Annotated in this window: 51 protein-coding genes and 1 pseudogene (2 of these 52 cut by a window edge); 17 read left to right on the forward strand and 35 right to left on the reverse strand. The window is 71.3% G+C overall.

Translation table 11 applies throughout. The features are described from left to right. Positions 1-925: the 3' portion of a M28 family metallopeptidase gene (locus ACWG52_RS15935; RefSeq protein ID WP_389807940.1), read on the forward strand. It extends 392 nt beyond the left edge of the window; only the last 925 of its 1317 coding nucleotides appear in the window; the start codon falls outside the window, past its left edge; it ends in the stop codon at positions 923-925. Between the two features lie 117 nt (positions 926-1042). On the opposite strand, the gene ACWG52_RS15940 is transcribed toward ACWG52_RS15935, so the two are convergent. From ACWG52_RS15940 to ACWG52_RS15955, 4 genes are all read right to left on the reverse strand, one after another. Continuing rightward, positions 1043-1459 carry a hypothetical protein gene (locus ACWG52_RS15940; protein WP_389807943.1) on the reverse strand — a complete coding sequence of 139 codons (417 nt, stop codon included), beginning with the start codon at positions 1457-1459 and terminating at the stop codon, positions 1043-1045. After that, the gene (locus ACWG52_RS15945) at positions 1456-1659 is read right to left on the reverse strand and encodes a ribbon-helix-helix domain-containing protein (RefSeq protein ID WP_234314053.1); all 204 of its coding nucleotides are present in this window, start codon (positions 1657-1659) and stop codon (positions 1456-1458) included. The genes ACWG52_RS15940 and ACWG52_RS15945 overlap by 4 nt, the downstream gene beginning before the upstream one ends. A 107-nt stretch (positions 1660-1766) precedes the next feature. After that, positions 1767-2975, reverse strand: coding sequence for a LolA family protein (locus ACWG52_RS15950; protein WP_390168062.1), 1209 nt, complete (start codon positions 2973-2975; stop codon positions 1767-1769). A gap of 222 nt (positions 2976-3197) precedes the next feature. Beyond that, positions 3198-4208: a polyprenyl synthetase family protein gene (locus ACWG52_RS15955; RefSeq protein WP_033224186.1), complete on the reverse strand. Its 1011-nt coding sequence runs from the start codon at positions 4206-4208 to the stop codon at positions 3198-3200. A gap of 211 nt (positions 4209-4419) precedes the next feature. On the opposite strand from ACWG52_RS15955, the gene ACWG52_RS15960 reads away from it, so the two are divergent. Both ACWG52_RS15960 and ACWG52_RS15965 read left to right on the forward strand, forming a co-directional pair. Then, positions 4420-5916, forward strand: a complete 1497-nt coding sequence (locus ACWG52_RS15960) for a peptide MFS transporter (RefSeq protein ID WP_390168060.1) — start codon at positions 4420-4422, stop codon at positions 5914-5916. 58 nt (positions 5917-5974) lie between these two features. After that, the gene (locus ACWG52_RS15965) at positions 5975-7978 is read left to right on the forward strand and encodes a CocE/NonD family hydrolase (protein ID WP_389807952.1); all 2004 of its coding nucleotides are present in this window, start codon (positions 5975-5977) and stop codon (positions 7976-7978) included. 47 nt (positions 7979-8025) lie between these two features. Here ACWG52_RS15965 and ACWG52_RS15970 read toward each other — a convergent pair whose 3' ends face one another. Then, entirely contained in the window at positions 8026-8844 is an 819-nt protein-coding gene (locus tag ACWG52_RS15970; protein WP_386017287.1) for an HAD family hydrolase, read from the reverse strand. Between the two features lie 338 nt (positions 8845-9182). Between ACWG52_RS15970 and fahA the strand changes: the two genes are divergently transcribed. After that, the gene (gene fahA / locus ACWG52_RS15975; protein ID WP_389807956.1) at positions 9183-10406 is read left to right on the forward strand and encodes a fumarylacetoacetase; all 1224 of its coding nucleotides are present in this window, start codon (positions 9183-9185) and stop codon (positions 10404-10406) included. An 85-nt stretch (positions 10407-10491) separates the two neighbouring features. Here fahA and ACWG52_RS15980 read toward each other — a convergent pair whose 3' ends face one another. Further along, positions 10492-11532, reverse strand: a complete 1041-nt coding sequence (locus ACWG52_RS15980) for an aldo/keto reductase (RefSeq protein WP_390138728.1) — start codon at positions 11530-11532, stop codon at positions 10492-10494. A gap of 235 nt (positions 11533-11767) precedes the next feature. Between ACWG52_RS15980 and ACWG52_RS15985 the strand changes: the two genes are divergently transcribed. Further along, entirely contained in the window at positions 11768-12382 is a 615-nt protein-coding gene (locus ACWG52_RS15985) for a hypothetical protein (protein ID WP_389807963.1), read from the forward strand. A gap of 79 nt (positions 12383-12461) precedes the next feature. Here the strand turns inward: ACWG52_RS15985 and nuoN are convergent, their stop codons facing one another. From nuoN to ACWG52_RS16055, 14 genes and pseudogenes are all read right to left on the reverse strand, one after another. After that, positions 12462-14117, reverse strand: a complete 1656-nt coding sequence (nuoN, locus tag ACWG52_RS15990) for an NADH-quinone oxidoreductase subunit NuoN (RefSeq protein ID WP_390138724.1) — start codon at positions 14115-14117, stop codon at positions 12462-12464. Then, positions 14114-15730 carry an NADH-quinone oxidoreductase subunit M gene (locus ACWG52_RS15995; RefSeq protein ID WP_389807969.1) on the reverse strand — a complete coding sequence of 539 codons (1617 nt, stop codon included), beginning with the start codon at positions 15728-15730 and terminating at the stop codon, positions 14114-14116. Before ACWG52_RS15995 ends, nuoN begins: the two co-directional genes overlap by 4 nt. A 1-nt stretch (position 15731) precedes the next feature. Next, positions 15732-17627 (reverse strand): NADH-quinone oxidoreductase subunit L, encoded by a 1896-nt coding sequence (gene nuoL, locus ACWG52_RS16000; protein ID WP_266442932.1) that lies wholly within the window; start codon positions 17625-17627, stop codon positions 15732-15734. A 9-nt stretch (positions 17628-17636) separates the two neighbouring features. Beyond that, positions 17637-17936: an NADH-quinone oxidoreductase subunit NuoK gene (gene nuoK, locus ACWG52_RS16005; protein WP_030653455.1), complete on the reverse strand. Its 300-nt coding sequence runs from the start codon at positions 17934-17936 to the stop codon at positions 17637-17639. Next, entirely contained in the window at positions 17933-18745 is an 813-nt protein-coding gene (locus tag ACWG52_RS16010) for an NADH-quinone oxidoreductase subunit J (RefSeq protein WP_389807973.1), read from the reverse strand. Before ACWG52_RS16010 ends, nuoK begins: the two co-directional genes overlap by 4 nt. Beyond that, positions 18742-19338, reverse strand: coding sequence for an NADH-quinone oxidoreductase subunit NuoI (nuoI, locus tag ACWG52_RS16015; RefSeq protein ID WP_030758067.1), 597 nt, complete (start codon positions 19336-19338; stop codon positions 18742-18744). Before nuoI ends, ACWG52_RS16010 begins: the two co-directional genes overlap by 4 nt. A 3-nt stretch (positions 19339-19341) precedes the next feature. Then, positions 19342-20697, reverse strand: coding sequence for an NADH-quinone oxidoreductase subunit NuoH (gene nuoH / locus ACWG52_RS16020; protein WP_389807977.1), 1356 nt, complete (start codon positions 20695-20697; stop codon positions 19342-19344). Then, a complete protein-coding gene (locus tag ACWG52_RS16025) occupies positions 20694-23198 on the reverse strand; it encodes an NADH-quinone oxidoreductase subunit G (protein ID WP_390138723.1) in 2505 nt (834 codons plus the stop codon). Before ACWG52_RS16025 ends, nuoH begins: the two co-directional genes overlap by 4 nt. After that, a complete protein-coding gene (nuoF, locus tag ACWG52_RS16030) occupies positions 23195-24580 on the reverse strand; it encodes an NADH-quinone oxidoreductase subunit NuoF (RefSeq protein WP_030758058.1) in 1386 nt (461 codons plus the stop codon). Before nuoF ends, ACWG52_RS16025 begins: the two co-directional genes overlap by 4 nt. Further along, a complete protein-coding gene (gene nuoE, locus ACWG52_RS16035) occupies positions 24580-25335 on the reverse strand; it encodes an NADH-quinone oxidoreductase subunit NuoE (RefSeq protein WP_389807983.1) in 756 nt (251 codons plus the stop codon). The genes nuoF and nuoE overlap by 1 nt, the downstream gene beginning before the upstream one ends. Further along, positions 25332-26657, reverse strand: a complete 1326-nt coding sequence (locus tag ACWG52_RS16040; protein WP_389807987.1) for an NADH-quinone oxidoreductase subunit D — start codon at positions 26655-26657, stop codon at positions 25332-25334. Before ACWG52_RS16040 ends, nuoE begins: the two co-directional genes overlap by 4 nt. Further along, positions 26657-27439, reverse strand: a pseudogene (locus ACWG52_RS16045) (NADH-quinone oxidoreductase subunit C); the annotation flags it as partial. The pseudogene ACWG52_RS16045 and the gene ACWG52_RS16040, both read right to left, overlap by 1 nt. Beyond that, positions 27382-27936, reverse strand: coding sequence for a NuoB/complex I 20 kDa subunit family protein (locus ACWG52_RS16050; RefSeq protein ID WP_030162005.1), 555 nt, complete (start codon positions 27934-27936; stop codon positions 27382-27384). The gene ACWG52_RS16050 and the pseudogene ACWG52_RS16045, both read right to left, overlap by 58 nt. Positions 27937-27951: 15 nt before the next feature. Then, the gene (locus ACWG52_RS16055; protein ID WP_030010013.1) at positions 27952-28311 is read right to left on the reverse strand and encodes an NADH-quinone oxidoreductase subunit A; all 360 of its coding nucleotides are present in this window, start codon (positions 28309-28311) and stop codon (positions 27952-27954) included. 849 nt (positions 28312-29160) lie between these two features. Here ACWG52_RS16055 and ACWG52_RS16060 point away from each other — a divergent pair. Next, positions 29161-30003: a C40 family peptidase gene (locus ACWG52_RS16060; protein WP_301368020.1), complete on the forward strand. Its 843-nt coding sequence runs from the start codon at positions 29161-29163 to the stop codon at positions 30001-30003. A 182-nt stretch (positions 30004-30185) separates the two neighbouring features. Here ACWG52_RS16060 and ACWG52_RS16065 read toward each other — a convergent pair whose 3' ends face one another. Together ACWG52_RS16065 and ACWG52_RS16070 are read right to left on the reverse strand one after the other, a co-directional pair. Next, entirely contained in the window at positions 30186-31160 is a 975-nt protein-coding gene (locus tag ACWG52_RS16065) for a hypothetical protein (RefSeq protein ID WP_389807993.1), read from the reverse strand. A 29-nt stretch (positions 31161-31189) separates the two neighbouring features. After that, positions 31190-31600 (reverse strand): hypothetical protein, encoded by a 411-nt coding sequence (locus ACWG52_RS16070; RefSeq protein ID WP_389807995.1) that lies wholly within the window; start codon positions 31598-31600, stop codon positions 31190-31192. A gap of 334 nt (positions 31601-31934) precedes the next feature. On the opposite strand from ACWG52_RS16070, the gene ACWG52_RS16075 reads away from it, so the two are divergent. The 5 genes from ACWG52_RS16075 to ACWG52_RS16095 all read left to right on the forward strand — a co-directional run bounded on the left by ACWG52_RS16075 (position 31935) and on the right by ACWG52_RS16095 (position 36222). After that, complete coding sequence (locus ACWG52_RS16075; RefSeq protein ID WP_453128922.1) at positions 31935-32309, forward strand: hypothetical protein; 375 nt, start codon at positions 31935-31937, stop codon at positions 32307-32309. Beyond that, the gene (locus tag ACWG52_RS16080) at positions 32306-33883 is read left to right on the forward strand and encodes a peptidoglycan-binding protein (RefSeq protein WP_453128923.1); all 1578 of its coding nucleotides are present in this window, start codon (positions 32306-32308) and stop codon (positions 33881-33883) included. Before ACWG52_RS16075 ends, ACWG52_RS16080 begins: the two co-directional genes overlap by 4 nt. A 92-nt stretch (positions 33884-33975) precedes the next feature. After that, positions 33976-34635 (forward strand): ABC transporter ATP-binding protein, encoded by a 660-nt coding sequence (locus tag ACWG52_RS16085; protein ID WP_389808004.1) that lies wholly within the window; start codon positions 33976-33978, stop codon positions 34633-34635. Beyond that, on the forward strand, positions 34632-35852 hold the full coding sequence (locus ACWG52_RS16090; RefSeq protein ID WP_389808006.1) for an ABC transporter permease: 1221 nt from the start codon (positions 34632-34634) through the stop codon (positions 35850-35852). Before ACWG52_RS16085 ends, ACWG52_RS16090 begins: the two co-directional genes overlap by 4 nt. A gap of 58 nt (positions 35853-35910) precedes the next feature. After that, a complete protein-coding gene (locus ACWG52_RS16095) occupies positions 35911-36222 on the forward strand; it encodes a hypothetical protein (RefSeq protein WP_389808009.1) in 312 nt (103 codons plus the stop codon). A gap of 9 nt (positions 36223-36231) precedes the next feature. Here the strand turns inward: ACWG52_RS16095 and ACWG52_RS16100 are convergent, their stop codons facing one another. After that, positions 36232-37515, reverse strand: coding sequence for a geranylgeranyl reductase family protein (locus ACWG52_RS16100; RefSeq protein WP_033224161.1), 1284 nt, complete (start codon positions 37513-37515; stop codon positions 36232-36234). Positions 37516-37612: 97 nt separating this feature from the next. On the opposite strand from ACWG52_RS16100, the gene ACWG52_RS16105 reads away from it, so the two are divergent. Beyond that, complete coding sequence (locus ACWG52_RS16105) at positions 37613-38140, forward strand: GNAT family N-acetyltransferase (RefSeq protein WP_389808012.1); 528 nt, start codon at positions 37613-37615, stop codon at positions 38138-38140. Between the two features lie 37 nt (positions 38141-38177). Here ACWG52_RS16105 and ACWG52_RS16110 read toward each other — a convergent pair whose 3' ends face one another. Further along, positions 38178-39107, reverse strand: coding sequence for a glutaminase (locus ACWG52_RS16110; RefSeq protein ID WP_389808014.1), 930 nt, complete (start codon positions 39105-39107; stop codon positions 38178-38180). A 5-nt stretch (positions 39108-39112) separates the two neighbouring features. Beyond that, positions 39113-39805, reverse strand: coding sequence for a demethylmenaquinone methyltransferase (locus tag ACWG52_RS16115; RefSeq protein WP_375941261.1), 693 nt, complete (start codon positions 39803-39805; stop codon positions 39113-39115). 266 nt (positions 39806-40071) lie between these two features. On the opposite strand from ACWG52_RS16115, the gene ACWG52_RS16120 reads away from it, so the two are divergent. Together ACWG52_RS16120 and ACWG52_RS16125 are read left to right on the forward strand one after the other, a co-directional pair. Further along, positions 40072-40977, forward strand: coding sequence for a DUF3152 domain-containing protein (locus ACWG52_RS16120; protein WP_389808018.1), 906 nt, complete (start codon positions 40072-40074; stop codon positions 40975-40977). A gap of 50 nt (positions 40978-41027) precedes the next feature. Continuing rightward, positions 41028-41435, forward strand: coding sequence for a helix-turn-helix domain-containing protein (locus ACWG52_RS16125; protein ID WP_389808021.1), 408 nt, complete (start codon positions 41028-41030; stop codon positions 41433-41435). Here ACWG52_RS16125 and ACWG52_RS16130 read toward each other — a convergent pair. The 4 genes from ACWG52_RS16130 to ACWG52_RS16145 form a co-directional block, all read right to left on the reverse strand. Then, complete coding sequence (locus tag ACWG52_RS16130; RefSeq protein WP_266352931.1) at positions 41401-42045, reverse strand: imidazolonepropionase-like domain-containing protein; 645 nt, start codon at positions 42043-42045, stop codon at positions 41401-41403. The genes ACWG52_RS16125 and ACWG52_RS16130 overlap by 35 nt on opposite strands. Before the next feature lie 16 nt (positions 42046-42061). After that, entirely contained in the window at positions 42062-43261 is a 1200-nt protein-coding gene (mqnC, locus tag ACWG52_RS16135; RefSeq protein WP_033224154.1) for a cyclic dehypoxanthinyl futalosine synthase, read from the reverse strand. A 101-nt stretch (positions 43262-43362) separates the two neighbouring features. Further along, the gene (locus tag ACWG52_RS16140; RefSeq protein WP_453128924.1) at positions 43363-45168 is read right to left on the reverse strand and encodes a protein kinase domain-containing protein; all 1806 of its coding nucleotides are present in this window, start codon (positions 45166-45168) and stop codon (positions 43363-43365) included. A gap of 205 nt (positions 45169-45373) precedes the next feature. Then, positions 45374-46237: a menaquinone biosynthetic enzyme MqnA/MqnD family protein gene (locus ACWG52_RS16145; RefSeq protein WP_033224152.1), complete on the reverse strand. Its 864-nt coding sequence runs from the start codon at positions 46235-46237 to the stop codon at positions 45374-45376. 237 nt (positions 46238-46474) lie between these two features. On the opposite strand from ACWG52_RS16145, the gene ACWG52_RS16150 reads away from it, so the two are divergent. Continuing rightward, positions 46475-46678, forward strand: a complete 204-nt coding sequence (locus tag ACWG52_RS16150) for a cold-shock protein (protein WP_030012116.1) — start codon at positions 46475-46477, stop codon at positions 46676-46678. Between the two features lie 185 nt (positions 46679-46863). Here ACWG52_RS16150 and ACWG52_RS16155 read toward each other — a convergent pair whose 3' ends face one another. Further along, the gene (locus ACWG52_RS16155; RefSeq protein WP_453128925.1) at positions 46864-48600 is read right to left on the reverse strand and encodes a lytic transglycosylase domain-containing protein; all 1737 of its coding nucleotides are present in this window, start codon (positions 48598-48600) and stop codon (positions 46864-46866) included. Positions 48601-48994: 394 nt separating this feature from the next. Here ACWG52_RS16155 and ACWG52_RS16160 point away from each other — a divergent pair, with 394 nt between their 5' ends. Beyond that, positions 48995-49591 carry a dihydrofolate reductase family protein gene (locus tag ACWG52_RS16160; RefSeq protein WP_389808031.1) on the forward strand — a complete coding sequence of 199 codons (597 nt, stop codon included), beginning with the start codon at positions 48995-48997 and terminating at the stop codon, positions 49589-49591. 15 nt (positions 49592-49606) lie between these two features. Here the strand turns inward: ACWG52_RS16160 and ACWG52_RS16165 are convergent, their stop codons facing one another. From ACWG52_RS16165 to ACWG52_RS16180, 4 genes are all read right to left on the reverse strand, one after another. Then, the gene (locus ACWG52_RS16165) at positions 49607-50104 is read right to left on the reverse strand and encodes a hypothetical protein (protein ID WP_389808034.1); all 498 of its coding nucleotides are present in this window, start codon (positions 50102-50104) and stop codon (positions 49607-49609) included. A 136-nt stretch (positions 50105-50240) separates the two neighbouring features. Then, entirely contained in the window at positions 50241-51911 is a 1671-nt protein-coding gene (locus ACWG52_RS16170; RefSeq protein ID WP_389808037.1) for an alpha/beta hydrolase, read from the reverse strand. A gap of 121 nt (positions 51912-52032) precedes the next feature. Next, the gene (locus ACWG52_RS16175) at positions 52033-53859 is read right to left on the reverse strand and encodes an AMP-dependent synthetase/ligase (RefSeq protein ID WP_453129070.1); all 1827 of its coding nucleotides are present in this window, start codon (positions 53857-53859) and stop codon (positions 52033-52035) included. A gap of 144 nt (positions 53860-54003) precedes the next feature. Next, positions 54004-54903: an NAD(P)H-binding protein gene (locus tag ACWG52_RS16180; protein WP_390138710.1), complete on the reverse strand. Its 900-nt coding sequence runs from the start codon at positions 54901-54903 to the stop codon at positions 54004-54006. A 240-nt stretch (positions 54904-55143) separates the two neighbouring features. Here ACWG52_RS16180 and ACWG52_RS16185 point away from each other — a divergent pair, with 240 nt between their 5' ends. Next, entirely contained in the window at positions 55144-55980 is an 837-nt protein-coding gene (locus ACWG52_RS16185; RefSeq protein WP_389808043.1) for a DUF4190 domain-containing protein, read from the forward strand. Between the two features lie 139 nt (positions 55981-56119). Here the strand turns inward: ACWG52_RS16185 and ACWG52_RS16190 are convergent, their stop codons facing one another. Beyond that, positions 56120-56897: the 3' portion of a helix-turn-helix domain-containing protein gene (locus ACWG52_RS16190; protein ID WP_389808046.1), read on the reverse strand. 8 nt of this gene lie beyond the right edge of the window; only the last 778 of its 786 coding nucleotides appear in the window; its start codon lies beyond the right edge, outside the window; it ends in the stop codon at positions 56120-56122.

Genomic DNA, 56897 nt, shown 5'->3' on the forward strand with positions numbered 1-56897 from the left:
GGGTGCCGGCATCAACGACAACGGCTCCGGCAGCGCGGCCGTCCTGGAGACCGCCCTCGCCGTCTCCCGGGCCGGTCTGCAGCCCACCAAGCACCTGCGTTTCGGCTGGTGGGGCGCGGAGGAGCTGGGCCTGATCGGCTCGAAGTACTACGTCAACAACCTGCCGGCGGCCGAGAAGGCGAAGATCTCCGGCTATCTGAACTTCGACATGATCGGCTCGCCGAACCCGGGCTACTTCGTCTACGACGACGACCCGACCATCGAGCAGACCTTCAAGAACTACTACGCCGGCCTCGGCGTCCCGACCGAGATCGAGACCGAGGGCGACGGCCGCTCCGACCACGCCCCCTTCAAGAACGCGGGCGTACCCGTCGGCGGCCTGTTCTCCGGCGCCGACTACACGAAGACGGCGGCGCAGGCGCAGAAGTGGGGCGGCACCTCCGGTCAGGCCTTCGACCGGTGCTACCACTCCTCCTGCGACAGTCTGACGAACATCAACGACACCGCCCTGGATCGCAACTCCGACGCCGTCGCCTACGCGATCTGGACCCTCGGTGCGGGCACGCCGGTCCCGCCCGGCCAGTCCTTCGAGAACACGGCGGACGTGAACATCCCGGACTCCCCCGCGGCGGCGGTGTCCTCGCCGATCACGGTCTCCGGCGTGACGGGCAACGCGCCCGCCACCACCAAGGTCGACGTGAACATCGTCCACACCTACCGCGGTGACCTGGTGGTCGACCTGGTCGCCCCCGACGGCACCGTCTACAACCTGCACAACCGCAGCGGCGGCAGCGCCGACAACCTGGTCCAGACGTACACCGTGAACGCCTCCTCCGAGGTCGCCAACGGGGTCTGGAACCTCCGGGTCAAGGACACGGCGGCGCAGGACGTCGGCTACATCAACAGCTGGAAGATCACCTTCTAGTCTTCCGGCCCACCGTTCCACGGCTCCACCGCTCCACCGCTCCGGCACGATCCGATCGTCTCCGATCCGATCGTGCCGGAGCTCGGGCGTCAGACGTCGGACGTCACGCGGCCGACGTCAGGTGTCCTCGGCGTGCGCCTGGGAGGACGCCTGGAGCGGCCCCTGGATGCGGGCACGCAGCTCCTCGGCCACCGCCGCGATGTCCGCGCGGCCCAGTTTCGCCGCCTCCACCAGGTCGCCGAGCTCCTCGGGCGAGGGCAGCTGCTCGGCCCCGGCCACCCGCAGGTACGAGCGGGTCGCGGCGGCCGCGTAGAACTCGTTCATCGGGGACTCCAGCGCCGGGCACACCGCGAGGGTGTGCAGAAACGCGGCGGCCCGCCACGCGGTGTCCGGGGCGGGCTGTTCGGGCACGAGCACGAGGTCGTTCTGGTGCCGGGCGACCGCGGCGGCCACCCCGGAGGGATCCCACACAGCGGGATCGGACGGGAGGTGGTGGGCCAGAGCCGTCCAGGCCCACTCCATGGTGATCTTCAATTGCCGAACCGCTGCTGGAAGTAGCTCCAGTGATCGGCGAACTCCTCTATGCCGGAGAGGAAGTTCTTGCGATCCTCGTCGAGTTCGCGCTCCGTGACCTCGGTGATCAGCGCGGTGACCGTCGTCCCCAGTGCCGCCGCACGTGCCTTCAGGCGTTCGTGGAACTCTTCGTCCAGGCGGATGGTGACGTGTCTCGACATGTCCAACACCGTACAGCGGGTGTGCTGTACGGGCAGCAGGAATGCCGCAAGGGTGGGCAGGGACACAGTCCCCGGCCCACCCTCGCGGCGCTTCGTCCGGCCCGCGACTACTTGTTGGCGTCGGCCGCCTTCACCAGCGCGTCCTTGGTGACCGCGCCGACGTAGACCTTGCCGTCGTCCGTGATCAGGGCGTTGACCAGGCGGGTCGACAGGACACGACCCTCACCGAACTTCCCGGTGACCTTGTCCCCGAGGGAGTCGAGGAACTGCTTGGCCTCCTTCGGGGTGTTCTTGTCCTTCTCCAGGTCCTTCAGGCTGCGGTCGACGCCCGAGTCGATGCGGGCGACGGTCGACCAGCCTTCGCCGAGCACCTTCACGTCGCCCTTCTCGCCCGCGCCACCGGTCAGGCCGCCGAGGCCCGGGAAGGACTCCAGCGCCTTCCAGTGCTCGGCCGCGCCGCCCTTGCCCGCCTCGTCCACGCCCTCGGTCACCTTGGCGCCCTTGGGCGCGGTGAAGGCGAAGGTGTCGGCGGCCGGCTTGGCGAAGTCGACCTTGGTGAAGCCGGCGTCCACGATCGGCTTGCCGCCCTGGGCGGACAGCAGCTGCACGCGCAGCGGCACGCCGTTCTTGGCGTCGACCGCGATCTGGACCGAGCCGACGGTGGAGCCGCTCTGCTTGGGCTTCAGCACCAGCTGGTAGGCGTCGCGCCCGGCCACCTGCGCGGTGTCACCGACGCTGACGTCCGTGGTGGGGCCGGCGGCCTTCAGGATCTCCTCGGCCAGCTTCTGCGGCGAGGCGGCCAGCCGGTCGGCGGTCTTGTGCTCCTTGCCGCCGTCCTTGCCCTTGCCGGCTTCGGCGTTCTTCTCGTGGAAGACCTCGTTCGACTTGGAGTCGTAGCCCCACACGTCGTCGCCGTTGTGGATGAGGCTGTACTCGTCCTTGCCGTCGAGGAAGGTCAGCCGCTGCCGGTCCGGGCCGTCGGCCGCGACGCGCAGGGTGTGGCTGCCGTTCGCCAGCTGGGCGACCTTGTCCTCCGGGTTGGCGGAGCCGCCCGCGATGCCCCCGCCGCCGAGCAGCCCGCTCGCGATCTTCGGCAGCCCCAGGTCGGTGGTGATCCGGGCGGTGCCGGACAGCTGCTGCACGTCCGAGGCCGCGACCTTCTCGATGAGCTGCTGCGCCGTCACCTTCGGCAGGTCGGGCCCGCCGGCGTTGGCGAAGGCCGGAACCATCGCAACGGTCGCCGCGGCCACGCCCGCCACCGCTACCGGTACGGCGTACCGGGCGGCCTTGCGGGAAGTCTTGGTGTTCGGTGCCATGTCAGTGCCCTGCCCTCTGTGTCGACTGCGGTGACCACCGTGTCGCCGCGCTCACCCGATCTGGTGGGGTTTGATGACTCCATCTGACCAAATCGGCGGCCCTGGGGCGTCAGTCCCCGGACGCAACTCGGCGTACGCCCCTGGGATGACATGGAAAGGGCCCCTCTGCCCCGACCCGTAGGGGTCGCCGGGGCGGAAGGGCCCGTTCCGCGGTCTTGGCGGCTACCCGGCGCGGTGCACCACCGCGTCGCAGAGCTCTTCGAGCGCCGACTTGGCGAAGCACTCCGGCAGCGGGGCCAGCATGGCCCGCGCGTCCTCGGCGTACTGGATGGTGTCGCGGCGGGCCCGCTCCAGGGCCGGGTGCGCCCGCAGTCGGGTGAGCACCTCGGCGTGGCGGGCGTCGTCCGTCAGGTCGCCGTCCAGGAGTTCCACGAGCTCCAGGTCCGCGGGGTCGCCGCCCTGGGCCGCCATCTCGCGCAGCCGCAGCACGGGCAGCGTCGGGATGCCCTCGCGCAGGTCGGTACCCGGGGTCTTGCCGGACTCGTGCGCGTCGGAGGCGATGTCGAGGACGTCGTCGGCGAGCTGGAAGGCGGTGCCGAGCCGCTCGCCGTACTGGGTCAGGATGTCGACGACCGACTCGTCGGCGCCGGACATGAGCGCGCCGAAGCGGCCGGAGACCGCGATCAGCGAGCCGGTCTTGCCGGCGATGACGTCGAGGTAGTGCGACACGGGGTCGCGGCCGTCGCGCGGCCCGGCCGTCTCCAGGATCTGGCCGGTCACCAGCCGCTCGAAGGCCTCGGCCTGGATGCGTACGGCCTCCGGCCCGAGGTCGGCCAGGATGTGCGAGGCGCGGGCGAACAGGAAGTCACCCGTGAGGACGGCCACCGAGTTGCCCCAGCGGGCGTTGGCGCTCTCCACCCCGCGGCGGACGTCCGCCTCGTCCATCACGTCGTCGTGGTAGAGCGTCGCGAGGTGCGTGAGCTCGACCACGACGGCGGACGGCACGATGCCGGGCGCGTAGGGATCACCGAACCGGGACGCGAGCATCACCAGCAGCGGCCGGAACCGCTTGCCTCCGGCCCGGACCAGGTGCTGTGCGGCCTCGGTGATGAAGGGGACTTCGCTCTTGGTGGCTTCCAGCAGACCCGCCTCGACGGCGGCCAGTCCGGCCTGGACATCGGTTTCAAGAGCCTGGTCCCGCACGCTCAGTCCGAACGGCCCGACGACGGTCACGAGGGGTACTCCTGTCTGCTGACGATCACGCTGACGATCACATGGATTGTCGATGTGTCGCTGCCATCACTCAAGCCAGCGTATCGGGTCTGTTTTCGATCACCGAGAGCGCCTTCCCGGCCACCACCCGCGCACCGTCCGATACACACCGGTATGTTCATGAAGAGCCGAAACAACCGGAGAATACGTTTTGCCCAGAACTGCGACCGATATGGACGAACCCGCGGATCCGGAGGCCGACCGGCCACCGGCCCGGGACGACCATGCCTTCCTCGGCCACCCCCGGGGCCTCGCCACGCTCTCCGGACTGGAGGTCTGGGAGCGTTTCTCGTTCCTGGGCATGCAGGCCATCCTCGTCCTCTACTTCGCGGACACGGTGGCGAACGGCGGCCTGGGGATGGACCCGGGTACCGCCGCCTCCGTCTCGGCGGCCTACGGGACCATGGTCTACCTCGTCTCCGTCGCCGGCGGATGGCTCGCCGACCGCATCCTCGGTTCGTACCGCGCCGTGCTCTGGGGCGGCATCCTGATCGCCTGCGGCCACTACGCGATGGCCGTGCCCACGGCCACCATGACCTGGATCGGCCTCGGCCTGATCAGCGCGGGTACCGGCCTGCTCAAGCCGAACGTGGCCACCATGGTCGGCAAGCTCTACCGGACGGACGACGACCGGCGCGACGCCGGTTTCGCCCTCTACTACATGGCCATCAACATCGGCGCCTTCGCCGGACCGCTGGTCACCGGCTGGCTCGGGGAGCACCAGGGCTGGCACTGGGGCTTCTCCGCCGCCGCCGTCGGGATGACCGCGGGTCTGATCCAGTACGTCCTGGGCCGCCGTCATCTGGCCGGACGCAAGCACTCCGCCGAGTACGCCCTCGCCCCCGACGCGATGCGCCGCGCCGTGTGGTGGATCGTCGGCGGCCTGCTCGCCTTCGCCGCGCTCGCCACCCTCCTGGCCCTCGTCGGGTGGCTGACCATGGGCCGCTTCGTCGACCTGCTCACCCTGGTCTCCGTGATCGCCCCGATCGTCTACTTCGTGGTGATGTTCCGCAGTCCGCGGGTGACGCGCGAGGAACGCGGGCGACTGCGCCCGTACGTGGTCCTCTTCCTTGCCTCGGTCGCCTTCAACTTCATCCTCTTCCAGGCCTACTCGACGATGATGCTGCTGGCCTCCACCAACGCCGAGAGCACGATCCTCGGCTTCGACTTCCCGTCGAGCTGGTACGCCTCCGCGCTCGGCGCGTTCGAGGTGGCCCTGGCCCCGGTCGTCGCCGCACTCTGGTCCCGGATGGGCCACCGCCAGCCGCACGCCTCCAACAAGATCGCCATCGGGGTGATCCTGGGCGGCCTGTCCTTCCTGCTGATGGTGATCCCGACCTCGGGGCACGACGGGGACGCCTACCGGATGGCCGCCTGGTGGATCGTCGGCTCGTACCTGCTCCTCGGCCTCGGCGACGTCCTGCTGGAGACCTCGGGCATGTCGGCCACCAGCAAGCTCGCGCCGCGGGCCTTCGGCAGCCAGACGATGGCGCTGTGGTTCCTCTCCCTCGCGCTGGCCAACGGCATCCAGGCGCAGGTGGTCAAGGTCTACGGCCAGGTGTCGAACCCCCTGTACTTCGGCCTCAACGGCGCCGTCGCGGTGGCGGCGGGCCTGGTCGTGATGGCGATGGCGCCGTGGCTGCGGCGCACGATGCACCCCGTCCACTGATGCGGCCGGGGGCGGGGGTCCGTGGAGAACGTCCGAGGCGATTGGCGGCTGAGACCAGATGATCATCCGTACCGACTTCCCGTACGGGACCACCCACGAGGATGTCCGGATCCCGCTGCCCGACGGCGTCGAGCTGTACGCCCGGATCTGGCGCCCGGTGACGGACGAGCCGGTCCCGGCCCTGCTGGAGTACCTCCCCTACCGGCTCACCGACTGGACCGCGCCGCGCGACCAGCAGCGCCACCCCTGGTACGCGGGCCACGGCTACGCCTCCGTACGGGTGGACGTGCGCGGGCACGGCTGCAGCGGCGGCCGGCCCGGCGACGAGTACGACGCCCGGGAGCTGGCGGACGGGGTCGCGGTGGTGGAGTGGCTGGCGGCGCAGCCGTGGTGCACGGGGGCGGTGGGGATGTTCGGGATCTCGTGGGGCGGATTCAACTCCCTCCAGATCGCGGCGCTGGCCCCCGAGCCGCTGAAGGCGATCGTGACCGTCTGCTCGACGGACGACCGGTACGACAACGACGTGCACTACATGGGCGGCTCGGTGCTCGCCGTGGACATGCACGCGTGGGCGGCCACGATGCTGGCCTTCGCCTCCCGGCCGCCGGACCCGCGCTTCGTCGGCGACGACTGGCGCCGACGGTGGCTGGAGCGGCTGGAGGCGGTGGAACCCCTCGTCCACACCTGGCTCTCCCACCAGACGCGCGACGCCTACTGGCGCCACGGCAGCGTCTGCGAGGACTACCCGGCCGTGCACGCGGCCGTCCTCGCGGTCGGCGGCTGGCACGACCCGTACCGGGACACCGTGCTGCGGCTGGTCGAACACCTGCCGCCGACCCGCGTACGGGGCCTGATCGGGCCCTGGTCGCACCAGTACCCGGACCGCGGCCTGCCGCCGGGACCGGCCATCGGCTTCCTTCAGGAGACCCTGCGCTGGTGGGACCACTGGCTGAAGGGCGTGGACAACGGGGTGATGGACGAGCCGCTGCTGCGCACCTGGATCAGCGACTCGCACCCGCCGGCGACGGTGTACGACGAGCTCCCGGGCCGCTGGGTCGGCGAGAAGGCCTGGCCCTCGGCGTCCGTCATCCCCGTCCCGTACGTGTTCCAGGGCGCGCCCGTGGACGTCGCCTCCCCGCAGCACACCGGACTGGACGCGGGCCGGTTCTTCCCCTTCGGCAACGACGCCGACCTCCCGCCGGACCAGCGGGAGGAGGACGCGAAGTCGGCCTGTTTCGAGTTCCCGGTGGGGCGCGAGGAGCCGGTGGAGATCCTGGGACGGCCGTCGGTGACCCTGCGGCTGCGACTCGACGTGCCGTACGGGCAGGTGATCGCCCGGCTGTGCGACGTCGCCCCGGACGGCTCCTCGACGCTGGTCACGCGGGGCGCCCTGAACCTCTCCGCGCGCCGGGGCCGGGACCGTGCGGTGCCCTGGCCGGTGGGCTCGTACGAGGACGTCACCTTCGAGCTGAACGGCATCGGCCACGCCTTCGCGCCGGGGCACCGGATCCGGCTCGCCGTGTCCTCCGCGTACTGGCCGTGGATCTGGCCGCGGGCCGGTTCCGAGGCCGGGTGGACCCTGGATCCGGCGGGCAGCGCGCTGACCCTGCCGGTGCGGGCCGGCTCCGCGGCGGACGGCGGGATCGTCTTCGAGGCCCCGGAGCAGGCGGAGCCGCTGGGGGTGGTCTTCCCTGCGACGCTGGACGAACCGCGCCCGGAGCGGCTGGTCGTACGGGACGTGGCGCGCGGGACGTGGCGGCTGGAGGTGGACCCGCGGTACGGGGGCACGCGGGTGTTCCCCGACGGGCTGGAGTACTCCGAGGACGCGGAGGAGGTGTACGAGATCCAGGACGCGGACGCGCTGTCGGCACGCACGTTCTCGCGGTGGCGGATCCGGCTGCACCGGCCGGAACTGGGCTGGGACGCGCGGGTGGAGACGCGGTCGGAGATCCGCTGCGACGCGGGCGGTTTCCTGACGTCGAACGAGGTGGTGTGCCGGGAGGGGGACGAGGTGGTCTTCCACCGGACGTGGGAGCGACGGTTGCCGCGGGCGGCGGGCTGAGCGGGTCGCCCCGCCCTGACGGGCGGCCCCGGGGCTCCGACCGGCGGTCAGCCGAACAGTCGCTCCAGGACCACCGCGATGCCGTCGTCCTCGTTGGACAGCGTCAGCTCGTCGGCGACCGCCACCAGCTCGTGGTGCGAGTTGGCCATCGCCACCCCGTGGGCCGCCCACGCGAACATGGGGATGTCGTTCGGCATGTCTCCGAAGGCGATCGTCCCCGACGGGGAGACGCCGAGGAGGTCCGCCGCCCGCGCGAGCCCGCTGGCCTTGTCGATGCCCGGCGGCTGGAGTTCCACCGTGTGCTCGCCCGCCATCGTGACGTTCACCAGGTGGCCGACCACCGACCGCGCCACCCGGGTCAGTTCGTCGTCGTCCAGTTCCGGGTGCTGGAGCAGCACCTTGTTGATCGGCGCCGACCACAGGTCGCAGCGCCGTGGGACGCGGACCGTCGGCAGGTGGGGGTGCCACATCCGGTAGCCCGGCCCTATCAGCATCTCCGCGTCCAAGCCCTCTTGGTTGACCGCCGCGTAGACCTCGCCGACCTCCGCCTCGATCTTGCCGAGGGCCACGTCGGCCAGCTCCCGGTCCATGGAGACGGAGTGCAGCAGGCGGCCGCGCGCCGCGTCGTAGACCTGCGCGCCCTGCCCGCACACCGCGAGCCCCGTGTAGCCGAGCCGGTCCAGGACGTGTCGGACCTGGGGGACGGGGCGTCCGGTGACGATGATGTGCTGGGCGCCGGCCGCGCGCGCCCTCGCGAGCGCCTCGTACGAGCGGGCGGAGACGGTGTCCCCGGCTTGGAGCAGAGTCCCGTCCAGATCGGTGGCGATCAAGGCATAGGGAAGGGCCGGAGGTGGGGCGGAAGTCACGGCGCCTAGGATACGGACCCCTTTGGACAAGTCCTACAAATTGAGCCTGAATCCGGCCTCCCGCACGCCCCATCCGTCACTTGGCGCGCTCCAGCGTCGAGCAGGACAGGGGCGGGGCAGGGAAGTGCACAACCCCGACCGTAAGGCCCTCGATCGACAGCACGCACCAAAAGATCAGATATGACCGGAACTGTGGATACCTGACCATGGGCGTCGTCCTGGGGTGTGTTTCATCTCCGACCGGGTACCCGCGCTTTCCTGCGGGATCCTGAGTAGCGTGTCCCGCACCGTGTCTACCGGGACACCCCCGGACCGCGTCGAAAGCGAGGCAGTACCCCATGCCCCAGCAGAGCCCCCTCGATGTCCCCGAGGGCGACCCGTTCGGGCCGCACAACCTCCCCTACGGCGTCTTCTCGACCGCCGCGGAAGGCCGCCGCCGGATCGGCGTGCGCATCGGCGGACACGTGCTCGACGCGGGGGCGGCCGCGGCCGCGCTCGGTTCCCCGTACGCCGGGCTGCTCGGGCAGGCCTCCCTCAACCCGCTGCTGGCCGCCGGGCGCACCGCCTGGCGCGACGTCCGCCGCGCGCTGACCGCCTGGGTGACCGACCCCGGCCACCGCCCCACCGTCGAGCCGCACCTGCTGCCGCTCGACGAGGTCACCCTGCACCTGCCGTACGAGGTCGCCGACTACGTCGACTTCTACGCGAGCGAGCACCACGCCACCAACGTCGGCAGGATGTTCCGCCCGGACGGCGACGCGCTGACCCCCAACTGGAAGCACCTGCCGATCGGTTACCACGGCCGCTCCGGCACGATCGTGGTCTCCGGCACCGATGTCGCCCGCCCCTCCGGTCAGCGCAAGGCGCCCACCGACCCGGCGCCCGTCTTCGGCCCCTCCGTCAAGCTCGACATCGAGGCCGAGGTCGGCTTCGTCGTGGGCGCCCCCTCCGAGCTGGGCACCCCGGTGCCGCTGGGCGCGTTCGAGGACCACGTCTTCGGGCTCTTCCTGCTCAACGACTGGTCGGCGCGGGACATCCAGGCCTGGGAGTACGTGCCGCTCGGCCCGTTCCTCGGCAAGTCCTTCGCCACCTCCGTCTCGGCCTGGGTCACCCCGCTGGAGGCCCTGGACGCCGCCCGGGTCGCACCGCCCGCCCGTGAATTCCCGCTCCTGCCCTACCTGGACGACGCCGACCTCGACCGCCCCGGCGGCTTCGACCTGCGCATCACCGTCTCCATCAACGGGCAGGAGGTGGCGCAGCCGCCGTTCGCCACCATGTACTGGACGGCCGCCCAGCAGCTCGCCCACATGACCGTCAACGGCGCCTCCCTGCGCACCGGTGACGTCTTCGGCTCCGGCACCGTCAGCGGTCCCGAGGTCGGCCAGCGCGGTTCGCTGCTGGAGCTCACCTGGAACGGCCGCGACGCCATCGAGCTCACCGACGGCAAGCGCACCTTCCTGGAGGACGGGGACACCGTCACCCTCACCGCCTGGGCCCCCGGCCCGGACGGCACGCGCGTCGGCCTCGGCGAGGTCACCGGCCGCATCGTGGGATCGCGCTAGTCCGGCGCCGGCGTACGGGCGGCGGCCGCGGTCCGGATCCGGACGCGGACGTCCGCGCGTACGCCGCCCGCGGTTGAGCGGCGGGTCACGGCCGGACCGGGCCCCGGCCCGCTCCGGTGGCCTCGATCCCCTTGGCGATCTCGGCCAGGTCGGCGGGGGTCAGGGTCGGCGAGCCCGCGCCGATCCAGCCGTCCACCTGGCGGGCGGTGCGGGCGCCGACGATCGCACCGGTCAGCCCCGGCCAGGCCAGCACCCAGGCGAGGGCGACCTCGGCGACGGACACCCCGTGCCGCCGCGCGACGGGGCGCAGCACCTCGACGACGGTGAGGTTGGCGGCGAGCCGGGTGGTGAAGTCCGGGTGGCGGCGGCGCCAGTCGTCGGCCGGCAGCGCGGCGACCCGCTCCGCGTCGAAGGTTCCGGTCAGCAGTCCGGACTGCATCGGTGAGTAGGCGATGACGCCGGTGCCGTGGGCCGCGGCCCAGGCGATCTCGTCCGCCGCCTCCCGCTTGAGCGCCGAGAACGGCGGCTGGATCGCGTCCACGTGGGCGATCCGCTCGGCCCGCTCCAGCTCGTCGACCGAGTGGTTCGACAAGCCGATCGCGCGTACCTTGCCCTCCTTCTTCAGGTCGGCCATCAGCTGCCAGTACTCCTCCAGCGGGGTCGCGCCCGCCGCGGTGTCGGCGCCGCGGTGCTCCAGGGATTCACCGGTGTCGGGCCAGTGCACCTGGTACAGGTCGATCCACTCGACGCCGAGGCGGCGCAGCGAGTCCTCGATCTCGCGCCGTACGCTCGCCGGTCTCATCGTGCGGACGGGGGCGGCGGCGGGGTCGGCCGGGTCCCAGACCAGCCCGACCTTGGTGAAGACGTACGGCCGCTCCCCGTCGGGGAGTCCGGCGATCGCGCGGGCGACGAGCTCCTCGGAGTGGCCGAGTCCGTAGACGGCGGCGGTGTCGATCCAGTTCACCCCGCTCCGGACGGCGTGGCGGACGGCGGCGACGGAGTCGGCGTCGTCGGTGGCGCCCCAGCCGTAGCGCCAGGCGGCGCCGGCGACGGCCCAGGCGCCGAAGCCGAGGCGGCTGATGTCCATGCCGGTGGTGCCGAGGGGGGTGGTGGGCAGAGTGCTCATGCGTGCTCCTGACGGTCCGTCGCTCGGTCGGGCTGCCGCCCGTCGGGTGGCCATGGTGGGGCGGGCCGGACGGGAAGCCCAGCGTCGCGTCGCACCCGGTTCCGCGCATGCCGGCCGCGCCGGCCCCCCGTTCGGAGGCGCGCCGCGTGCGCCCGGCGGGCGGGGCCGGGATGGTGGACGGACGAATGGAAGCGGGAACCCGTACCCCGTACCCCCACCGCGAGGAGCCGCCGCCATGTCCCTACGCAGCTTGAAGACCGTCCTGACCTGTGCGGCCGCCGTGTCGCTGGGTCTGGCCGCCGTGGTCCCGGCGCACGGGGTGGAGGGGCCGGCTCCCGACCCTCGGGACGAGCGGGCGATGCGGGACATGGCGACGGCGATCGCGGTGACGGCCAAGTACGCGGACGAGCGGGAGGCCATCAAGGACGGGTACGTCCCGAAGGGAGAGGAGTGCATGACCAACCCGTTCGGGGTGGGCGCCATGAACTACCACTACGTCAAGCAGGCCAACTGGGGCTCGCTGGACCCGGCCAGGCCGACCGCGCTGCTGTACAGCAAGGACAAGGACCGTAACGGCCGCCGCAGGCTGGAGACCGTGGAGTGGATGTCCACCGACCGGGACCAGGACCTGAAGACCGCGGACGACCGGCCGAGCATGTTCGGTCTGCCCTTCGACGGCCCCATGCCGGGCCATTGGGCGGGCATGCCCAAGCACTACGACCTGCACATGTGGGCGTACAAGAAGAACCCGGCCGGCCGCTTCCACAACTGGAACCCGGCGCTGACCTGCCCGAAGAAGGCCCCCACCCCGGGCAAGCCCGCCCCCGCGTCCCACGGGCACGGGCACTGACGCACCGGCGGGGCGCACGACATGACCAAGGGCCCGACTCCCCCGGGGGAGTCGGGCCCTTGGTCGTGTCAGGAACCGGTCAGCGGACGAAGGTGCTCGCCTGCCCCGCCAGCTCCAGGAAGTACTGCGGAGCGAGGCCCAGGACCAGGGTGACGGCGACTCCCACCGCGATGGTGGTCATCGTCAGCGGCGAGGGAACCGCCACCGACGGGCCGTCGGCCTTCGGCTCGCTGAAGAACATCAGGACGATCACCCGGATGTAGAAGAACGCGGCGATCGCGGACGAGAGGACACCGATCACGACCAGCACCCCGGCGCCGCTCTCCGCCGCCGCCCTGAACACGGCGAACTTGCCGGTGAAGCCGGAGGTGAGCGGGATGCCCGCGAAGGCGAGCAGGAACACCGCGAAGACGGCCGCCGTCAGCGGTGACCGCCGGCCGAGGCCCGCCCACTTGGACAGGTGCGTGGCCTCGCCGCCCGCGTCCCGCACCAGCGTGACCACCGCGAAGGCGCCGATCGTCACGAAGGAGTACGCGCCCAGGTAGAAGAGGACGGACTGGACGCCCTGCGCCGAGGTCGCGATGACACCGGCCAGGATGAAGCCGGCGTGCGCGATCGAGGAGTAGGCCAGCAGCCGCTTGACGTCCGTCTGGGTCACGGCGATCACCGCGCCCGCCAGCATGGTGACGATGGCGACCGCCCACATCACCGGTCGCCAGTCCCAGCGCAGCCCCGGCAGGACCACGTAGAGGAGGCGCAGGAGGGCGCCGAAGGCGGCCACCTTGGTCGCCGCCGCCATGAAGCCGGTGATCGGGGTCGGGGCGCCCTGGTAGACGTCCGGGGTCCACATGTGGAAGGGGACCGCGCCGACCTTGAAGAGCAGGCCCATCAGGATCAGCGCGCCACCGATCAGCAGCAGCGCGTCGTTGCCCATCGTGGAGGCCAGCGCCGGGTCGATCTTGGCGACCGTGCCGTCGACGACGTCGGCGATCACCGCGTACGAGACCGAGCCCGCGTACCCGTAGAGCAGTGCGATGCCGAAGAGGAGGAAGGCGGAGGAGAAGGCGCCCAGGAGGAAGTACTTCACCGCGGCCTCCTGCGACATCAGCCGCTGGCGGCGGGCGAGGGCGCAGAGCAGGTACAGCGGGAGGGAGAACACCTCAAGGGCGATGAACAGCGTCAGCAGGTCGTTGGCCGCCGGGAAGATCAGCATGCCGGCGATCGCGAACAGGGCCAGCGGGAAGACCTCGGTGGTGGTGAAGCCCGCCTTGACGGCGGCCTTCTCGCTGTCGCTGCCCGGTACGGACGCCGCCTGGGCGGCGAAGGAGTCCACCCGGTTGCCGTGCGCCGCGGGGTCCAGTCGCCGCTCGGCGAAGGTGAAGACCGCGACGATCGAGGCCAGCAGGATGGTGCCCTGCAGGAAGAGCGCCGGGCCGTCCACGGCGATGGCGCCCATCGCGGCGACGTGGGCCTTGTCCGACCCGTACCCGCCGGCGGCGAGGCCGACGACCGCCGCGAAGGCCGAGGCCAGCGCGGCGACGGCGAGGAACACCTGGGTGTAGTAGCGGGCCTTGCGAGGCACGAAGGCCTCGACCAGGATCCCGAGCACCGCCGCGCCCACCACGATCAACGTGGGCGCGAGCTGTGCGTACTCGATGGTCGGTGCCGGGATCCGGTCGGCCGGTGCCTCGGCCGCCAGTGTCCACAGGCTGTGGGCGGAAGTCGCTGCGCTCACTTCGCCGCCTCCCCGTTCTTGGCTTCGACGTCGACCTCGGGCTTCGGGTCCGTCTGCTTCACGTCCGACATGGTGTACTCCACCGCCGGGTTGACGATGTCGGTGAGCACCTTCGGGTAGACGCCCAGTCCGATCAGCAGGGCGATCAGCGGGGCGACCACCAACACCTCCCGCAGGCGCAGGTCCGGCATGGTGCGGACCTCCTCCTTCACGGGGCCGGTCATCGTGCGCTGGTAGAGCACCAGCGTGTAGAGGGCGGCGAGCACGATGCCGGTGGTGGCGATGATGCCGACGACCGGGTACCGGGCGAACGTGCCGACCAGGACCAGGAATTCACTGACGAAGGGCGCGAGGCCCGGCAGCGAGAGGGTGGCGAGGCCACCGATCAGGAAGGTGCCGGCGAGGACCGGGGCCACCTTCTGGACACCGCCGTAGTCGGCGATGAGCCGCGAACCGCGCCGCGAGATCAGGAAGCCGGCCACCAGCATCAGCGCCGCCGTCGACAGGCCGTGGTTGACCATGTAGAGCGTGGCGCCGGACTGTCCCTGGGAGGTCATCGCGAAGATGCCCAGGATGATGAAGCCGAAGTGCGAGATCGAGGCGTAGGCGACCAGCCGCTTGATGTCCCGCTGGCCGACCGCGACCAGCGCGCCGTAGACGATGCTGATCAGGGCCAGGACGAGGATGACCGGCGTGGCCCACTTGCTGGCGTCGGGGAAGAGCCCGAGGCAGAAGCGGAGCATCGCGAAGGTGCCGACCTTGTCGACGACCGCGGTGATCAGTACGGCGACCGGGGCGGTGGACTCGCCCATCGCGTTCGGCAGCCAGGTGTGCAGCGGCCACAGCGGGGCCTTGATCGCGAAGGCGAAGAAGAAGCCCAGGAACAGCAACCGCTCGGTGTTGGTCGACATGTCGAGCGTGCCGGCGGCCCGGGCGGCGGTGATCTCCTGGAGGGAGAAGTTCCCGGCGACCACGTAGAGGCCGATGACGGCCGCCAGCATGATCAGGCCGCCGACCAGGTTGTAGAGGAGGAACTTGACCGCCGCGTACGAGCGCTGCGTGGCCGCGTTCTCCTCGGAGCCGCCGTGTGCCCTGTCCCCGAAGCCGCCGATGAGGAAGTACATCGGGATGAGCATGGCTTCGAAGAAGATGTAGAAGAGGAAGACGTCGGTGGCCTCGAAGGAGATGATCACCATCGCCTCGACCAGCAGGATCAGGGCGAAGAAGCCCTGGGTCGGCCGCCACCGGTAGCTCTTGCCCGCGGCGGAGCCGCTGTCGGACGCGGCCAAGGGGTCGGCGTCGTGCCAGCCGGCCGCGATCACGAAGGGGATCAGGAGCGCGGTGAGCCCGATGAGGACGACGCCGATCCCGTCCACGCCGAGTTCGTAGCGGACACCGAAGTCGGCGATCCACGGCCGGGATTCGGTGAGCTGGTAGCGGTCACCGGTCGGGTCGAACCGGATCGCGACGAGCACGGCCAGGGCCAGTGTCGCCAGCGAGAAGAGCAGCGCGAGCCACTTGGCGGCGGTCCTGCGGGCGGCCGGGACGGCCGCCGTCAGGATCGCGCCGACCGCGGGGACCGCGGCCGTCACCGTCAGAAGCGGGAAACTCATTTCACACCGCCCTCATCAGCAGGGTCGCGGCGATCAGGACCACCGTGCCCCCGAACATCGAGACCGCGTAGCTGCGGGCGTAGCCGTTCTGCAGCTTGCGCAGGCGGCCCGAGAGCCCGCCGACCGAGGCGGCCGTCCCGTTGACCACCCCGTCGACCACGCTGTGGTCGAGGTACACGAGCGAGCGGGTCAGGTGCTCCCCGCCGCGGACCAGCACGACGTGGTTGAAGTCGTCCTGGTAGAGGTCCTTGCGGGCCGCCCGGGTGAGGAGCGAGCCGCGCGGGGCGACGACCGGGACGGGCTTACGGCCGTACATGGCCCAGGCGATGCCGACGCCGACGAGGAGGACGACCATGGTGGCCGCGGTGATCGTCATGGCGCTGACCGGCGGGTCGCCGTGTTCGTAACCGGTGACGGGCTCCAGCCACTTCAGGAAGCGTTCGCCGATCTCGAAGAATCCGCCGGCGAAGACCGACCCGAAGGCCAGGATCACCATCGGGATCGTCATCGACTTCGGGGACTCGTGCGGGTGCGGCGGGTGGCCCTCCGCGTCCGGCTGCCAGCGCTTCTCGCCGAAGAAGGTGAGGAGCATGACGCGGGTCATGTAGAAGGCGGTGATGCCGGCGCCCAGCAGGGTCACTCCGCCCAGGATCCAGCCCTCGGTGCCGCCCTTCGCGAAGGCCGCCTCGATGATCATGTCCTTGGAGAAGAAGCCCGACAGGCCCGGGAAGCCGATGATGGCCAGGTATCCGAGGCCGAAGGTCACGAAGGTGACCGGCATGTACTTCCGCAGGGCCCCGTACTTGCGCATGTCGACCTCGTCGTTCATCCCGTGCATCACGGAACCCGCGCCGAGGAAGAGACCTGCCTTGAAGAAGCCGTGCGTCACCAGGTGCATGATCGCGAAGACGTAGCCGATGGGGCCGAGGCCCGCGGCGAGGATCATGTAGCCGATCTGCGACATCGTCGAGCCCGCCAGGGCCTTCTTGATGTCGTCCTTCGCGCAACCGACGATCGCACCGAAGAGCAGCGTGACCGCGCCCACGACGGTGACCACCAGTTGGGCGTCCGGCGCCCCGTTGAAGATGGCGGCCGAGCGGACGATCAGGTACACACCCGCCGTCACCATGGTGGCCGCGTGGATGAGGGCCGAGACCGGGGTCGGGCCCTCCATCGCGTCCCCGAGCCAGGACTGCAGCGGGACCTGCGCCGACTTGCCGCAGGCGGCCAGCAGCAGCATCAGGCCGATCGCCGTCAGCGTGCCCTCGGAGGTCTCGCCCACCGAGGCGAGGACCGGCCCGAAGGTGAAGGTCCCGAAGGTGGTGAACATCAGCATGATCGCGATCGACAGACCGATGTCGCCGACGCGGTTGACCAGGAAGGCCTTCTTCGCGGCGGTGGCCGCGCTGGGCTTGTGCTGCCAGAAGCCGATCAGGAGGTACGAGGCGAGGCCCACGCCCTCCCAGCCGAAGTACAGCAGCAGGTAGTTGTCGGCGATGACCAGGAGCAGCATCGCGGCGACGAACAGGTTGAGGTAGCCGAAGAAGCGGCGGCGGCGCTCGTCGTGCTCCATGTACCCGATCGAGTACACGTGGATGAGCGTGCCCACCCCGGTGATCAGCAGGACGAAGGTCATCGACAGCTGGTCCAGCTGGAAGGCCATGTCCGCCTGGAAGCCCTCGACGGGGATCCAGGTGTACAGCTTCTGGGTCAGGGTCCGGTCCTCGGCCGTGCGCCCCAGCATGTCGGCGAACAGGGCGACGCCGATCCCGAAGGAGACGGCCGCGAGCAGGGTGCCGATCCAGTGACCGACCTTGTCGAGGCGTCGGCCGCCGCAGAGCAGCACCACCGCTCCGAGCAGGGGCGCTGCCACCAGCAGCGCAATCAGGTTCTCCACAGCGACCCCTTACAGCTTCATCAGGCTGGCGTCGTCGACCGAGGCCGAGTGGCGGGTACGGAACAGCGACACGATGATCGCCAGGCCGACCACGACCTCCGCGGCGGCGACGACCATCGTGAAGAACGCGATGATCTGGCCGTCGAGGTTGCCGTGCATCCGGGAGAACGCGACGAAGGCGAGGTTGCAGGCGTTGAGCATCAGCTCGACGCACATGAACAGCACGATCGCGTTCTTGCGGATCAGGACCCCGGTGGCACCGATGGTGAACAGCAGGGCCGCCAGGTACAGGTAGTTGACCGGATTCACTTCGAGGCCTCCTCACGGCCGAGGCGCTCCGACGAGGCCTGCTCCAGTGCCTTGAGGTCGTCGAGCGCCTGGCTGGAGACGTCCCGGATCTGGCCCCGGGCGCGCAGCGTCCGGTTGACGGTCAGCTCGGACGGGGTGCCGTCCGGCAGCAGACCGGCGACGTCCACCGCGTTGTGCCGGGCGTAGACGCCGGGCGCCGGCAGCGGCGGGAGCTGGACGCCCTCGCGGACCCGCTTCTCGGCGAGTTCGCGCTGGGTGGCGGCCCGTTCGGTGCGCTCCCGGTGGGTGAGCACCATCGCGCCGACGGACGCGGTGATCAGCAGCGCGCCGGTGATCTCGAAGGCGAAGACGTACTTGGTGAAGATCAGCTGCGCCAGGCCCTCGATGTGCCCGCCGGAGTTGACCCGGCCGAGCCCGTTGAAGTGGGTGAGCCCGGCGTTGGCGAGGCCGCCGATCAGCAGGACGCCGAAGCCGAGCCCGCACAGGAGGGCCATCCAGCGCTGCCCCTTGATGGTCTCCTTCAGGGAGTCGGCGGCGGTGACGCCGACGAGCATGACCACGAAGAGGAAGAGCATCATGATCGCGCCGGTGTAGACGATGACCTGGACGACGCCCAGGAAGTACGCCCCGTTGGCGAGGTAGAACACGGCCAGGATGATCATCGTCCCGGCCAGGCTGAGTGCGCTGTGCACGGCCTTCTTCATCAGGATCGTGGCCAGGGCGCCGATGACGGCGACCGAGCCGAGGATCCAGAACTGGATCGCCTCGCCCGTGGAGGTCATGGTCGCGGAGGCGGCGAGGGCGCTCATGCGTCGACCTCCTCGGACTGCCCGTTCTCCGGGGCAACCTCGCCCTTGGAGACGGCGACCTGCCGGACGGTGCCCGGGGCGGCCCCGGTCACCAGTCCGCGGTAGTAGTCGGTGTCGTCCGTGCCGGGGAAGATCGAGTGCGGTGCCTCGACCATGCCCTCGGTCAGACCGGAGAGCAGCTGCTCCTTGGTGTAGATGAGCGATTCGCGGCTGGAGTCGGCCAGTTCGAACTCGTTCGTCATGGTCAGCGCCCTCGTCGGGCACGCCTCGACGCACAGCCCGCACAGGATGCAGCGGGCGTAGTTGATCTGGTAGACGCGGCCGTACCGCTCACCCGGGGAGTAGCGCTCCTCCTCGGTGTTGTCCGCGCCCTCCACGTAGATGGCGTCGGCGGGACAGGCCCAGGCACACAGCTCGCACCCGATGCACTTCTCCAGACCGTCGGGGTGCCGGTTGAGCTGATGCCGTCCGTGGAAGCGCGGCGCGGTCGTCTTCTGCTGTTCCGGGTACTGCTCGGTGAGGCGCTTCTTGAACATGGCCTTGAAGGTCACGCCGAAGCCCGCCACCGGGTTCTGCCACTTCTCGTCGGACATCTCTCAAGCCTCCTCTCGGTCACTGTCAGTATTCGTCCCACCACTGACAATCAGCTCGCGCTCGGTGCGGGACCGCCTGCGCGGTACGGGTGCCAGGTGCTGGCCGGGCTTGGGCGGTACGGGGAATCCGCCCGCCAGCGGGTCGAAGGGCTCGGCGTCGTGCGCCGCCCCGGCGGCCGCCGTCTTCTTCTCCCGCTTGTCGCGGAAGACGTCCGCGACGAAGGAGAGGAGCAGGATCGCCACGACGGCACCGCCGACGTACAGGACGATCTCGCTGAAGTCGTACGCCTCGTTGCGCAGCGCCCGGACGGTGGCCACCAGCATCAGCCAGACCACCGAGACGGGGATCAGGACCTTCCAGCCGAGCTTCATCAGCTGGTCGTAGCGCACGCGGGGCAGCGTGCCGCGCAGCCAGATGAAGAAGAACAGCAGCAGCTGCACCTTGAGGACGAACCAGAGCATCGGCCACCAGCCGTGGTTCGCGCCCTCCCAGAAGGAGCTGATCGGGTACGGGGCCCGCCAGCCGCCCAGGAAGAGGGTGACCGAGACCGCCGAGACGGTGACCATGTTGACGTACTCGGCCAGCATGAAGAGCGCGAACTTGATGGACGAGTACTCGGTGTTGAAGCCGCCGACCAGGTCGCCCTCGGACTCCGGCATGTCGAAGGGGGCCCGGTTCGTCTCGCCGACCATCGTGACGACGTAGATGATGAAGGACACCGGCAGCAGGATGATGAACCAGCGGTCCGCCTGCGCCTCGACGATCGCCGAGGTCGACATCGACCCGGAGTAGAGGAAGACCGAGGCGAAGGCCGCGCCCATCGCGATCTCGTAGGAGATCATCTGCGCGCAGGAGCGCAGGCCGCCGAGGAGCGGGTAGGTCGAGCCGGAGGACCAGCCGGCCAGGACGATGCCGTAGATGCCGACCGAGGCCACCGCGAGGATGTAGAGCATCGCGATCGGCAGGTCGGTCAGCTGCATCGTGGTGCGCTGGCCGAAGATGGAGACCTCGTCGCCCGGCGGCCCGAAGGGGATCACCGCGATGGCCATGAAGGCCGGGATCGCCGCGATGATCGGGGCCAGGACGTAGACGACCTTGTCGGCCCGCTTGACGATCAGGTCTTCCTTGAGCATCAGCTTCACGCCGTCGGCGAGCGACTGGAGCATGCCCCAGGGGCCGTGCCGGTTCGGGCCGATGCGCAGCTGCATCCAGGCGACGACCTTGCGTTCCCACACGATGGAGAACAGCACCGTCACCATCAGGAAGGCGAAGCAGAACACCGCCTTGACGACGACGAGCCACCAGACGTCCTTGCCGAACAGGGACAGGTCCTCGGCAGCGAGTTGAACGGTGTTCACGCGCCCACCTCCGCAGTGGTGTCGCCTGCGCCGGCCGGGGTCGCCGGGCCGATGCGTACGAGGGTGCCCGGGCGGGCGCCGGCATCGGCGAGGACGCCGGAGCCGGTGGAGTTCAGCGGGAGCCAGACCACGCGGTCGGGCATCTCGGTGATCCGGAGCGGGAGTTCCACGGAGCCGGCCGGGCCGGTGACGGCGAGGACGTCGCCGTTCTTGACGCCGGTCTCGGCGGCCGTGGCGGCCGACAGCCGGGCGCTCGCCTCGTGCCGGGTGCCGGCCAGGGCGTCGTCGCCCTCCTGGAGCCGGCCGAGGTCCAGCAGCAGCCGGTGGCCCGCGAGGACCGCCTCGCCGATGCCGGGGCGGGGCTGGGGAACGGTGTCCGCGCTCTGCGCGGCGGCGCGCCCGCCGGTCCACGGGCCGAGCCGGTCGATCTCCCGGCGTACGGCGTGCACGTCGGGCAGGGCGATCGGCCGGTCGGCGGCGTCGGCCAGCATGTGCAGCACGCGGGCGTCGGCCGGGGCGAGCCGGCGGGTCATCTGATCGGGCTTGAGGGCGGCCTCGAACGGCCGGACCCGACCCTCCCAGTTGATGAACGCGCCCGCCTTCTCGGCCACCGCGGCGACCGGGAGGACCACGTCCGCGTGCTCGGTGACCTCGCCGGGCCGCAGTTCCAGGGAGACCACGAAGGCCTCCTGGAGGGCGGTCCGCGCGCGGGCCGGGTCCGGCAGGTCGGTGACCTCGACGCCCGCGATCAGCAGGGCCGAGAGCTCCCGGGTGGCCGCGGCCTCGACGATCTGGCCGGTGTCGCGTCCGTAGCGGTGCGGGAGTTCGTCCAGGCCCCAGGCGGTGGCGACCTCGTCGCGGGCCCGCGGGTCGGTGGCGGGGCGGCCGCCCGGCAGCAGGGACGGCAGCGCGCCCGCCTCGACGGCGGCCCGCTCACCGGCCCGGCGCGGGATCCACACCAGGGTGGCCCCCGTGACGCCGGCGGCCCGTACGGCCGCGGTCAGCGCGCCCGGCACTCCGGCGAGGCGCTCCCCGACGAGGATGACCGCGCCGGGCAGGCGCAGCGCCTCGGCGGCCTCGGCGCCCCCGGTCTCCAGGCCGGTCCGGGAGGCCAGCGCGTCGAGCCACTCGGGCTCGGTGCCGGGAGCGGCGGCCAGCAGGCGGCCGCCGGCCTTCTCCAGGCCGCGGGTGGCGAAGGGGGCGACGGAGAAGGTCCGCTGCTTGTGCTTGCGGTGGGCCTTGCGCAGCCGCAGGAAGACGCCGGGGGCCTCCTCCTCGGCCTCGATGCCGACGAGCAGCACCGCCGGGGCCGCCTCCAGGGCGGTGTACGAGAGCCACTGCCCGCCGAGGTCGACCCCGTATCCGGCGACCTCCGAGGCCAGGAACTCGGCCTCCTCGGCGCTGTGCACGCGGGCCCGGAAGTCGATGTCGTTGGTGTCGAGCACCACCCGGGCGAACTTGGCATAGGCGTAGGCGTCCTCGACGGGGAGCCGGCCGCCGGTCAGTACGCCGGCCCGGCCCCGTGCGGCGGCCAGTCCGTTCGCCGCGGCCTCCAGGGCCTCGGGCCAGCTCGCCGGTTCCAGCACTCCGGCGGCACTGCGCACCAGCGGGGTCGTCAGCCGGTCCGGGCGCTGCGCGTAGCGGAACCCGAAGCGGCCCTTGTCGCAGAGCCACTCCTCGTTGACCTCGGGGTCCTCGGCGGCGAGCCGGCGCAGCACCTTGCCGCGGCGGTGGTCGGTGCGGGTCGCGCAGCCGCCCGCGCAGTGCTCGCACACGCTCGGGGAGGAGACGAGGTCGAAGGGGCGGGAGCGGAACCGGTAGGCGGCCGAGGTGAGGGCGCCGACCGGGCAGATCTGGATGGTGTTGCCGGAGAAGTACGACTCGAAGGGGTCGCCCTCGCCGGTGCCGACCTGCTGGAGCGCGCCGCGTTCCAGCAGCTCGATCATCGGGTCGCCGGCGATCTCGTTGGAGAAGCGGGTGCAGCGCGCGCACAGCACGCACCGCTCGCGGTCCAGCAGCACCTGGGTGGAGATGGGGACCGGCTTCTCGTAGGTGCGCTTCTTGCCCTCGAACCGCGATTCGGCGTTGCCGTGCGACATCGCCTGGTTCTGCAGCGGGCACTCGCCGCCCTTGTCGCAGACGGGGCAGTCCAGCGGGTGGTTGATGAGCAGCAGCTCCATCACCCCGCGCTGGGACTTGTCGGCGACCTCGGAGGTCAGCTGGGTCTTGACGACCATGCCGTCGGTGCAGGTGATGGTGCAGGAGGCCATCGGCTTGCGCTGGCCCTCCACCTCGACGATGCACTGGCGGCAGGCGCCGGCCGGGGAGAGGAGGGGGTGGTCGCAGAACCGCGGGATCTCGATGCCGAGCTGCTCGGCGGCCCGGATGACGAGGGTGCCCTTGGGCACGGACAGTTCGACCCCGTCGATGGTCAGCGAGACGGTGTTCTCGGGTGGAACCGCCGCTCCGCCCCCGGAGGCCGCTGGAGTGGTGACGGTCATGCGTTCACCTCCGTGTCGGCCCAGAGGGTCGACTTCCTGGGGTCGAAGGGGCAGCCCTTGCCCGTGATGTGCTGCTCGTACTCCTCGCGGAAGTACTTGAGCGAGGAGAAGATCGGGCTGGCCGCGCCGTCGCCGAGCGCGCAGAAGGACTTGCCGTTGATGTTGTCGGCGATGTCGTTCAGCTTGTCGAGGTCGGACATGACGCCCAGGCCGGCCTCGATGTCGCGGAGCAGCTGGACCAGCCAGTACGTGCCTTCGCGGCACGGCGTGCACTTGCCGCAGGACTCGTGGGCGTAGAACTCGGTCCACCGGGTCACGGCCCGCACCACGCACGTCGTCTCGTCGAAGCACTGGAGGGCCTTCGTGCCGAGCATCGACCCGGCGGCGCCCACGCCCTCGTAGTCGAGCGGGACGTCGAGGTGCTCGTCCGTGAACATCGGGGTGGAGGAGCCGCCCGGGGTCCAGAACTTCAGCCGGTGCCCGGGGCGCATGCCGCCGCTCATGTCGAGGAGCTGGCGCAGGGTGATGCCGAGCGGGGCCTCGTACTGGCCGGGGCCGACGACGTGTCCGGAGAGCGAGTACAGCGTGAAGCCGGGGGACTTCTCGGTCCCCATCGACTTGAACCAGTCCTTGCCCTTGTTCAGGATCGCGGGAACCGAGGCGATGGACTCCACGTTGTTGACGACAGTGGGGCACGCGTAGAGCCCCTCGACCGCCGGGAAGGGGGGACGCAGCCGGGGCTGGCCGCGCCGCCCTTCGAGGGAGTCGAGCAGCGCCGTCTCCTCGCCGCAGATGTACGCGCCCGCGCCCGCGTGCACCGTGATGTCGAGGTTGCGCCCGGTGCCGTCGATGTCCTTGCCGAGGTATCCGGCCGCGTACGCCTCGCGCACGGCCTCGTGCAGGCGCCGCAGTACGGGCACCGTCTCCCCGCGCAGGTAGATGAAGGCGTGCTCCGAGCGGATCGCGTAGCAGGCGATGATCATTCCCTCGATGAGGGAGTGCGGGTTGGCGAAGAGGAGGGGGATGTCCTTGCAGGTTCCCGGCTCCGACTCGTCCGCGTTCACCACGAGGTAGTGCGGCTTGCCGTCGCCCTGCGGGATGAACTGCCACTTCATCCCGGTGGGGAAGCCGGCGCCGCCGCGGCCGCGCAGGCCCGAGTCCTTCACGTAGGCGATGAGGTCGTCCGGGGTCATCGCGAGGGCCTTGCGCAGGCCCTCGTACCCCTCGTGCCGCCGGTAGGTCTCCAGCGTCCACGACCGCGGCTCGTCCCAGAAGGAGGACAGCACGGGGGCGAGGAGCTTCTCCGGGCTGGTCCCTCCGCCGGTCTCCGGGTGGGAGGTGCCCCCGTTGCCGCCGTTGCTCAGTTCGGAAGACACCGACATCACTCCCCTCCCTCGGTGGTGGCCTCGCCGCGCGGGTGGACGATCGGGGTGTGCGCGGATTCGCCGCGCGCGATGCGCAGCCCGATCAGGGAGGCGGGGCCGGCGCCGCCGGTCGCCTCGACCGCGCCCTCGCGCTCGTCCGGGAAGCCGGCCAGGATCCGGGCGGTCTCCTTGTACGTGCACAGCGGGGCGCCCCGGGTCGGGGAGACCTCGCGGCCGGCCAGCAGGTCGTCGACCATGGCCTTGGCGGACTGGGGGGTCTGGTTGTCGAAGAACTCCCAGTTGACCATCACCACGGGGGCGAAGTCGCAGGCCGCGTTGCACTCGATGTGTTCGAGGGTGACCTTGCCGTCGGGGGTGGTCTCGTTGTTGCCGACGCCGAGGTGCTCCTTGAGCTCCTCGAAGATGGCGTCGCCGCCCATCACCGCGCACAGGGTGTTCGTGCAGACGCCGACCTGGTAGTCGCCGGAGGGCCTCCGCCGGTACATCGTGTAGAAGGTCGCCACGGCCGTGACCTCGGCGGTGGTCAGGCCCAGTACCTCGGCGCAGAACCGGATGCCGGTGCGCGAGACGTAGCCCTCGACGGACTGGGTCAGGTGCAGCAGCGGCAGCAGCGCGGAGCGGCTGTCGGGGTAGCGCGCGATGACTTCCTTGGCGTCGGCTTCGAGGCGCTCGCGTACCTCCGCCGGAAAGTCGGGGGCCGGTAGCTGGGGCATGCCCAGCGAGACCCCTTGGTTCGAAGGACTGGCGGTCATCGGTCGACGCCTCCCATCACGGGGTCGATGGAGGCGACGGCGACGATGACGTCGGCGACCTGGCCGCCCTCGCACATCGCTGCCATGGCCTGCAGGTTGGTGAAGGACGGGTCGCGGAAGTGGACCCGGTAGGGGCGGGTGCCGCCGTCGGAGACGACGTGCACGCCGAGCTCGCCCTTGGGGGACTCGACGGCCGCGTACGCCTGGCCGGCCGGTACCCGGAAGCCCTCGGTCACCAGCTTGAAGTGGTGGATGAGGGCCTCCATGGAGGTGCCCATGATGTTCCTGATGTGGTCGAGCGAGTTGCCGAGGCCGTCGGGGCCCATGGCGAGCTGCGCCGGCCAGGCGATCTTCTTGTCGGCGACCATCACCGGTCCGGGCTCCAGGCGCTCCAGGCACTGCTCGACGATCCGCAGCGACTGGCGCATCTCCTCCAGGCGGATCAGGAACCGCCCGTAGGAGTCGCAGCTCTCAGTGGTCGGCACGTCGAACTCGTAGTTCTCGTAGCCGCAGTACGGGTCCGACTTGCGCAGGTCGTGCGGCAGGCCGGCGGAGCGCAGGATCGGTCCGGTGGCGCCGAGCGCCATGCAGCCGGTGAGGTCGAGGTAACCGACGTCCTGCATGCGGGCCTTGAAGATGGGGTTGCCGGTGGCGAGCTTGTCGTACTCCGGCAGGTTCTTCTTCATGGTCTTGACGAACTCGCGCAGCTGGTCGACGGCGCCCGGGGGCAGGTCCTGCGCGAGGCCTCCGGGGCGGACGAACGCGTGGTTCATGCGCAGTCCGGTGATCAGCTCGAAGATGTCGAGGATCAGCTCGCGGTCGCGGAAGCCGTAGATCATGATCGTGGTCGCGCCCAGCTCCATGCCGCCGGTGGCGATGCACACCAGGTGGGAGGAGAGCCGGTTGAGTTCCATCAGCAGGACGCGGATGACGGTGGCGCGGTCCGGGATCTGGTCGGTGATGCCGAGGAGCTTCTCGACGCCGAGGCAGTACGCCGTCTCGTTGAAGAACGGCGTCAGGTAGTCCATGCGCGTCACGAAGGTGGTGCCCTGCGTCCAGTTCCGGAATTCGAGGTTCTTCTCGATGCCGGTGTGCAGGTACCCGATGCCGCAGCGGGCTTCGGTGACCGTCTCGCCGTCGATCTCCAGGATCAGGCGCAGCACTCCGTGGGTGGACGGGTGCTGCGGACCCATGTTGACGACGATCCGCTCGTCGTCGGCCTTGGCCGCGGACCGGACGATCTCGTCCCAGTCGCCGCCGGTGACGGTGTAGACGGTGCCCTCGGTCGTCTCGCGAGCGGAGGCGTGGTTGGACGTGGACATCAGCTGTACGACCTCCGCTGGTCGGGAGCCGGGATCTGGGCGCCCTTGTACTCGACGGGGATGCCGCCGAGCGGGTAGTCCTTGCGCTGCGGGAAGCCCTGCCAGTCGTCCGGCATCATGATCCGGGTGAGGGCCGGGTGCCCGTCGAAGATCAGGCCGAAGAAGTCGTACGTCTCGCGCTCGTGCCAGTCGTTGGTCGGGTAGACGGCGACGAGCGAGGGAACGTGCGGGTCGCTGTCCGGGACGGACACCTCCAGCCGCAGGATCCGGCCGTGCGTGAGCGAGCGCAGGTGGTAGACGGCGTGCAGCTCGCGGCCCTTGTCCCCGGGGAAGTGCACTCCGGAGACGCCGGTGCAGAGCTCGAAGCGCAGGGCGGGGTCGTCGCGCAGGACGCGCGCGACCCGGACGAGGTGCTCGCGGGCGATGTGGAAGGTGAGTTCGCCCCGGTCGACCACCGTCTTCTCGATGGCGTTCCCGGGGAGCAGGTCCTGCTCCTCCAGGGCGCCTTCGAGCTCGTCGGCGACCTCGTCGAAGTAGGAGCCGTAGGGCCGGCTCGTCGCGCCGGGCAGGGCCACGGTCCGCACCAGGCCGCCGTAGCCGCTGGTGTCCCCGCCGCCCGCGGCACCGAACATGCCCTTGCGGACGCCGATGACCTCGGGGCCCTGGTCACGCGGCGCAGGGACGTTGCTGCCGTTGCTGCCGTTCTCCGGCTCTTGGGTCTCGCTCACCGGAGCAGCCCCTTCATCTCGATGGTGGGGAGGGCCTTGAGGGCCGCCTCCTCCGCCTCACGGGCCGCTTCTTCCCGGTTCACACCGAGCTTTCCGCCCTGGATCTTCTGGTGGAGCTTGAGGATCGCGTCCATCAGCATCTCGGGGCGGGGCGGGCAGCCGGGAAGATAGATGTCCACCGGCACGATGTGGTCGACGCCCTGGACGATCGCGTAGTTGTTGAACATTCCGCCCGAAGATGCGCAAACCCCCATGGAGATGACCCATTTGGGAGCGGGCATCTGGTCGTACACCTGCCGCAGCACCGGCGCCATCTTCTGACTGACCCGCCCGGCCACGATCATCAGATCGGCCTGGCGCGGGGAGCCGCGGAAGACCTCCATGCCGAAGCGGGCCAGGTCGTACCGGCCCGCTCCGGTGGTCATCATCTCGATGGCGCAGCAGGCCAGACCGAAGGTGGCCGGGAAGACGGACGACTTGCGCACCCATCCCGCGGCCTGTTCGACGGTGGTCAGCAGAAAGCCGCTCGGCAGCTTCTCTTCCAGTCCCATGGAAAATTCAGCCCCTCAGTCCCATTCCAGGCCGCCGCGGCGCCACACGTAGGCGTAGGCGACGAAGACGGTGAGCACGAAGAGCAGCATCTCGACGAGCCCGAAGATCCCCAGGGAGTCGAAGGTGACGGCCCAGGGGTAGAGGAAGACAACCTCGATGTCGAAGACGATGAAGAGCATCGCCGTCAGGTAGTACTTGATGGGGAAGCGGCCGCCACCGGCCGGCATCGGCGTCGGTTCGATGCCGCACTCGTAGGCTTCAAGCTTCGCCCGGTTGTACCGTTTTGGGCCGATCAGCGTGGCCATGACCACGGAGAAGATCGCAAACCCTGCGCCGAGGGCGCCGAGCACGAGGATGGGCGCGTACGCATTCACGCTCCTCGCTCCTTCCAGTCGTCCTTGACCGTTGGACCGCTGCCGGCGCCGCGCGAACCACCCCGCGAAGATCGCGCTCTTCGATCAAGCGCTTGCATGTGAGGCAGTTCACAAGCCGGACTGGTGCGCATCTTATGCCTGCTCGTCTGTGATCTGCGACACGGGTTGCAACACCGAGTTTGTGATCTCCACCACCTGACGAACGATCATGAAGCCCGATGAGTGGTGATCTTCATACGCGAAGCATCCACATGATCACCAAAGGTGACATCCGAGCCCGTTACCGCAGGTAGAAGGCCGCTTGCCCTATCAAACGATTCGACGTGCGGGCAAATTGGCAACAGGGGTGCGTGAGTGATAAGGGGATCGCCGTCGCCCGGTCGGGGGATGCCGTGCGTACCGAGGTGGACACGGGGCGGATACGAGGGGGGCGGGGGTGAATGAGGGGTCGAAGCGGGGGCAGGCGCCGGATCGACGGAAGCTTCTGACGGCCGCGCGCGGGACGACGCGAGTACGTGCTTCCGTTCACGAACCTCTCGGCACGTTCACAGGAAGGTCACGGGAGGGGCACAGCGTCCGCATGGCGTGACGTAGCTGTGACCTGCGCCACTCTGAATCGAGCCTTCCGAAAGAGGGCTTGGCCATCTGTGCGGAGTGATGGTAGGTCAGGGATCAATTAGGACTTAATTCCGAAACCCCATGATCACAGCCTTGCGAGGGCCTGTCCGTTTCGCCCGTTACGGCGTCAATAAGAAGTCGGACGCGCCCGGTTCGCGCCGTTCTCACGCAACTGTGGCGCAACCCACGTTTCTTGAAGGGAACCCGGACGCCCTGATAGCGGTTGTCCTCATGTCCCACACCGCTCACATACCCAGCCACCGGAAGCCCCGCCGTAGCGCCTCGAAGCTCGCGGTCCGCGCCGGAGTTGCCGGTGGCGTCCTCAGCACCCTGGCCATGGCCGGCACCGCGAGCGCGTCCCCGTCCGCAGAGCCCGTGGCCGAGACGACGCTCGAAATGCCGGTCCTCAACCTGGACCTGGGCGCCGACGTCTCCTCCGCCGTCACCGTGGCCGCCGAGAACACCCGTCTCGCGGCCGTCGAAGGCGAACTGACCGCCCAGGAGGAGAGCGCCCGTACCGGCGCCGCCGCCGAGGCGAAGCAGGCCAAGGAAGAAGCCCAGAAGAAGGCCGACGCCGAGAAGGCCGAGAAGACGGCGAAGGAAGAAGCCGTCCGCAAGGCCGAGGCCGAGCGCTCCAGCCGCAGCTCCGGCTCCGAGCGCACGACGCTCAAGAGCACCGCCGCCCCGCAGGGCACCGGCACCGTCTCCGCCCCGGCCACCGGCTCCGCCGCGGCCATCGTCAACTTCGCCCGCGCGCAGGTCGGCAAGGCGTACGTGATGGGCGGCACCGGCCCGTCCTCGTTCGACTGCTCCGGTCTCGTCCAGGCCGCCTACCGCCAGGCCGGCATCAGCCTGCCGCGCATGTCCCAGGCGCAGTCCTCGGCCGGCACCTCCGTGTCGCTGAGCGCCCTGCAGCCGGGCGACATCCTGTACTGGGGCTCCAAGGGCAGCGCCTACCACGTCGCCATCTACGTCGGCGGCGGCAAGTTCGTCGGCGCGCAGAACCCCAGCACCGGCATCGTCGAGCGCAACCTCAGCTACGACAAGCCGACGGGCGCCGTCCGCGTCCTCTGAGCACCGCTCAGTTCACGGCTCCGGGCCGGGCACAGGAGTGTCGTCCCGCCCGGACACCGTGAGCCCGGCCTGATCGACAGGACACGCCGCAGGGCCGGTACTCCCCCGCTCGGGGGTGGAGTACCGGCCCTGGGGCCGTTCTTCGTGCCGTGCGGGCCGCCAGGGGGCGTCCACGGCCGTTCTCAGCCCAGTGAGGCCGCCAGCTCGAAGCGGGCCTCCCGCTGCCTCTTGTAGAGCGCGAGCGTCTCGGCGTGCTCCTCGACGAGCCGCTCCTGGTAGGCCTTCTCGACCGCGCCCCAGATGCCGACGAGGTTCACCTCGCGCTTGCACGCGACATCGGCCTTGGCCGCCGTCACGGCCTTCGGGCCGCCCTTGTCGTCCTCCAGGCCCAGCTTCTCCACGACGTCGTACGGCGATGCGATCCCGGCGTATCCCGACTTGTCCATGCATGACGACCACTTCGTGACGGCGTCGACGACCCGGGAGTCCTGCCGGGAGCGGTCGTGCGCCTCCGAGGCCAGCCCGAACGTGAACAGCAGGTCCACGCTGTCCTTGGTCGGGGCGTACAGCTTGCGGTACCCCTCCCGCCCGCAGCCACCGGCCGGCACCTTCTGCCCGGCCGCCGTCAGACCGCTGTCCACCTGCGCGGCCTCCTCCTCGGTGTTCGCGTCGGGAGCCGTGCCGCCCTGGGCCCCGGGCCGCTCGCCGTTCATCACCACGTACGCGCTGTCGCTCAACGGAGGCGGGGCGGGCTTCGCCACGCTCCCCTCGCCCGCGGACTTGTCGTACCCGTGGGCCGCCGCGTACGCGGGGTCGGCCAGGCCGAAGAGGTACGCGTGCCGGTCCTCCGCCCCGGCGCCGGCCCCGGCGCCCGCGACCTCGGCCGACCGCACGCCCTCGTAGGTGAACCCGTACCGGGCCATGCACCGGGAGACCAGGGCCTGCTGGACCTGGCCCATCCGGATCCGTTCGGCCTCGGTGTCGGTGTACGCGTCCATCGGGAGGGCGAGCGTGGCGGTCGCCGGGTTCACCTCGACGGGGCCGAGTTCCGGTTCACCGCCCTCGGAGTCGCCGGTCCCGGCGCAGCCGGCCAGGAGGGCGGTCGCCAGGAGGGCGACGACCGGGGCGGCGGGTCGGCTGCGCCGGGAGGTGTTCATCGCGTGGAACTCCTTCTGCCGGATGCGGATTACGGGTGGAGGGTGTACTTGGCCGAGCTGATCTTGTTCTTGAAGCCGGCCGAGGCGTTGCCCGCGTAGTTCGACGGGATCTCTCCGACGTTGCCGCCCAGGTCCTTGTCGGTGCCGACCTTCCAGGCGTAGACGTCCCGGTTCCGGTAGGACTCGGTGGTGTCGTTGATCCAGTTCCCGCTGGCCGAGCAGGAGCCCTGGTACTTGTCGTCGCTGAAGTTCACGTCACTCGTCACCAGGTCGAAGACACAACCCGACTGGTTCTGCCAGTAGTAAAGCCCGAATTCCTGGTTCTCCAGATTTCCGTCGCGCCCCCAGGCAGCCGCCGGACCCGTGGCTGCCAGCAGAATGGCACCCGCCGAAACGACGGCGATGCAACCGGCCGACAGCTTGCGCATTGCGTTGTCCATCACGCTTACCTCACTCTTCGGGTGGAAATCGGGGTGTTCAGGGCGGACCGGAGGTGGCGCATTTCCGCCCGGCGGGGATTCAACAGCGAACCACCGTGCCTGTTCAAGGCTTTTCTCAGCTGATGGACAGTCATATCTGTTGTCCGATAGGTAACTTGTCCCGACCGGCCACAGGTATCTACTATCTGGCGCGCGCTCCCCCACCCGTCAAACGGATGCGCATAATCCACTCCTACCGCCGCAAGGGAAGCCCGTGGTGCAGGCAAGGCATTTGACCTCTCTCCTTCTTCTGTGCATTTCACTGACGGGATGTTCCGGCGGCGGCGAAGAACCTGTGGCGAGCGACAGTCCGCCGCCCACCGCGGAGGAAATCGCCTACTACGACTGCCTGAAGAAGCAAGGCGTGGCGATCGTTTATACGGAATACGATGCTCCGCGCGAGGACAAGTCGAAGCCGTGGAACGACGAGGCGCACCGGGCCTGCGCGCCGATGCTGCCGCCCCCGCCGAAGCCCCAGCCGGCCTCGCCCGCCCAGCTCGCCGCCGCGCGGAAGGAGTCCGCGTGCCTGCGGGCCGAAGGCATCTCCTGGTACCCGGACCCGGACCCGGTCACCGCCCAGATCGACGACCGCAAGGGCACCCCCGAACAGTGGAGCTCGCTCAAGCGCGACCACCTCGACGCGTTGAAGAAGTGCCGGCCGGAGGGATGAGCGGAGCCGAGCGGGTCGTGGAGCACACCGAGGCCCCGGCCACCCCCGAGGAGGACCGCGGCGGACTCGCGCGCGGGCGGCGCGTGGTGCTCACGGTCGTCGGCGGGGCCGCGCTGATGGCGGTCGGCGGGCTGCTGGCGACCACGCTGGTGAAGTCCCCCGCGCAGGTGGCCGCCGAGACCGGCCCGCCCGCTCAGGGGGTCCTGACCGCCGACGTCGAGCGGCGGGTGCTCGCGCAGACCGTGGTCATGCGCGGGACGGTGGTCGCCGACCAGAGCGTGGCCGTGTCCCCGCAGGGGGTGCGCTCCGGCGAGGGGGCGGGCACGGCCCTGGTGACCAAGCTGCCGCTGAAGGCCGGGGATCCGGTCACGGCGGGCCGGCTGATCGCCGAGGTGTCGGGGCGGCCGGTGTTCACCCTGCACGGGGCGCAGCCGATGTACCGCGACCTGAAGCCCGGATCCACCGGCGACGACGTCGCGCAGCTGCAGCGGGCGCTGCGCGAGCTCGGGCACGGCACCGGCGGCGACGCGAGGGGTGTCTTCGGGGCCGGTACGAAGGCCGCGCTCACCGCCCACTACCGGGCGATCGGGTACGAGCCGCTGCCCGCGGTCGCCGACGGGGGCGCGGCCCTGAAGGCGGCGCGGGAGGCCGTGCGGTCCGCGACCTGGGCCGTGGAGGACGCGAGCAGCCCCGCCGGCGCCGCGGGCACTCCCGAGGGGACCGGCCCCGGGGGCAAGGGCGGGGCCACGCCGGGCCCCGGCGCGTCGGCGAGCCCCGCGCCCGGTGCCGGTGCCGCACCCGGTGCCGCACCCGGCCCCGGGGCCGGTCGGGAGCTCGCGCGGGCGCGGCAGGCCCTCGGCGAGGCCCGGGCCGCGCTCGCGGCCGCCGAGGCCGCCGACGGGCCGATGCTGCCCACCGCCGAGGCCGTGTTCCTCAGCTCCCTCCCGGCCCGGGTCAGCTCCGTCGGCGCCCGCGCGGGCTCCCCCGTGTCCGGGCCGGTGCTGACGCTCTCCGGCGGCGAACTCGTCGTCGAGGCCTATCTCAAGGACGACAAGAGGCAGCTGCTGCGTGCCGGGATGACCGTGGTGATCTCCTCCGAGGTCTCGGGCACCGATGTCCGCGGCTCGGTGGCCGCCGTCGCCACCGAGCCGTCCGCCGCGCAGCCCGCCGGTCCAGGGCCGCAGCAGGACCTCGGCCAGAACCCCAAGGGCGGCGGGAACGGCGGCACGGGCGGCAGCGGCGGCGCCGACCTCGGCTACCGGATGGTGGTCCGCGCCGACCGGCCGCTGCCCGCCGGCTTCGCCGGGCAGGACGTCCGGCTGACCGTCGAGTCCGCCGCCACCGACGGGGAGGCGCTCGTCGTCCCGGTCACCGCCGTCTCGGCGGGCGCGGACGGCCGTACGGTCGTCACCGCCGTGTCCGCAGAAGGCACCCAGCGGCGCATCGAGGTGCGGACCGGCACCAGCGGAGACGGGTTCGTGGCCGTCACACCGGCCCGGGCGGGCGCCCTCGGGGCCGGGACCAAGGTGGTGATCGGGGTCGCGCCCCGGGAGACCCGGGGGAAGAGCAAGTGAGACTCCTGCCCCGACGGTCCCGGCAGTACCAGCAATCCCGGCAATCCCCACAATCCCGGCAGCACCCGGGACCCGGTGGGGACGAAAGCCCCGTGATCGAACTCCGCGGGGTCGGTCTCACCTACCCCGGGCCGCCGCCCGTCCAGGCCCTGCGCCCCTGCGACCTGACCGTCCGGCGCGGCGAGTTCCTCACCGTCGTCGGCCCCTCCGGCTCCGGGAAGTCCACCTTCCTCAACGTCGCCGGGCTGCTCGACTCCCCCACCACCGGCCGGTACCTCCTCGACGGGATCGACACCGCCGCCCTCCGCGACCGGGAGCGCACCGCCCTGCGCGGCCGCCGGATCGGCTTCGTCTTCCAGTCCTTCCATCTCCTCCCCCACCGGTCCGCCCTGGAGAACGTCACCCTGGCCATGCTCTACACCGGAATCCCGCGTGCCCGACGCCTCGTACGGGCCCGCGAAGCCCTCGACCGGGTCGGTCTCGCGCACCGGGCCGGCGCCGTGCCCGGCCGGCTGTCGGGCGGCGAGCGCCAACGGGTGGCGATCGCCCGCGCCCTGGTCGGACGCCCCTCGCTGCTGCTGTGCGACGAGCCGACCGGCAATCTCGACTCCGTGAACGCCGCCTCCGTCCTCGGGCTGCTGGACGAACTGCACGGAGCCGGGATGACCGTCCTCGTCATCACCCACGACCCGGAGGTGGCCCGGCGCGGCTCCCGGACCGTCACCGTCCGCGACGGGCGGCTGGATCCGTGAACGCCGTCACGCCCACCCGGCTGTCCGTACGCGACACCCTGGCCGAGGCCGTCGCCGGGATGCTGCGCCGCCCCGGACGGGCCGTGCTCACCGCCCTCGGCACCGTCCTCGGCGTCGGCAGCTTCGTGGCCGTGCTCGGCCTCACCGCCACCATCTCCGCGCAGATCGACGGCAGGTTCGACGAACTGACCGCCACCGAGGTCGCCGTCGAGGACGTCGCCGGCCGGCAGAACGAGTTCGCCGGGCCCGGCTTCCCCGCCGACGCCGAGCGGCGGCTGCGCGCCGTCGCGGGCATCGAGCACGCCGGGGTGCTGTGGACGGTGCGGCTCGACCCGCGCACCACCGTCGGGCCCCTGCCGTCCGGGGCAGGCGACCCGACCACCGGCGCGGCCGTCGTCGCCGCTTCCCCCGGCGCCGTCGCAGCCCTCGTACCGACGCTCCAGCAGGGGCGGCTCTACGACGACTTCGCCGAGCGCGGCCACGAGCGCGTCGTCGTCATCGGCAGCGGGCTCGCCGCCCGCCTCGGCATCACCACCCTGGCGACCCGGCCCGCCCTCTACATCGGCCAGGAGCCCTTCACCGTGGCGGGGATCGTCGACGACCTGCGGCGCCGGCCCGAACATCTGATGTCGGTCCTCGTCCCGCGCGCCACCGCCGAGCGGCTCTGGGGGCCGCCGCCGCCCGGCGCCGCGACCATGCTGATCTCCACCGAACTCGGCGCCGCCCGCCAGGTCGCCGACCTCGCCCCGTCGGCGCTGCGCCCCGACCACCCCGAGTACCTCAAGGCCGTCCCGCCGCCCGATCCCCGGACGCTGCGCTCCGGTGTCACCGCCGACCTGAGCGCGCTGTTCCTGCTGCTCGCCGGGATCTGCCTGGTCATCGGCGCGGTCGGGATCGCCAACACCACCCTGGTCGCCGTACTGGAGCGGACCGGCGAGATCGGGCTGCGCCGGGCGCTCGGCGCCCGGGGGCGGCACGTCTGGGCCCAGTTCCTCACCGAGTCCGCGGCGCTGGGGGCCCTCGGCGGCCTGGTCGGGACCTCGCTGGGCGAGCTGACCGTGGTCGCCGTCGCGGTCGCCCGGGACTGGACCCCGGTGATCCATCCGGCCACGGTCGCCGCGGCCCCGCTCGCCGGCCTGGTCACCGGGCTGCTGGCCGGCCTGTATCCCGCCTGGCGGGCGGCCCGTGTCGAACCGGCCGAGGCCCTGCGAAGATAGCGGGAGCGCGCGCCTGACCGTCAGGGCCGATCCGACCCGCCCCTGGAGGTGGTGGTTTGTGGACCCGAAGCCGTACGGATCCCACGGCGCCGGCGACCCCACCGCGGTCCCGGCCGCGCTCGGGCTCGGTCTGCTCGCGGTCGGCGGCTGGCTGCTGACCACCGCCCGCCCCTGGCACAAGCCCGGCCACCCGCTCACGCTGGGCCTCGGCTGGACCGCCTCGGGGGCGCTGCTGGTGTGCGGATTGTTCCTGCTGGCCCGCTGCGTGCGTACCGTCCACGGCCGGCCGGACCCGGGAGCGGCCATGGGCGCGGCCCCGGACACGGACGTGCCCGCACCCACCGAGGCGGGCACGGGCACGGACGGCTGACGCGGCGGCTCAGGCCTTCGGGGCCACCTTCGAGAGGCCGTTGATGATGCGGTCCATCGCGTCGCCACCCGTCGGGTCGGTCAGGTTGGCCAGCATCTTCAGGGTGAACCGCATCAGCACCGGGTGGGTCAGACCGCGCTGGGCGGCGATCTTCATGACCTTCGGGTTGCCGATCAGCTTCACGAAGGCGCGGCCCAGGGTGTAGTAGCCGCCGTAGGTCTCCTTGAGCACCTTCGGGTAGTTGTGCAGCGCCAGCTCGCGCTGGGCCGGGGTGGCCCGGGCATGGGCCTGCACGATGACGTCGGCCGCGATCCGGCCCGACTCCATGGCGTAGGCGATGCCCTCGCCGTTGAACGGGTTGACGAGCCCGCCCGCGTCGCCGACCAGCAGCAGGCCCTTCGTGTAGTGCGGCTGCCGGTTGAAGGCCATCGGCAGGGCCGCGCCGCGGATCGGCTGCGTCATGTTCTCGGGGGTGTAGCCCCAGTCCTCCGGCATGGAGGCGCACCAGGCCTTGAGGACCTCGCGCCAGTCCAGCTCCTTGAAGGCGGAGGAGGAGTTGAGGATGCCGAGGCCGACGTTGGAGGTGCCGTCGCCCATGCCGAAGATCCAGCCGTAGCCGGGCAGCAGCCGGTCCTGCGCTCCGCGCCGGTCCCACAGCTCCAGCCAGGACTCCAGGTAGTCGTCGTCGTGCCGCGGCGAGGTGAAGTACGTCCGTACGGCCACGCCCATCGGGCGGTCCTCGCGCCGGTGCAGGCCCATCGCCAGGGACAGCCGGGAGGAGTTGCCGTCGGCGGCGACCACGAGCGGGGCGTGGAAGGTGACCGGGGTCTTCTCCTCGCCCAGCTTGGCGTGCACGCCGGTGATGTGACCGGTGCGCGCGTCGCGCACCGGCTCGCCGACGGTGCAGCGCTCGTACAGCCGGGCGCCGGCCTTCTGCGCCTGGCGGGCCAGGGTCTCGTCGAAGTCGTCGCGCTTGCGGACGAGTCCGTAGTCCGGATAGGAGGCGAGTTCCGGCCAATCCAGCTGGAGCCGCTGCCCGCCGCCGATGATCCGCAGACCCTTGTTCCGCAGCCAGCCGGCCTCTTCGGAGATGTCGATGCCCATCGCCACGAGCTGCTTGGTGGCGCGCGGGGTGAGGCCGTCGCCGCAGACCTTCTCGCGGGGGAACGCCGTCTTCTCCAGCAGCAGGACGTCCAATCCGGCCTTGGCGAGGTAGTAGGCGGTGGTCGAGCCGGCGGGCCCGGCCCCGACGACGATCACGTCCGCGGAGTGTTCGGAGAGGAGCTCGGTCACTGCGGGGTCTCCCGAAGGCTCGATAAAGGGTGCCCAACGGCACCGGACATGTGCAGTCTATGCAGCGAGAGAGATCACGATCCGAAGGGTGCCTCCGATGACCACCTCGCCGACCCGGCCGCTTCCCTCCGTACAGCTCCGCGTGCCCACGGACGAGGACGCGCACGCCTGGCACGCGGCGTTCGCCGATCCCGACGTCATGGAGTTCCTGGGAGGTCCCGCGGAGCTGTCCGCGTACGAGGAGTTCACCGCGCGCCAGCGCATGCACGACGCCCAGCTGGGCTACTGCCTGTGGACCCTGGTGGACGCGCGGGGCGCGGTGATCGGCTTCACCGGCGCCCAACCGTGGCCGCGCGAGAAGGAGTGGGGCCCGGTGGGCGAGATCGAGATCGGCTGGCGCCTGGGTCGCTCCGCGTGGGGCCAGGGCTACGCGTACGCCGCCGCGCTGGCCACGCTGGAGCGGGTCCGCGCGGCCGGCGTCCCGCACGTGGTGGCGATGATCGACGCCCGGAACGCGCGTTCGGTGGCGGTGGCGGAGCGTCTGGGCATGACCCTGGCCGAGGAGTTCACCACCCCGGGCGGCAACCCGGGCCGGCGTTACGTCCTGGCCCTGCGGGGCGAGTGACCGGGCTCCGCCCGGCCCTGGGGCGGAGCCCCGGGCGTCAGAAGACGGAGAGGCCCGTCAGGGTGGTGAAGCGGTCGAGGGCGGCCACGCCCGCCACCGAGTTGCCGCGGGCGTCGAGGCCGGGGCTCCAGACGGCCAGGACGCACCGGCCCGGGACCACCGCGACGATCCCGCCGCCCACGCCGCTCTTGCCGGGCAGCCCGACGCGGTAGGCGAACTCGCCCGCCGCGTCGTACGTCCCGCAGGTCAGCATCACCGCGTTGATCTGCTTGGCCTCGCTGCGCGTCAGCAGCCGGGTGCCGTCCGCGCGGAGCCCGTGCCGGGCCAGGAAGCGTCCGGCGCGGGCCAGGTCGGCGCAGCTCATCTCGATGGAGCACTGCCAGAAGTAGTGATCCAGCAGCGCGGGTACCGGGTTGTCGATGTTCCCGTAGGAGGCCATGAAGTGGGCGACGGCGGCGTTGCGGTCGCCGTGCTCCTGCTCGGAGGCCGCGACCTCGGCGTCGAAGCCGATGTCCGGGTTCCCGCTCTCCTGCCGAAGGAACTCCAGCAGTTCACTGCTCGCGTCACCCGTCAGCGTCTGGAGCCGGTCGGTGACCACGAGGGCGCCCGCGTTGATGAATGGATTGCGCGGAATGCCGCTTTCGTACTCCAGTTGTACGAGTGAGTTGAACGGGTTGCCGGAGGGTTCCCGCCCGACCCGCTCCCACAGGCTGTCGCCTCCCTCGGCCAGCGCCAGGGCGAGCGCGAAGACCTTGGTGATGGACTGGGCGGAGAAGGGCACCCGCCAGTCGCCGACCCCGAAGACGTTGCCGTCGAGGTCGGCGATGGCCATCCCGAACCGCCGCCGGTCCACGGAGGCCAGCGCCGGGATGTACTCGGCCGGAGTGCCGCTGCCGATCAGCGGGGCGATGTCGGCCGCGATCCGCTCCAGCAGCGGCCCGTAGTCGGTGCGTGCGACGTCAGGCACCGCCGTCAGTCCTTGATGCCTCTGTGCAGCGCGACGATGCCGCCGCTGAGGTTGCGCCAGGCGACCTCGGTCCAGCCGGCCTTCTGCAGCAGGGCGGCCAGCGCCGGCTGGTCGGGCCATTCGCGGATGGACTCGGCGAGGTAGACGTACGGGTCCGGGTCGGACACCACCGTGCGGGCCACCGGCGGCAGCGCCCGCATCAGGTACTCCATGTAGACCGTGCGGAACGGCGCCCAGGTCGGCTGCGAGAACTCGCAGATGACGACCTGCCCGCCGGGCTTCGTCACCCGGTACAGCTCGCGCAGGGCGGCGTCGGTGTCCTGGACGTTGCGCAGCCCGAAGGAGATCGTGACGGTGTCGAAGACGTCGTCCCGGAACGGCAGCTTCGTCGCGTCGCCGGCGGTCAGCGGCAGCCACGCGTGCCGCTTCTTGCCCTCCATGAGCATGCCCAGGGAGAAGTCGCAGGGGACGACGTACGCGCCGGTGGCGGCGAAGGGCAGCGAGGAGGTGGCGGTTCCGGCGGCCAGGTCGAGGACCACGTGCCCGGGGCGCGCGCCGACCGCCTTGGCGACCTCCTTGCGCCACAGTCGGGCCTGGCCCAGCGAGATGACGTCGTTGGTGAGGTCGTATTTCGCCGCGATGCCGTCGAACATGGAGGCGACTTCGTGCGGCTGCTTGTCCAGGGAAGCCCTTGTCACTGGCGTTCGCCCCTCGGTGTGCGATGCGGATCGGCGGGTACGCACCCATCCTCTCAGGCCGCACCCTCCGCGAGCCGCGCGGGCTCCGACACCCCCGCCCTCCTTTCCCACCTGAGGGGTGTCGGAAACTGTTCCGAAGGACAGTTACGCGACGCCCCGGCGGACACGTTGACTGACAGGGTGCGGCCCGGTGAGGGTCACCCACCGGATCGGTGACCGAATCGTGGCCGTTCCGGCAGGGGCCGCCACGAACAGGAAGCTTCACGATGCCGGCAGGCCATTCCGACGGTCGCTCCCGCCGCAGCAGCCCGCGCGCCCAGCGCCGGGCCGAGCGGCGCAAGCGGCTGCGCCGCACGATCCTCCTCGGCTCGGCGGCGGTGGTCGTGCTCTCCGCGACCGCGTACACCCTGCTGCCCCAGGACGACGACGACGCGAAAGCCGCCGCGGGCCGGGCGGCGACCCGGCCCGACCCGACGGCCGGGGAATCCGCGGACGGCTCCGGGAACGCCGTCCCGCAGGGCGGCCAGGAGTCCGTCTCCCCGAAGCCGTCCACCTCGCCGGCGGCGTCTCCCCCGGCCTCACCCACGCCCTCGACCGGCTCCGCGACACCCACCCAGCCGGGCGCCTTCAAGACCTCCACCACCGCCGGCAAGGCCCAGGGCAAGGGGACCGCGCGGCGTTGGCGGGTCGAGGTCGAGGACGGCAGCGGGGTCGACCCGGAGTCGGCCGCCCGCTCGGTCGAGGCGATCCTCGGGGACCCGCGCGGCTGGACCCAGGACCCGAAGTACGGCTTCCAGCTCGTCGCGGCGGGTCAGCCGGTCGATTTCACCATCAAGATCGCCACCCCGAAAACCACGGACCTCCTGTGCGACGTGAAGACGCCCGAGCTCATCGGCGAGACCAACTGCAGCACGGGGCACGCCGTCGTGGTCAACCTCAAGCGCTGGAAGGAGGGTTCGCCGCAGTTCGACGGCACGCCCGAGGAGTACCGGGCGCTGATCGTCAACCATGAGGTCGGACACGAGCTCGGCCGCGGTCACGAGAGCTGCCCGGGCCCCGGAAAGCCCGCCCCCGCGATGATGCAGCAGATCAAGGGGCTCCTCGGCTGCAAGTCCAACGCCTGGCCGTACGACGCGGAGGGAACCTACCTGTCCGGTCCGTCCGTCCCATAGGGGGAGAGCCGACCGACAGGGCAGGTCGGCCGGGGGCTAGGAGAAAACACGTGCGCGTCGTCAGCTTCAGTGTCCCGGCGTGGTTCCCCTCCTACGAGGAGCCGGGCGCGGGGGCGCAGACACCCTCCGAGGACGCGCCGGACGGCACCGCGGCGAACGGGGACGGCCGGGCCGAGCGGCCCACCGACGCCCAGCTGACCGAGCAGGAGTCGGCCGTGTTCCTGTGCCTGGCCACCGGCGCCTCCAACCGGGAACTCGCCGTCGAGCTCCAACTCTCCGTCAGCACCGTCAAGTTCCACGTGGTGAACATACGGGCCAAGCTCGGCGGCATCAGCCGCCTGCAGGCCTGCCTGCTGGCCGCGCTCGCCCGGGAGGACACCCGACGCGCCGCCGATGCCGTCGGGCCCTGCGACCGGATCGGGCTCAGCGACGGCGGTGGAGCAGCCGTCCCCCGATGACCGTGGCCACGCACGTGGTCGCACCCCGCTCCAGCAACTCGGCCTCGTCCGCCACCGCGAAGGCCGCGAACCGCGCCGGGACCCCCGCCTCCAGGATGCCGTGGAAGGCCTGCGCCGCAGCGTCCCGCCCGGCGAAGGGGTCCAGGTCGGGCAGCCCCTCGTAGGCGGCCGGCGGCAGGATCGCGAGCCCGGACCGGGACACCGCCGTGCGTACCGCCGGGATCGTGAAGCGGCCGCAGACCGCCACCACCCCGCGGGCCAGCAGCCGCTGCGTACCGCGCCGGGCACTGTGTCCCCACCGCGGCTCGGTCATCTTCAGCGCGTCCAGCGCCGCCGCACCCCGGATCGGGTCGGCGCCCAGCTCGGTGACCTCGTACGGGTCGTCCGGGTAGTACGTGCGCTCCAGCAGCTCGTCCGCCCCGCGCACCACCAGCCCCGGGGTGATCACCCCCGGCCAGCGGCGGGTCCGGGCGTGCGGGTGGGCCGCGGCGACCTCCTCGTACGGCCCGACGCGGGCTATCCGGTCGCCGTCGACGAGGACCGCGCCGCCCGTCAGCGGCGCGGACCCCGGACCTATGACCAGGAGTTCGGCGGTGTGCAGCGTCAACATCGGTCGGCGGGCGTCGTCAGTTCGTGGAGATGAGCTTCAGCTCGGGGTGCGCCGTGCCGCCCTCGATGGCGGTGGAGGAGATGTGCGAGACCACCCGCTCGTCGACCGGGTCGTTCGCCGGGTCGTCGTGCACGAGCAGGTGCTCGTACGTGGTCGCGCGCTGCGCCGGGGTGCGGCCCGCCTTGCGGATCAGGTCGATGATCTCCTGGCGGTTGGAGCGGTGCTTGGCACCGGCCGAGGAGACGACGTTCTCCTCCAGCATGATCGATCCGAGGTCGTCGGCGCCGTAGTGCAGCGAGAGCTGGCCCGCCTCCTTGCCGACGGTCAGCCAGGAGCCCTGGATGTGGGCGATGTTGTCGAGGAAGAGACGCGCGATCGCGATCATGCGCAGGTACTCGAAGATCGTCGCCTGCGTGCGGCCCTTGAGGCGGTTGTTCTCGGGCTGGTAGGTGTACGGGATGAAGGCGCGGAAGCCGCCCGTACGGTCCTGGGTGTCCCGGATCATCGCGATGTGCTCGATGCGCTCGGCGTTGGTCTCGCCGGTACCCATCAGCATGGTGGAGGTGGACTCCACGCCCAGCTTGTGGGCGATCTCCATGATCTCCAGCCAGCGCTCGCCGGACTCCTTGAGCGGGGCGATCGCCGTACGCGGCCGCTCCGGCAGCAGCTCGGCGCCGGCGCCCGCGAAGGAGTCGAGGCCGGCGGCGTGGATGCGCTGGATGGCCTCCTCCGCCGAGACGCCCGAGATGCGGGCCATGTGCTCGACCTCGGACGCGCCGAGGGAGTGGATGACCAGCTGCGGGAAGTCCTTCTTGATGGCGCTGAAGTGGTGCTCGTAGTACTCGACGCCGTAGTCCGGGTGGTGTCCGCCCTGGAACATGATCTGGGTGCCACCGAGCTCGACGGTCTCCGCGCAGCGGCGCAGGATGTCGTCGAGGTCGCGGGACCAGCCCTTCTTCGCGTCCTTGGGGGCCGCGTAGAAGGCGCAGAACTTGCACGCCGTGACGCACACGTTGGTGTAGTTGATGTTCCGCTCGATGATGTACGTCGCGATGTGCTCGGTACCGGCGTAGCGGCGGCGGCGCACGGCGTCGGCCGCCTGGCCCAGCGCGTGCAGCGGCGCGTGGCGGTAGAGGTCGAGCGCCTCTTCCTTGGTGATCCGGCCCCCCGCGGCGGCGCGGTCGAGGACAGACTGGAGAACGGCCTGGTCGGTCACCGGTGAGTCACCTTTCGGCGGTGTGTCTGTGTCAAGGTCCGGACCGATCCAGCCTACGCCAGGGCCTGACGCGCCAAGCCCTGGGGCTTGGCGCGCGGGTCTCAGGGGCTGCGCCTGAGGTCGCCCTCGGGGTTTCCGGCCGGGGTGTCGCCCGACTTGTAGTGGAGTGTCCCGTCCGCGTTGAGCGTGAAGCGCTCGTCGGCGGAGCCGTTGGAGCAGACGCCGGGGGCCGGGTTGGGGCCGCCCGCGGTGTCCAGGACCAGCGAACGGTCGGTGGCCGAGGAGAGCTTCCAGTCGCCGCTGCAGTCGGTGCCCAGGATGTCCAGGACGGACCTGTCCCGGCCGACGACCTCACCGACCCGGCCGGCCTTGATGGTGATCTCGAACTCCGAGGAGAGGCCGAGCCGGGCGGTGGTGACCGTGCCCTTCCAGGTGCCGACGAACTCCTTCGGGACGTCCTCCCGGGTCCCCTTGGGCGCGGCCTGGCTCCCGCTCGCGCTGGGGGTCCCCGTCGGATTCGGGGCCGAGGCGCCCGGCGCGGGCGAGGAGGCCGAGGGGCGCGCCCCGGCGTCGGCCAGGTCCCGCTCCTGGCCGCCCTGGCCCGGCAGGACGTCCATCCAGTACAGCCCGCCGGACAGCACCGCCAGCACGGCCGCCGCGGCCAGGACCACGGTGCAGCTGAACCGACGCCCGGCCGCCCTGACGGTGACCTGCCGGCCCGGATCCTGCGCGCCGGTCCGCTGCCCGGGCAGCCCCCCGCCGGCGGTTCCCTGGCCGGAGCTCGCGTACGGACCGGATCCACCGGTCGGGTCCGCGGCCGCGGTCGGCGAGCCGACGCCCGGCCCCGGCGCCCCGTACGCGGGGTCGGGCGGCCCGAAGCCGACCGCCCCGGCCGGGCCGCCGTACGAGGCGGCCGTGAACGGCACCGGCCCGGACGGGCCGTCCGCGTACGGCGAATGCGACGGGAGCGGCGCGGCGAAGCCCCGGCCCGCCGACGCCTCGGGCCCGCCGCCGGAGGTGTCCGCGTCCAGGTCCAGCAGCGCCACCGCGGCCCGGCTGGCCTCCTCGACCAGCGGCCCGGGCAGCCAGCCGGGGGCGTCCAACGCCCCGCCCAGGGCCGCCGCGACCGTCTCGGGGGCCGGCCGCTCGGCGGCCGTCTTGGCCAGGCAGGCCTCGATCAGCTCGCGCAGCTCCCCGGCCGGGAGCGCGCCGAGCTCCGGCGGCTCGTGCACCACCTTGTAGAGGAGGGTCGCGGAGTTGTCCCCGCTGAAGGGCGGCCGCCCGGTCGCGGCGAAGGCCATCACCGCGCCGAGCGAGAACACGTCGGCCGCCGCGGTGACCCCCTTGCCGAGGATCTGCTCGGGCGACATGTAGCCGGGCGAGCCGATGGAGACCCCGGTGGAGGTGAGGGAGGCGGTACCGTCCGTGGCCCGCGCGATCCCGAAGTCGATCAACCGCGGCCCGTCCAGGGTCAGCATCACGTTCGACGGCTTCACGTCCCGGTGCACGAGGCCCAGACCGTGCACGGCCACCAGGGCACGGGCCAGCCCCGCGCCGATCGCCCGTACCGAGGCCTCGGGGAGCGGGCCGTGCGCGGCCAGCGCGCGGTCCAGGGAGGGCCCGGCCACGTACCCGGTGGCCACCCACGGCACCGGAGCCTCGGGGTCCGCGTCCAGCACCGGCGCGGTCCACTCCCCGCCCACCCGGCGGGCCGCCTCCACCTCGCGGCGGAACCGGGCCCGGAACTCCTCGTCGGAGGCGAAATGCGGGTGCACGATCTTGACGGCGACGGTCCGGCCGCCCGCGCTGCGCCCCAGGTAGACCCGGCCCATGCCACCCGCGCCGAGCCGGCCGAGCAGCCGGTAGGCGCCGATGGTGCGCGGCTCACCGGCTTCGAGCGGCTGCATCGCGTCCCCCAATTCCCCGTGATCCCGGGCGCCTTGTGCCGCCCGGCCGAGCAGCAGCCTAGGCGTTGCCGGGTGGGGCGGGGGACGGAGCACGGTCACCCTTTTGCATTTCCACGCCGAGCCGAGAAATGCGAAAAGGGCGAGAATTCCCGGTAAACCGCACATTCGACCGCCCGCCCTTTGGACTACCGCGGGGTAAACCCGCTCAGCACTCCTGGACCACCGTGCTCAGCAGCTCCACGGCGACATCCGTGGGATACCCGGTCGTCGCTCCCGTACGGCGTGCGAATTCACGTACGCCGGCGAGCTGATCGGGACCGAAGCGGAAGTCGAGCGTCGTGAAGTACCGCTCCAGCAGCTCCGCGTCGAAGGCCTCCCAGCGGGCCGCCTGCTCGGCCACCTTGGTGACCTCCTCCAGGGACACGTCCCGGGAGGAGAGGAAGGCCTCGTGGACCTCCCGCACGACGGCGGGCTCGCGGGCGAGGTAGTCCTTGCGGGCGGCCCAGACGGCGAAGACGAACGGCAGCCCGGTCCACTCCTTCCACATGTGGCCCAGGTCGTGCACCGTCAGCCCGAGCCGGGGCGCGTCGTGCAGGGAGGCCCGCAGCGCGGCGTCCCCGATCAGTACGGCCGCGTCCGCCTCCTGCATCATCACGCTCAGGTCGGGCGGGCAGGTGTAGTAGTCGGGTCGTACCCCGTACTGCTCGGAAAGCAGCAGCTGAGCGAGGCGTACGGACGTACGAGAGGTGGAGCCGAGTGCGACGCGGGCTCCGTCGAGCTGCTCCAGGGGGACCTGCGAGACGATCACGCAGGACATCACCGGACCGTCGCAGCCGACGGCGATGTCGGGGAAGGCGACGAGCTGGTCGGCGTTGCGGAGGAACTCCACGAGGGTGATCGGGGCGATGTCCAGGTCTCCCTGGACGAGGCGCTCACTGAGTTTCTCGGGGGAGTCCTTGGTCAGCTCCAGGTCCAGCAGCGTGCCGGTTCTGGCCAGCCCCCAGTAGAGGGGAAGGCAGTTCAGGAACTGAATGTGGCCGACACGGGGCCGGCTGCGATAGACGTCCACATCGCGAGACTAGCCCCCGTGTCAGCGTCAGCCTTGCGGCGGGTCTCAAACGTCCGGGTGACGTGATCTTTCCCTCTGGTCTCCGCCGCAGGGTGCGTGCTAGGCTCGACGCAAGTTGCAGTTTGGTTTCCCTTGCAGTACGAGGCCTGCGGAGAATGTGACCCGCAGGCTTTTGTAGTTTTCAGACTTCTTAGCAGGTTCTGGAGCAGGGCGACCCTTTGGCCCATAGGAGGGCTCATGGCTACCGGAACCGTGAAGTGGTTCAACGCTGAAAAGGGCTTCGGCTTCATCGCCCAGGACGGCGGCGGCCCGGATGTCTTCGTCCACTACTCCGCGATCAACGCCTCTGGCTTCCGCTCCCTTGAGGAGAACCAGACGGTGAACTTCGACGTCACGCAGGGTCCGAAGGGCCCGCAGGCGGAGAACGTCACCCCGGCCTAGTCGCCTGGGCCAACCTAAATCGCGGGTTGGAAGAGCAGTACCCAAGGAGCCCTGTCCCCTCTGCGCGAGCAGATCAGGCAGGGCTCCTGCCTTTTTCCCCACCTCTCCCCCCGGCGGGGTGGACGGGGAACGCAGTGGCCCCCGGCACCGTGGAAACGGTGCCGGGGGCCACTGGCGTACGAGCCTCAGGGGCGGGCCGGGTCCTTCGCGGGGACCGGGTCCTTCGCCGGAACCTGGTCCGGGGTCGGCGTCGACGGTGTGGTCGGGGTCGTGGTCGTGTCCGGAGCGGTGACCTTGAGCTCCAGGACGAAGGTCACCTGCTCCTTCGTGGTCAGGCGCACGAAGTAGGGGCCCGGGGCCACGTCCGTGGTGAAGAGCTCCGGCAGGACGACCTTGCCGTCGGCGGCGGTCTTGGCCAGCACCCGGCCGAAGACCGGCTTCCCGGCCTCGTCCTTGAAGAACGGGGCCTTCGCGGTGTTCGCGTCCACCGGGACCCACGCGCCGTCCTTGTCCTTCACGACCAGGTCGGCGATGGTCTCGGTACCCGCGACCGGCTTCCCGGCGGCGGTTGCGAAGACCTCCACACCGGTGAAGCTCTTACCGGCGACCGCCTCCGGCACCTTCGCGCCGTCCGGGCGGGCCAGCTTGTCGGCGACCGTCACGGTGACCTTGCCGTCGAAGTTCACGGTGAACCCGCCCTGCGGGTCGTAGGCCGAGGCCCGCAGGGTGAAGGTGCCGGCCTTGGAGCCCGCCTTGAGCCCGGGCGCGGCGGCGATGCCGTCGGCGCCCGCCTTGATCACCAGGGAGTCCGCGGTCCCGAAGCGGGTGCCGCCGGTGGTGTCCTTCTCGACCGCGAAGACCACCTCCTGGTTGACGGCGGGCTTGCCGTCGCTGAGGAGCACCTTGACCCGGGGGACCTCCGCGAAGGCGGCGCCGGCCTCGGCCGCGAGGCCGGGACCGTCGAGGACCGTCAGCGACGCCAGGCGCGGCGTGGCCGGCTTCGGCTGCTCCGGGGTCGGCGTCGGGGTCGGCGTGGGCTTCGGCGTCGGCGTGGGGGTCGGCTTGGGGGCTGGGGTCGGCGTCACCGGATTCGACGGCGTGACCGGCACCCTCGGGGTGGGAAGGGTGCCGGGCGGCTGCGTCGGATAGTTCCCGACGGGCGGGTTCGCCACCTCGCCGACGCCGGCCTGGTACTGGCGCATGAAGCCGAGCACGGTGTTCACGTACTCGCGGGAGTTGTTGTAGCTGAGGATCGCCTGGTCGAGCTTGGCCTCGTTCGACAGGTCGCGGTCACCCGCGCACAGGTAGAGGCCCGCGCCCAGCGCCGCGTCGTAGATGTTGTTCGGGTCCCGCTTGGCGTCGCCGTTGCCGTCCGCGCCCCACTTGGCCCAGGTGGACGGGATGAACTGCATCGGGCCGACGGCCCGGTCGTACACCGCGTCCGCGTCCCACTCGCCCTTGTCCGTGTCCCGGATCTCGGCGAAGCCGTTGCCGTCCAGGCGGGGACCGCGGATGGGCTTCTCGGTGTATCCGTCCGCCTTGAGCCCGTAGCCCGAGGCGTGGACGGACTCCACCCGGCCGATGCCCGCGAGCAGCTGCCACGGCAGCTTGCAGGTGGGGAGCGCGGCAGCCACCGACACCTCGGCACGGTGATACGCGTCGAGGGCGGTCGCGGGTATCCCGCTGGCCCCCTCCGGCGCCCCCACCCCGGTGGGCGGCGGGTCGGCGACGATGTCGGGCAGATCCAGCCGGGCGTCACCGCGGTCGGCGGCCTGCGGACTGTCCGGAGTGGGCTCGGACTCTCCCGCGTCGGCGGTCGACGGACTGGTCACGACCGCGGCGGTGGTCAGGCTGGCCGCGAGCGCGGCCGTGCACAGGACCTTGCGCGAGGTGTTGACGAGGTGACGGTGAAGCGGCTTCACAGTGCGGCGATCCCCCCAAGGAGCCGTCAAATGTATGCGGCTGGTCCAGCCGTGAATATCCACTGTCTATCAGGTATTCGCCCCCGACTCGCCGTCCCTTCGGGAGATGTGACGCACCATTCGTCTCGACTTCACCCGGGTCTCACGGCCGATTGGACAGACGTCCGACACCCCCGCCCGAATCACCCCGGTGACTGTGCATTTCTACCACCTCTCGCCGGCCGCGTCGGCGACCGAAAGCGCCCACGGATCCCGCCGACGCCGAGTACGGTTCCCCGGAGCCGCCGATGATGTGACCCGGATCACTCGACAAAGTCCGGCCGGGCGCGATGAGTTCCGGGGAGCACGACGGTCTCCCCTCCGTACACACCGGACCGAGGCAGAGGAAGAACCCATGCGCATCGTCATCACCGAGTTCATCAGCCTGGACGGCGTCGTACAGGCCCCGGGCGGCCAGGGCGAGGACGACGCCGGCGGCTTCGCCCACGGCGGCTGGTCGCACCCGTTCTTCGACCCGGAGGTGGTCGGCGGCTCCTTCTCCGAGGCGATGGAGAACGCCGAGGCCCTGCTGTTCGGGCGCCGCACCTGGCAGACCATGGCCGCGGCCTGGCCCGACCGGGCGGGCGACCCGTTCGCCGACCGGATGAACTCCCTCCCGAAGTACGTCGTCTCCCAGACCCTGGGCGAGGGCGACCTGACGTGGAACAACACCACGCGCATCGCCGGCGACAAGGCCGTCGCCCACCTCCGGGAACTGCGCGAGACCGAAGGCGGCGACCTGGTGGTCATGGGCAGCCCCACCCTCGTACGCACCCTGCTGAGCGAGGGCCTGGTCGACGAACTCCGGCTGATGGTCATGCCCGTACTGCTCGGCGGCGGTAAGTCGATCTTCCCGACCGACGGCGGGCTGCGCACGCTCGAACTGGTCTCCACGACGATCAGCCCGGCCGGTGTGCACGTGTGCACCTACCGCCCGATCACCAAGAGCTAGGAGGCGTCGGGCGGATCAGAAGATCAGCATGCAGATCTCGACCAGGATCCCGGCGACGGCGGCCGGCACGAACACGATGACCAGGCCCGCCAGGGCCACGAGGACATAGCCCTCGCCGTCCGCCACCCTGCCGTGGCGCGCGCAGGCGAACAGCCAGGCCGCCAGGACCAGGAACGGCACCCACAGCAGGCCGATGACGCTGCCGAAGTGGAACACGGCGCCGCCCGACAGTTCGTACGCCCGCCCCCGCGCCGTCCTGACCTCCACCCGGGTACCGGGCCGGTGGTCGTCGGCGGCCGTGTCCAGGACGATGTCGCGGGGCGGCCCGTCCGACCGTCGGGAGGTGTAGCGGCCGGTGCAGTCGGTGCCGGTCGCGTAGCCCTCGGCGTCGCTCGCCTCGTAGCACTCCTGGATGGAGACGACCCCGTCGACGGGCCCGAACCCGAGCACGGCGGCCATCTGCGGCCCGGGCAGCAGCCACGTCAGCCACGCGGCGAGACCGAGCACCACCACGGCGCCACCCCCGGCGACCCCCCGCCCCCACACCCGCCCACCACGCCCCACCACACCCCGCCCCCTCGATCCCTCGGATGCCGCATACCCACGTGAGGGGACGGCGACCCCGGAGTACGGGGTCGGCGCCGGCGGTTCATTCTCCGGCCGGGCAGGACCGGGTGCCGGACGGGAGGCGCCCGTAGAGGAGGAACTCGTCGATGTACTCCCGTACGCAGGGCGAGCCGGCGAAGCCGGTGTGTCCGTCGCCCTTGTGGTCCACGATCACCGCCGAGCCGAGCCGTTCGGCCGTCTCCTCCGTCCACTCGTACGGCGTCGCCGGGTCGCCGCGGGTGCCGACCAGCAGCATCGGCGGTGCCCCGGGGTGGTCGATCTTGCGGATGAAGTCGGTGCCGGCGGGCCATCCGTAGCACGCCAGCACGGTCACCAGCTGCCGCGGCCCGAACACCTCGGAGACCTTGAGGAACTCCTCCCCCAGTTCGGTGAACTCCTTCTCCAGGGCGGCCGGGGTGGCCTTCTCGATCGACCGGTCGGGGTCGTCGGCGCAGGACACGGCGGCGAGGGCGGCGGCGGCGTTGTCGGCGGGCACCGGTCCGAACCTGTCGCCCCGCGCCGTGTCCGGTGACTCCGGTGGGTCGGTCGGCGTGGCCGGTTCCGTCGGGTCGGTCGGGTCCGTCGGGTCGGTCGGGTCCGTCGGCTCTCCCAGGCCGAGCAGAGCCAGCAGTCCGGCCGGGTCCTTCTTGGTCTCCGCCAGGGCCAGCGACTTGGCGAGCACGGGCCACACGCTCGGTGAGTACAGGGCCTGGCCGATCGCGAGGGATGCGGCGAAGCCGTTCAGGTCGGTGCCGTCCCGCCCGACCAGCGGCTCCTCGTCGAGCCGCTCCACGAGGGCGGCCACCTTCTCCCTGGCGGTACGGGTGTTCGTCCCGTAGACGCAGTCGGTCTGATGGGCGCACCAGGTCAGGAAGTTGTCCAGGGCCCGTTGCTGGGCCCGTGCCGATACGAGGGCCTGCTCGGTCAGCGGTTCGGTGAGGGTGTCGATGCCGTCGAGGACCATGCGGCCGGTGGTGCGGGGGTACTGGGCGGCGTACACGGCTCCGAGCCGGCTGCCGTAGGAGAAGCCGAGGTAGTTGAGCTTCTTGTCCCCGAGGACGCGGCGGATCACGTCCATGTCGCGGGCCGCGTCGACGGTTCCGATGTGCGCGAGGACCGGGCCGGAGGAGCGTCGGCACTGCTCGACCGCTTCCCGCATGGCGGCGAGAACGGCGGCGGTGTCGGCGTTCGGGTCGATCTCGGGCTCCGGCTCCCGGGAGCCGGCGCAGGAGACGGGGTCGCTGTGGCCCACACCGCGGGGGTCGAAGCCGATGAGGTCGTAGCGTTCGCCGAGGTCGGCGAACGACTTGGGGTCGGCGGCGAGGCCCGCCATGCCCGAAGCGCCGGGGCCGCCGAAGTTGATCAGGAGCGAGCCGATGCGCCGGTCCGGGTCGGTGGCCGGGATCCGGCCCAGGGCCACCTGGACCGTGCCCTTGCCGGGAGCCGCGTAGTCGAGCGGGACCTCCACGACGGCGCACCGCATCTCGGCGGGGACCGGCTTGTCGGGGCAGTCGCCCCAGCGGACGCGCTGGGTGTGGAACCGCGTCAGGGGATCGTGGTCGCCCCGGGGGGCGGGCGTGGTGGGCGCGGGCGTGGGGCTGCGGGTCGGGCTCGGGGTGGGCGTGGGCGGCGGGGCGGCCCCCAATGAGGCCAGGAGCAGCGTGCCGGCGGCTGCGCCGGTGGCTATCGCCCTACGGACTCGGGAACGGTGCACTGCGCCCTCCTCGGGCGGCCCCCCGGACCCATCTGCCCACCATAGACCGGGCCCGTGGGGCCCGCCCGCCCAGTGACCGGGGCCCCGGTCGGCCCCGTTCCCGGCCCGGCCCCGGGCCCGGTCAGTCCTCCCGCGGCCCCCGGTACAGCTCCTGGATCCGGTCCGCGTAGTCCCGGGCGATCGCGCCCCGCCGGAGCTTGAGGGACGGGGTCAGGTGGCCGCGTGCCTCGGTGAAGTCGGCGGCCAGGACGGTGAAGCGGCGGATCGACTCGGCCCGTGAGACCAGCCGGTTCGCCTCGTCCACCGCCCGCTGGAGGTCCGCCCGCAGTTCCTCGTCCCGCACGAGGTCGCGCATCGGCATGTTCTGCTTCTTGTGCATCTGGCGCCGGTGCTGCAACCCGTCGGGTTCGAGGGTGATCAGCGCGGTGATGTAGGGCCGGTTGTCGCCGACGACCATGCACTGGCCGACCAGTGGATGGGCCCGCAGCCAGTCCTCCAGCGGTGCCGGAGCCACGTTCTTGCCGCCGGAGGTGATGATCATTTCCTTCTTGCGGCCGGTGATGGTCAGGTATCCGTCGGCGTCGAGCTCGCCGATGTCGCCGGTGGCCAGCCAGCTCCCGTACGGGGCCGCGTGCGCGGCGTTCCAGTAGCCGGCGAAGACGTGGCCGCCGCCGAGCAGCACCTCGCCGTCGTCGGCGATCCGTACGGCGGTGCCCGGCAGCGGCCAGCCGACGGTGCCGAGGCGGGGCCGCTGCGGCGGGGTGACGGTGCTGGCGCCGGTGGTCTCGGTCAGTCCGTAGCCTTCGAAGACCTCGATGCCGGCGCCGGTGTAGAAGGCGGCGAGCCGTCGGCCCAGCGGTGATCCGCCGCTCAGGACGTAGCGGACGCGGCCGCCGAGCGCGGCCCTGATGCGCCGGTAGACGAGGGGGTCGTAGACGGAACGGGCGAGGCGCAGCACGAGTCCGGGGGTCTTGTCCTCGGCGATCTCGGCGAAGCGCTGCGCGATACGGGCGGCCCGGTCGAAGGAGGAGGCCCGGCCCATCTTCTCGGCGGTGGCGCGGGCGGTGTTGTAGACCTTCTCCAGCACGTAGGGGATGGCCAGGAGGAAGGTGGGCCGGAAGCCGGCGAGGTCGGCGAGGAGGTCCTCGGTACCGATGCTGGGCGCGTGTCCGAGTTTGACGCGTGCACGCATGCAGCCGACGGCCACCATCCGCCCGAAGACGTGGCTGAGCGGTAGGAACAGCAGGGTGGAGGCGGGGTCCTTGCTCGCGGATCTGAAGACGGGGTGCAGCAGCTCCACCGCGTTGTCGACCTGGGCGAAGAAGTTGGCGTGGGTGATCACGCAGCCCTTGGGTTGCCCGGTGGTGCCCGAGGTGTAGATGAGGGTGGCGACGGAGTCCGGTGTGCGGGCGCTCCGCCGGTGGTGCACCACCGCGTCGGGGATGCGTTCGCCGGCCTTGACCAGCCGGGCCAACGCGCCGGTGTCGAATTCCCACAGGTGGGTCAGCCAGGGCAGGTTGCCGCGTTCGCCGCTGATGAGTCGGGCTTGTGCGGTGTCCTCGACGGCGCAGGCGACGGCTCCGGAGTCCTGGATGATCCAGCGTGCCTGGAGGGCGGAGGAGGTGGGGTAGATCGGTACGGTGACCAGGCCGGCGGCCCAGCCGGCGAAGTCGAGCAGGGTCCATTCGTAGGTCGTGCGGGCCATGATGGCGAGCCGGTCGCCCTCGCGGAGCCCTTCGGCGATGAGGCCCTTGGCCACGGCGAGCACCTCGGCCGCGAACTGCGCGGCCGAGACGTCGTGCCAGACGCCGTCCCGGTCCTTGCGGGCGAGCACCGCTTCCCCGGGAGCCTCCCGGGCGTTGTGGAAGGGGATGTCTCCGAGGGATCCGCGGTCCGGGGGGCCCACCAGTGCGGGCACCCGGACCTCGCGGACCACTCCGTCGATCATGGTCTTGACGGGTTCGACCGGTTCTACGGCCCCGACCGGCCTCAGCTCGGCTCCCACGGCGCACTCTCCTTGGCTCGGTGCGAGGGTTACCGCCGGTAATTTACGGAGAGGTAACCCGCTCCGACCAGCCCTTGGAGCCGTTCTTCACCGACGCTCCACGCCACCGCCACCGCCCCACACCCCGGACGCGGCAGCCCTCCGCACGTAGTCCGCGACGTCACGGGGCTCCCGGCCGAGCACCCGCTGCACACCGTCGGCGAGGGTGGCGAAGCGGCCCTCGGCGATCCACCCGTAGAGCAGGTTCAGCAGGCCGACGAACTCCTCCGGCACACCCTGGCTCCCGGCGTGGACCGCGAACTCCTCGGGCGGGAGCGGGCGATAGGTGACCACCCGGCCGGTGGCGCGGGTGATCTCGTCGACCACGGAGTCCAGGCTCAGCAGCCGCGGGCCGGACAGTTCGTAGGCCTGCCCGCCGTGTCCCTCCTCGGTGAGGGCGGCCACCGCGACGGCGGCGATGTCCTCGGCGTCGATGAACGGCTCGACGCCGTCTCCGGCCGACATCACGACCTCGCCGCCCTGGACCTGCGCCCGGATGAACGGGTCCTCGTCGAAGTTCTGGAAGAACCAGGACGGCTTGAGGATGGTCCACCGCGCGCCGGACTCGCGGACCGCGCGCTCGCAGGGAAGCTTCTCCTCGCCCTCCGCCACCACCCAGTCGCGGGCGGACAGCAGCACCAGCCGCTCCACACCGGAGGCCACGGCCAGCCGGGTGAAGGAGCGCATCGACTCGGCGGCGTCGGGGAGCTGCGAGTCGACCAGATAGGCCGCGCCGGCCCCGTCCAGCACCTGCTCCCAGGTGTTCTCGTCGGTCCAGTCGAAGGTGACCGGCCCCTTGCGGGAGGCGCCCCGGACCTCGTGCCCGCGCTGCCGCAGCTGGGCGGCCACGCGGCTTCCGGTCTTGCCGGTGCTGCCCAGGACCAGGATCGGCCTGGTCGTCGTGTCGTTCAGGGTGCGGTTCGCGGTGTTGTTCTTCGGTGTCGTCATGTGACCAGTCAATCCGGCCCCGTTGGGACGCGACATGGCTCTCCCGCTCACCTACATGTCCCAGCGTCCAAGGGTGTCCTGCCGGGCGGGCAGGTCGGGCCGGGCGGGCAGCCCGCGGGCTGTCGGCGGCGGAAGGTAGCGTAGGGGCGGCGTAAAGACCACGGGCAGGAATGCGTCGGTGCGTTGCGACTGCCGGGCCGTTTGTTGCGTCTCACCCTCTGAGCAAGGAGCTCCACGCGCATGTCCATACCTCCGCAGCCTCCGTCGTCCCCGAGCCCGTACGGACAGCCGGGCCCGTACGGTCAGCCCGGCGCCTACGGTCAGCCGGGGCAGCCCGGCCAGCCGCCCTACGGCGGTGCGCCGCAGGGCTGGTACCCCCCGCAGCCGCAGAAGACCAACACGCTGGCCATCGTCGGATTCGTCATGGCGCTCGTCTGCGGAATCCCGCTGGTCCCCATCGTCCTCGGGATCATCGCCCTCTCCCAGATCAAGTCCCGCGGTGAGAAGGGCAAGGGTCTCGCCATCGCGGCGATCGTCATCCACGGCCTGGTCATCGTGTTCTACGGGACCTTCGTGATCCTCGGCCTCACGGGAGCGCTGGACGACGACTCCTCGACGAAGCGCGACACCACCTCCCAGGTCACCGGACCGACCGCGAGCGCACCGGCCACCAGCCGACCGGGCTCCAGCGGCTTGACCGAGATCCGCAAGGGCGACTGCTTCAACACGAAGGACGATCTGGCCCAGTACGGCGACGAGGACGGCACCCAGGCCGCCCGCTCGGTGACGATCGTGCCCTGCGCCCAGCCGCACAAGGGCGAGGCGTACGCGGTCTTCAACCTGGACGCCGGAACGTACCCGGGCAACGAGAAGGTCACCAAGTCCGCCGAGGAGAAGTGCAGCGGCGACGCGCTCACCTCGTACGTGGGCAACAACCCCAAGGTCTCGGAGAAGCTGGAGGTCTACTACTACTACCCGCAGGCCGCCAGCTGGCTCCTCGGCGATCGCGAAGTCACCTGCTTCGTCGGCGACCCCGGCGGCCCGAGCACCGGCTCGATCCGCGCCTCCGGCTCCTGACCCCAGGCCATAGCTCCTCCCCCCACCGTCCGCCGCACGCCCACCAGGGCCTGCGGCGGTCTGTCGTCCGGCGGGCCTCGGGCCCGGGGTGATCGTGTCGGGTACGGACGGCGGCGCCCGGCCGAGGCTTCCGGAGGGGTCAGGCCGCCGCGTGCTCTTCCGGTGGGCAGGTGCGGCAGCGGCCCGGGCGGGAGGCGCGGAAGGCCCGGTCGCAGCCGGTGCAGTTCTGCAAGGGGTCCGGCCGTCTCATGTCCCGGGTCTCCGGGGGCGGCGGGGCCGGGGGCAGGTGGGGTGGCAGCAGGGCGGTGAGGCGGTACGCGAGGACGGACGCGGGGCGCCGCATCTGCGCGGGGAGGTCCGCGGACAGGAACCGGGCCACCGCGTCGGGGGTGACCCCGCGCTCCAGCCAGGCCGACACGTCCGGCGCGAGCCGTCGTACGTCGCGCTCCGAGAGCAGGAGCCGCGGGTCGTGGCGCCGTAGTCCGGCGAGGAGTTCGAGCGCGGCGGGGTCGGGGGCGGTGGACGCGGCCGCCGGCGGGGCGGCGGGTTCCGTCTCCGGTCGCGGCTCCGGTCGCGGCTCGGCCTCCGGGCGCGGCTCCGGTTCCGGTTGCGGCTCCTGGGCGGGGGCCCGGTCCCGGGGTGGGGGTGGATGCGGAGTCGCGGTCGGGGCGGTGGATCCCGGCTTGTTGTACGAGTACGTCCGGGTCACCACCCGCCCGGTCGCCAGTCGTTCGCGCCGCCGCTCCAGGTAGCCGTGGGCCTCCAGCTCCCGCAGGGCCGAGCCGATCCGGATCTCCCCTTCGGGGAACCGCGCCGCGAGGACCTTGATGCCGATCGGGGTGCCCTCCGGCAGCGACTGGACGTAGGCCGCGATCCCGATCGCGGTCGCCGACAGCGCCCGGTGCTGGAGGAGGTGG

The organism is Streptomyces sp. CLCI03 (assembly GCF_053615355.1).

What these genes read in the sequence shown, in the direction of transcription:
- nuoF (WP_030758058.1), bottom strand. Translation starts at nt 24,580, where the DNA reads ATGTCGGTGTCTTCCGAACTGAGCAACGGCGGCAACGGGGGCACCTCC.
- ACWG52_RS16120 (WP_389808018.1), top strand. Translation starts at nt 40,072, where the DNA reads ATGCCGGCAGGCCATTCCGACGGTCGCTCCCGCCGCAGCAGCCCGCGC.
- nuoE (WP_389807983.1), bottom strand. Translation starts at nt 25,335, where the DNA reads ATGACCGCCAGTCCTTCGAACCAAGGGGTCTCGCTGGGCATGCCCCAG.
- ACWG52_RS15980 (WP_390138728.1), bottom strand. Translation starts at nt 11,532, where the DNA reads ATGAGCACTCTGCCCACCACCCCCCTCGGCACCACCGGCATGGACATC.
- fahA (WP_389807956.1), top strand. Translation starts at nt 9,183, where the DNA reads ATGCCCCAGCAGAGCCCCCTCGATGTCCCCGAGGGCGACCCGTTCGGG.
- ACWG52_RS15950 (WP_390168062.1), bottom strand. Translation starts at nt 2,975, where the DNA reads ATGGCACCGAACACCAAGACTTCCCGCAAGGCCGCCCGGTACGCCGTA.
- ACWG52_RS16040 (WP_389807987.1), bottom strand. Translation starts at nt 26,657, where the DNA reads ATGTCCACGTCCAACCACGCCTCCGCTCGCGAGACGACCGAGGGCACC.
- ACWG52_RS16105 (WP_389808012.1), top strand. Translation starts at nt 37,613, where the DNA reads ATGACCACCTCGCCGACCCGGCCGCTTCCCTCCGTACAGCTCCGCGTG.
- ACWG52_RS16185 (WP_389808043.1), top strand. Translation starts at nt 55,144, where the DNA reads ATGTCCATACCTCCGCAGCCTCCGTCGTCCCCGAGCCCGTACGGACAG.
- ACWG52_RS15960 (WP_390168060.1), top strand. Translation starts at nt 4,420, where the DNA reads ATGGACGAACCCGCGGATCCGGAGGCCGACCGGCCACCGGCCCGGGAC.
- ACWG52_RS15945 (WP_234314053.1), bottom strand. Translation starts at nt 1,659, where the DNA reads ATGTCGAGACACGTCACCATCCGCCTGGACGAAGAGTTCCACGAACGC.
- ACWG52_RS16140 (WP_453128924.1), bottom strand. Translation starts at nt 45,168, where the DNA reads ATGCAGCCGCTCGAAGCCGGTGAGCCGCGCACCATCGGCGCCTACCGG.
- ACWG52_RS16080 (WP_453128923.1), top strand. Translation starts at nt 32,306, where the DNA reads ATGAGCGGAGCCGAGCGGGTCGTGGAGCACACCGAGGCCCCGGCCACC.
- ACWG52_RS15965 (WP_389807952.1), top strand. Translation starts at nt 5,975, where the DNA reads ATGATCATCCGTACCGACTTCCCGTACGGGACCACCCACGAGGATGTC.
- ACWG52_RS15995 (WP_389807969.1), bottom strand. Translation starts at nt 15,730, where the DNA reads ATGAGTTTCCCGCTTCTGACGGTGACGGCCGCGGTCCCCGCGGTCGGC.
- ACWG52_RS16180 (WP_390138710.1), bottom strand. Translation starts at nt 54,903, where the DNA reads ATGACGACACCGAAGAACAACACCGCGAACCGCACCCTGAACGACACG.
- ACWG52_RS16150 (WP_030012116.1), top strand. Translation starts at nt 46,475, where the DNA reads ATGGCTACCGGAACCGTGAAGTGGTTCAACGCTGAAAAGGGCTTCGGC.
- ACWG52_RS16025 (WP_390138723.1), bottom strand. Translation starts at nt 23,198, where the DNA reads ATGACCGTCACCACTCCAGCGGCCTCCGGGGGCGGAGCGGCGGTTCCA.
- ACWG52_RS16010 (WP_389807973.1), bottom strand. Translation starts at nt 18,745, where the DNA reads ATGAGCGCCCTCGCCGCCTCCGCGACCATGACCTCCACGGGCGAGGCG.
- ACWG52_RS16160 (WP_389808031.1), top strand. Translation starts at nt 48,995, where the DNA reads ATGCGCATCGTCATCACCGAGTTCATCAGCCTGGACGGCGTCGTACAG.
- ACWG52_RS16130 (WP_266352931.1), bottom strand. Translation starts at nt 42,045, where the DNA reads ATGTTGACGCTGCACACCGCCGAACTCCTGGTCATAGGTCCGGGGTCC.
- ACWG52_RS15985 (WP_389807963.1), top strand. Translation starts at nt 11,768, where the DNA reads ATGTCCCTACGCAGCTTGAAGACCGTCCTGACCTGTGCGGCCGCCGTG.
- ACWG52_RS16070 (WP_389807995.1), bottom strand. Translation starts at nt 31,600, where the DNA reads ATGGACAACGCAATGCGCAAGCTGTCGGCCGGTTGCATCGCCGTCGTT.
- nuoI (WP_030758067.1), bottom strand. Translation starts at nt 19,338, where the DNA reads ATGTCCGACGAGAAGTGGCAGAACCCGGTGGCGGGCTTCGGCGTGACC.
- ACWG52_RS16050 (WP_030162005.1), bottom strand. Translation starts at nt 27,936, where the DNA reads ATGGGACTGGAAGAGAAGCTGCCGAGCGGCTTTCTGCTGACCACCGTC.
- ACWG52_RS16060 (WP_301368020.1), top strand. Translation starts at nt 29,161, where the DNA reads ATGTCCCACACCGCTCACATACCCAGCCACCGGAAGCCCCGCCGTAGC.
- ACWG52_RS16065 (WP_389807993.1), bottom strand. Translation starts at nt 31,160, where the DNA reads ATGAACACCTCCCGGCGCAGCCGACCCGCCGCCCCGGTCGTCGCCCTC.
- ACWG52_RS16175 (WP_453129070.1), bottom strand. Translation starts at nt 53,859, where the DNA reads ATGATCGACGGAGTGGTCCGCGAGGTCCGGGTGCCCGCACTGGTGGGC.